Source organism: Lysobacter sp. Soil_N_51 (genome assembly GCF_057655755.1).
The window spans coordinates 230,687-288,357 of record NZ_JBDGLR010000006.1; the positions used below are offsets into that span (position 1 = coordinate 230,687).

The 57,671-nt window shown below is 65.6% G+C and carries 36 protein-coding genes and 1 riboswitch (2 of these 37 running past the window's edge); of the genes, 17 read left to right on the top strand and 19 right to left on the bottom strand.

The window, feature by feature from the left end; all coding sequences use genetic code 11:
- Positions 1 to 11,420 carry the 3' portion of a putative Ig domain-containing protein gene (locus AC3A4T_RS12950; RefSeq protein WP_487675761.1) on the top strand. Its footprint begins 3,592 nt before the window's first position, so only the last 11,420 of its 15,012 coding nucleotides appear in the window; the start codon falls outside the window, past its left edge; it ends in the stop codon at positions 11,418 to 11,420.
- Positions 11,421 to 11,879: a hypothetical protein gene (locus AC3A4T_RS12955; RefSeq protein WP_487675762.1), complete on the top strand. Its 459-nt coding sequence runs from the start codon at positions 11,421 to 11,423 to the stop codon at positions 11,877 to 11,879.
- A 493-nt stretch (positions 11,880 to 12,372) separates the two neighbouring features.
- Here the strand turns inward: AC3A4T_RS12955 and AC3A4T_RS12960 are convergent, their stop codons facing one another.
- The 4 genes from AC3A4T_RS12960 to AC3A4T_RS12975 all read right to left on the bottom strand — a co-directional run bounded on the left by AC3A4T_RS12960 (position 12,373) and on the right by AC3A4T_RS12975 (position 16,887).
- Positions 12,373 to 12,615, bottom strand: a complete 243-nt coding sequence (locus AC3A4T_RS12960; protein WP_487675763.1) for an XAC0095 family protein — start codon at positions 12,613 to 12,615, stop codon at positions 12,373 to 12,375.
- 329 nt (positions 12,616 to 12,944) lie between these two features.
- Positions 12,945 to 13,328 (bottom strand): hypothetical protein, encoded by a 384-nt coding sequence (locus AC3A4T_RS12965; RefSeq protein WP_487675764.1) that lies wholly within the window; start codon positions 13,326 to 13,328, stop codon positions 12,945 to 12,947.
- Positions 13,329 to 13,502: 174 nt separating this feature from the next.
- Positions 13,503 to 13,979 (bottom strand): hotdog fold domain-containing protein, encoded by a 477-nt coding sequence (locus AC3A4T_RS12970; RefSeq protein WP_487675765.1) that lies wholly within the window; start codon positions 13,977 to 13,979, stop codon positions 13,503 to 13,505.
- A 418-nt stretch (positions 13,980 to 14,397) separates the two neighbouring features.
- The gene (locus tag AC3A4T_RS12975; protein WP_487675766.1) at positions 14,398 to 16,887 is read right to left on the bottom strand and encodes an acyl-CoA dehydrogenase; all 2,490 of its coding nucleotides are present in this window, start codon (positions 16,885 to 16,887) and stop codon (positions 14,398 to 14,400) included.
- Positions 16,888 to 17,281: 394 nt separating this feature from the next.
- Between AC3A4T_RS12975 and AC3A4T_RS12980 the strand changes: the two genes are divergently transcribed.
- The 6 genes from AC3A4T_RS12980 (at position 17,282) to AC3A4T_RS13005 (ending at position 23,963) form a co-directional block, all read left to right on the top strand.
- Positions 17,282 to 17,953 carry a TetR/AcrR family transcriptional regulator gene (locus tag AC3A4T_RS12980; protein WP_487675767.1) on the top strand — a complete coding sequence of 224 codons (672 nt, stop codon included), beginning with the start codon at positions 17,282 to 17,284 and terminating at the stop codon, positions 17,951 to 17,953.
- A gap of 40 nt (positions 17,954 to 17,993) precedes the next feature.
- Positions 17,994 to 19,829 carry a phosphoenolpyruvate carboxykinase (GTP) gene (locus AC3A4T_RS12985; protein ID WP_487675768.1) on the top strand — a complete coding sequence of 612 codons (1,836 nt, stop codon included), beginning with the start codon at positions 17,994 to 17,996 and terminating at the stop codon, positions 19,827 to 19,829.
- Positions 19,830 to 20,058: 229 nt separating this feature from the next.
- Positions 20,059 to 20,634, top strand: coding sequence for an RNA polymerase sigma factor (locus tag AC3A4T_RS12990; protein ID WP_235567901.1), 576 nt, complete (start codon positions 20,059 to 20,061; stop codon positions 20,632 to 20,634).
- A gap of 41 nt (positions 20,635 to 20,675) precedes the next feature.
- Positions 20,676 to 21,506 (top strand): hypothetical protein, encoded by an 831-nt coding sequence (locus tag AC3A4T_RS12995; RefSeq protein WP_487675769.1) that lies wholly within the window; start codon positions 20,676 to 20,678, stop codon positions 21,504 to 21,506.
- A gap of 17 nt (positions 21,507 to 21,523) precedes the next feature.
- Positions 21,524 to 22,492 carry a DUF4097 family beta strand repeat-containing protein gene (locus AC3A4T_RS13000; RefSeq protein ID WP_487675770.1) on the top strand — a complete coding sequence of 323 codons (969 nt, stop codon included), beginning with the start codon at positions 21,524 to 21,526 and terminating at the stop codon, positions 22,490 to 22,492.
- Positions 22,493 to 22,616: 124 nt separating this feature from the next.
- Entirely contained in the window at positions 22,617 to 23,963 is a 1,347-nt protein-coding gene (locus tag AC3A4T_RS13005) for an aspartyl/asparaginyl beta-hydroxylase domain-containing protein (RefSeq protein ID WP_487675771.1), read from the top strand.
- A gap of 153 nt (positions 23,964 to 24,116) precedes the next feature.
- Here the strand turns inward: AC3A4T_RS13005 and AC3A4T_RS13010 are convergent, their stop codons facing one another.
- From AC3A4T_RS13010 to hslO, 5 genes are all read right to left on the bottom strand, one after another.
- The gene (locus tag AC3A4T_RS13010) at positions 24,117 to 27,023 is read right to left on the bottom strand and encodes a TonB-dependent receptor plug domain-containing protein (RefSeq protein WP_487675772.1); all 2,907 of its coding nucleotides are present in this window, start codon (positions 27,021 to 27,023) and stop codon (positions 24,117 to 24,119) included.
- Positions 27,024 to 27,261: 238 nt separating this feature from the next.
- Positions 27,262 to 30,273, bottom strand: coding sequence for a TonB-dependent receptor plug domain-containing protein (locus AC3A4T_RS13015; RefSeq protein ID WP_487675773.1), 3,012 nt, complete (start codon positions 30,271 to 30,273; stop codon positions 27,262 to 27,264).
- A 329-nt stretch (positions 30,274 to 30,602) separates the two neighbouring features.
- On the bottom strand, positions 30,603 to 33,587 hold the full coding sequence (locus AC3A4T_RS13020; protein WP_487675774.1) for a TonB-dependent receptor plug domain-containing protein: 2,985 nt from the start codon (positions 33,585 to 33,587) through the stop codon (positions 30,603 to 30,605).
- 1,036 nt (positions 33,588 to 34,623) lie between these two features.
- Positions 34,624 to 35,439: an XOO1806 family protein gene (locus AC3A4T_RS13025; RefSeq protein ID WP_487675955.1), complete on the bottom strand. Its 816-nt coding sequence runs from the start codon at positions 35,437 to 35,439 to the stop codon at positions 34,624 to 34,626.
- Positions 35,440 to 35,616: 177 nt separating this feature from the next.
- Entirely contained in the window at positions 35,617 to 36,561 is a 945-nt protein-coding gene (gene hslO, locus AC3A4T_RS13030; RefSeq protein WP_487675775.1) for an Hsp33 family molecular chaperone HslO, read from the bottom strand.
- Between the two features lie 202 nt (positions 36,562 to 36,763).
- On the opposite strand from hslO, the gene mtgA reads away from it, so the two are divergent.
- From mtgA to AC3A4T_RS13050, 4 genes are all read left to right on the top strand, one after another.
- Positions 36,764 to 37,537 (top strand): monofunctional biosynthetic peptidoglycan transglycosylase, encoded by a 774-nt coding sequence (mtgA, locus tag AC3A4T_RS13035; RefSeq protein WP_487675776.1) that lies wholly within the window; start codon positions 36,764 to 36,766, stop codon positions 37,535 to 37,537.
- Between the two features lie 36 nt (positions 37,538 to 37,573).
- The gene (locus tag AC3A4T_RS13040; protein WP_487675777.1) at positions 37,574 to 38,635 is read left to right on the top strand and encodes a glycosyltransferase family 2 protein; all 1,062 of its coding nucleotides are present in this window, start codon (positions 37,574 to 37,576) and stop codon (positions 38,633 to 38,635) included.
- A complete protein-coding gene (locus AC3A4T_RS13045) occupies positions 38,595 to 39,023 on the top strand; it encodes a CBS domain-containing protein (RefSeq protein WP_487675778.1) in 429 nt (142 codons plus the stop codon). The genes AC3A4T_RS13040 and AC3A4T_RS13045 overlap by 41 nt, the downstream gene beginning before the upstream one ends.
- A gap of 68 nt (positions 39,024 to 39,091) precedes the next feature.
- Positions 39,092 to 39,679: a hypothetical protein gene (locus AC3A4T_RS13050; protein ID WP_487675779.1), complete on the top strand. Its 588-nt coding sequence runs from the start codon at positions 39,092 to 39,094 to the stop codon at positions 39,677 to 39,679.
- A 550-nt stretch (positions 39,680 to 40,229) separates the two neighbouring features.
- Here AC3A4T_RS13050 and AC3A4T_RS13055 read toward each other — a convergent pair.
- From AC3A4T_RS13055 to AC3A4T_RS13080, 6 genes are all read right to left on the bottom strand, one after another.
- On the bottom strand, positions 40,230 to 42,227 hold the full coding sequence (locus AC3A4T_RS13055) for an AsmA family protein (protein WP_487675780.1): 1,998 nt from the start codon (positions 42,225 to 42,227) through the stop codon (positions 40,230 to 40,232).
- Positions 42,228 to 42,435: 208 nt separating this feature from the next.
- A complete protein-coding gene (gene trhA, locus AC3A4T_RS13060; protein WP_487675781.1) occupies positions 42,436 to 43,116 on the bottom strand; it encodes a PAQR family membrane homeostasis protein TrhA in 681 nt (226 codons plus the stop codon).
- A 304-nt stretch (positions 43,117 to 43,420) separates the two neighbouring features.
- Positions 43,421 to 43,909: a hypothetical protein gene (locus tag AC3A4T_RS13065; RefSeq protein ID WP_487675782.1), complete on the bottom strand. Its 489-nt coding sequence runs from the start codon at positions 43,907 to 43,909 to the stop codon at positions 43,421 to 43,423.
- Positions 43,909 to 45,513 (bottom strand): peptide chain release factor 3, encoded by a 1,605-nt coding sequence (locus AC3A4T_RS13070; protein WP_487675783.1) that lies wholly within the window; start codon positions 45,511 to 45,513, stop codon positions 43,909 to 43,911. The genes AC3A4T_RS13065 and AC3A4T_RS13070 overlap by 1 nt, the downstream gene beginning before the upstream one ends.
- A gap of 263 nt (positions 45,514 to 45,776) precedes the next feature.
- Positions 45,777 to 46,703 carry a peptidoglycan DD-metalloendopeptidase family protein gene (locus AC3A4T_RS13075; RefSeq protein ID WP_487675784.1) on the bottom strand — a complete coding sequence of 309 codons (927 nt, stop codon included), beginning with the start codon at positions 46,701 to 46,703 and terminating at the stop codon, positions 45,777 to 45,779.
- A 23-nt stretch (positions 46,704 to 46,726) separates the two neighbouring features.
- Positions 46,727 to 47,830, bottom strand: a complete 1,104-nt coding sequence (locus AC3A4T_RS13080; protein WP_487675785.1) for a phytase — start codon at positions 47,828 to 47,830, stop codon at positions 46,727 to 46,729.
- A gap of 128 nt (positions 47,831 to 47,958) precedes the next feature.
- Positions 47,959 to 48,071, top strand: a riboswitch (SAM riboswitch).
- A 90-nt stretch (positions 48,072 to 48,161) separates the two neighbouring features.
- Between AC3A4T_RS13080 and metX the strand changes: the two genes are divergently transcribed.
- The 5 genes from metX (at position 48,162) to AC3A4T_RS13105 (ending at position 53,704) form a co-directional block, all read left to right on the top strand.
- The gene (gene metX / locus AC3A4T_RS13085) at positions 48,162 to 49,235 is read left to right on the top strand and encodes a homoserine O-succinyltransferase MetX (RefSeq protein WP_487675786.1); all 1,074 of its coding nucleotides are present in this window, start codon (positions 48,162 to 48,164) and stop codon (positions 49,233 to 49,235) included.
- Positions 49,236 to 49,297: 62 nt separating this feature from the next.
- Positions 49,298 to 50,482 carry an O-succinylhomoserine (thiol)-lyase gene (locus AC3A4T_RS13090; RefSeq protein ID WP_057923450.1) on the top strand — a complete coding sequence of 395 codons (1,185 nt, stop codon included), beginning with the start codon at positions 49,298 to 49,300 and terminating at the stop codon, positions 50,480 to 50,482.
- Positions 50,479 to 51,609: a homoserine dehydrogenase family protein gene (locus tag AC3A4T_RS13095; protein ID WP_487675787.1), complete on the top strand. Its 1,131-nt coding sequence runs from the start codon at positions 50,479 to 50,481 to the stop codon at positions 51,607 to 51,609. The genes AC3A4T_RS13090 and AC3A4T_RS13095 overlap by 4 nt, the downstream gene beginning before the upstream one ends.
- Positions 51,610 to 51,974: 365 nt before the next feature.
- A complete protein-coding gene (locus tag AC3A4T_RS13100) occupies positions 51,975 to 53,132 on the top strand; it encodes a DUF3089 domain-containing protein (protein WP_487675788.1) in 1,158 nt (385 codons plus the stop codon).
- Positions 53,133 to 53,149: 17 nt separating this feature from the next.
- Positions 53,150 to 53,704 carry a hypothetical protein gene (locus AC3A4T_RS13105; protein ID WP_487675789.1) on the top strand — a complete coding sequence of 185 codons (555 nt, stop codon included), beginning with the start codon at positions 53,150 to 53,152 and terminating at the stop codon, positions 53,702 to 53,704.
- A 70-nt stretch (positions 53,705 to 53,774) separates the two neighbouring features.
- Here AC3A4T_RS13105 and AC3A4T_RS13110 read toward each other — a convergent pair whose 3' ends face one another.
- The 4 genes from AC3A4T_RS13110 to AC3A4T_RS13125 all read right to left on the bottom strand — a co-directional run.
- Positions 53,775 to 53,933: a hypothetical protein gene (locus tag AC3A4T_RS13110; RefSeq protein WP_487675790.1), complete on the bottom strand. Its 159-nt coding sequence runs from the start codon at positions 53,931 to 53,933 to the stop codon at positions 53,775 to 53,777.
- A gap of 233 nt (positions 53,934 to 54,166) precedes the next feature.
- Positions 54,167 to 56,230 carry a glycosyl hydrolase family 18 protein gene (locus tag AC3A4T_RS13115; RefSeq protein WP_487675791.1) on the bottom strand — a complete coding sequence of 688 codons (2,064 nt, stop codon included), beginning with the start codon at positions 56,228 to 56,230 and terminating at the stop codon, positions 54,167 to 54,169.
- 718 nt (positions 56,231 to 56,948) lie between these two features.
- On the bottom strand, positions 56,949 to 57,326 hold the full coding sequence (locus tag AC3A4T_RS13120; RefSeq protein WP_487675792.1) for a hypothetical protein: 378 nt from the start codon (positions 57,324 to 57,326) through the stop codon (positions 56,949 to 56,951).
- Positions 57,327 to 57,373: 47 nt separating this feature from the next.
- Positions 57,374 to 57,671, bottom strand: partial view of an alpha/beta fold hydrolase gene (locus tag AC3A4T_RS13125; RefSeq protein WP_487675793.1) — the 3' end only. The gene runs 728 nt beyond the window's last position; only the last 298 of its 1,026 coding nucleotides appear in the window; its start codon lies beyond the right edge, outside the window — the gene reads right to left on this strand; its stop codon occupies positions 57,374 to 57,376.

Consider the following 57,671-nt stretch of genomic DNA (forward strand, 5'->3'; position numbering starts at 1 on the left):
GCGCGCAAACCCGCTACACCTACAATGCCTTCGGCGAACGCATCCGCGAAACCTCGGCATTCGGGACGGCCATCGCGTCGGTCAGCGAAACCGACTACGACCGCCGCGGCCTGGCCAACGTGCGACGCGAAGGCGTCGGCAGCGCCGTCGCGCGTTCGCAAAGCTGGACCTACGACGCCTTCGGCCGGGTCACCACGGCCGTCGATGCACGTGGCGTAGCGACCAGCTACAGCTACGACCGCCTCGGCCGCCAGCTGAGCGCAAGCCAGACGGTGATGGGCCGACAGGAGCTGACCAGCACCAGCTACGACGCCTACGGCCGCGTGCTCAGCGTCACCGACGCGATGGGCCGCACCACTATCAGTGCCTACGACACCGCCAACCGCACCACCACGATCACCACGCCCGAGGGCGTGAGCGTCACCACGACCTTCAATCGTCATGGCCAGCAGGTCAACGTCGCCACGCCGTTGCCAGGCGGTACGGTCGCCAACACCAGCTACCTCTACGATCGCGACGGCAACCTCAAGAGCACCACCGACGCGCTCGGTCGCGCCGATTCCAACGAGTACGATGCGCGCGGCCTGCTCAGCGCCACGGTCGATCGCACCGGCCGCCGGGTCGAACTGCGTTACGACGCGGTTGGTCGCGTGCTGCAGCGGATCGAAGACCCCGCGGGCCTCGCCCTGACCACGACCTACCGCTACGACGGCCAGGGCCGCCAGAGCGAAGTCACCGACGCCAGCGGTCGCAAGACCGCGTACAGCTACGACCGCGAAGGCCGTCTGACCCAGGTCGCCGCCGATCCGAGCGGATTGAACCTGCGCACCGCTTATACCTACGACGCCTTGGGCCGCCAGATCACGGTCACCGAAGGCGCCGGCACCGCCCAGGCGCGCACGATCCAGTACGACTACGACGTTCTCGGCCGCCGTATCGCCGAACGCCTCGATCCGGCCGGCCTGAACCTGATCACCAGTTACGCCTACGACGCCAACGATAACGTCGTGCGCCGCACCGACGCGACCGGCAATGTCACCCGATTCTATTACGACGAAGCCGATCAGGTGATCTATACGATCGATCCGCTGGGGGTGATGACGCGGAACTGGCGCGACGCCGACGGCAAGGTCGTCGCCACGCGTACCTACATCGCGGGGACCGATCCGTCGACGCTGACCGATACCACGACGATCGCGCAATTGGATGCACGACTGGCGTGGACGAACGATCCGGGTGAGTACCGGGTCTATGATCGCGATGGCCGTCTGAAGTTGATCGTGTCGGTGCTCGGCGCCGTGCAGGAGTACACGTACGACGCGGCCGGTCGGATTTCGGAGATCCGACGCTACGCGACGCTGACCTCGTTGAGCGATTGGAGCCCGAACGGCCTGGTCGACCGCTTGTTCCACGGCACCGCGCAGGTCGCCGATTTCAATCTGGCGGCATTGCGCAACGATGCCGCTGACCAGATCATCTATCAAGTCTTTACCACGCTCGGCGAGCTGCGCACCACGGTCGATAATTCCGGCACGGTGATCTCCTACGTCTACGACGCGGCCGGTCGCCAGACCGTGCACAAGCGCTACGCGCACGCGGCCCAACTCAATCCGACCCTGCGCGCCAAGCTGATCGCCGGCACCGCCTCGCCGCAGGACGTCGTCGACGTCGTTGCGACCTTCAACGAGACCGACCTGGTCACCTACACCAGCTACGACAGCGCCGGCCGCGCGCGCTACACCGTCGATAGCAACGGCTCGGTGATCGAACTGCTGTACGACAGCGGCGGCCGCCCGGTCGGCACGCGTGCGTACGCGACCGCGATCGCGGTCAATACCGATGCGACGTTCAAGTCCCAGCTGATCGCTGGCGATCCGGCCGCGATGGGCATGCTGCGCGACCGCGTCGCGGCGATCGCCGACGACGCGCGCGACCTGCGCAGCTACCAGGTCTACGACAGCGCCGGCCGCATCGCCGCCACCATCGACGGCGCCGGTTACGTCAGCACGCGCAGCTACGACGCCGCCGGCCGCGTCGTGCAGGAGCGCCGCCACGCCCAAGCCGCGACCATCGCCGCGCCGTTGCTGGCCAAGCTGAGCGCCGGCACCGTCAGCGTCGCCGATATCGCCGCGGTCACGCCGGTCAACAACGCCGCCGACGCGGTCGTGCGCCACATCTATGACGCAGCCGGCCGCGAGCGCTACACGCTGACCCAGAACAGCGCCACCACTTATCTAGTCAGCGAACGCCGCTACGACGGCGCCAGCCGGGTAACCGCCCAGTACCAATACTCCGTGCCGATCACACTCGGCCCGGTGGCAACACCGGCGCAGGTCGGCGCCGCGCTGAATGCGGCGGGAGCCTACAACACTGCCGATCGTTATCGCTCCACCCAGTACGTCTTCGACGCCACCGGCCGTGTGCGCTTCACTGTCGACGATCTGGGCGCGGTCAACGAACAGCGCTTTGATGGCGCCGGCCGGGTCGTCGAGACCCGTCGCTACGGCAGCACCATCTCCATCAGCACGCCGATGAACGAGGCGGCGGTCGCCGCCGCGGTCGCCGGCATCGCCGACGTGCGCAAGACCACGACCGCCTACGACGCGATGGGCCGGGTGGTCCGCGTTACCGACGCGCTGAACCAGTACGAGGAGTACACCTACAATCCGCTGGGCCAGATCACCGCGCTGCGCAACAAGAACGGACACGTCTGGAATTACGAATACGATGCGGCTGGCCGCCGCATCGCCGAGATCAGCCCGGACGTCTGGATCGCCAACGTCGACGTCTCAGGCACGCAGAGCTATGGCGTGCGCCGGGTCTTCACCCGCACCGAATACGATGCTCTGGGCAACGTCACCCGCCGCCTCGAAGATGCTGACGGCGGGCGCGCGCGCATCACCCGCTACGAGTACGACAACCGCGGCAATCAGATCCGCACGATTTTCCCCGATGCCGGCAAGATCGACCCGGCCAACGGGCAACTGGTCGCCTCGGGCATCCAGCCGACCATCGAAATCGTTTACGACGCACTCGGCCGCGCCGTGGCCCAGAAAGACGTACGCGGGAATTACAGCTACAAGGTCTACGACAACCTGGGTCGGCTCGCTTACGACGTCGACCAGGAAAACTACGTCACCGCCTATGCTTACGACGGTTTCGACCAGCAGACCAACCTGCGCCGCTACGCCCAGACGTTGAGCGTCGGCGCCTTGACCGGCTGGACCCAGGGCCAGCCGTTGTCGATGGCGCAGATGCAAGCCGCCGCCGCGACTTCCGCCGCCGACCGCACCATCACCACGCGTTACGACCAGCGCGGGCTGGCGGTGCAGATCGAACAAACGCAGATCACTTACTACACCTCGGCAGGCAATGCCGCGACCGGCTCGCCGACCGTGCGCATCGAATACGACGGCTTCGGCAACAAAGTCAAGGAATCGATCCTGCTCGAAGGTACGCCGGACCAAGCCGATGCGCGCTGGGCCGATACCTACACCTACTACGATCTGGTCGGCCGGGTGACGATGACGGTCGACGCCGAAGGCTACGTCACCCGCGCGCGCTACAACGCCACCGGCGAGGTGGTCGAAAGCATCGAATACGCCAAGGCGGTATGGACCGGGGGCCTGAGCACCTCCGCGCCGCCGGCGCTGCCGTCGGCGGGCGACGAGATCAGCGGCTACGACCGAGTTACCCGCCTGGCCTACGATGCCCTCGGCCGCAAGGTCTCGGAAAGCGTGGTTCGCCATTTCCAGCGTAACGACGGCAGCTCGGGTGTGCGCGACGTAATCACCCAGTTTGGTTACGACGGCGAAAACCGGGTCACCCAGATCACCAACGACGCGGGCACCACCACCACCGTGTACGACGCGCAGGGTCGCGCCGTGAGCATCACCGAGCCAACCCGCAAGGTCATCAACGACGGTACGTTCGGCATGCTGGCGCAGAACGGCGCCTACGATCTGAATCATCCGCATGTGTATGCGGATGCATCGCCGTACACCGGGATGATCTACGACGCCTTCGGCAACCTCGTGCTCACCCGGCGATTTGCCAGCGGCAAGAACGCCGCGGGCCAAGTGGTCGAGGACGGCAACAAGGATCAGATCGAACGCGTGCGTTACGACTGGCAAGGTCGCGCGGTCGCCACTTCGGCGACTAACGGCGACACCGCCTACACTGATTACGACGCCGCCGACAACGTCAGCCATCGCTGGTACACCTTGAGCGGTACCCAGGCCAGCCGCGATGTCCGCGTACATTCGTGGTACAGCTACGACAAAGTCGGGCGGCAGACCGGCGTAGGTCAGACCCGCGATCTGCTCAACGGCGGTGGCTCCAGCGTCGATCTGTCCGAATCGGTGGTCTACAACGCCTTCGGTGAAATCACCCAGAAGACCTACGCGGGCATCGTGGGCAGCCTGAACTATGGCTACGACGGCGCCGGCCGTCTGGTGACGTCCAACGAAAGCTTCGGCACCAGGAACTTCGGCTACAACCTCGCTGGCCATCAAGTGCGCGAATCGCACGTCGTCCTCATCAGCGATGGCCAGACCGGCGGTGGCCGTCAAAGCGTCGAGGCCACCACGTTCAACACCACCGATCGTCTGGGCCGCACCACCGCCACTCGCCTGCCGTCGAACACCACCGATCCCAACGCCACCCTGAGCGTGCAGCAGCGTCTGGATCGCTGGGGCAACGTGCTTGAAGTGATCGACGCGCGCGGTTACCAGACCAACTACCGCTACAACGAATCCAATCAAGTCACGCGCGACGAGCGACCGCTCGTCGAAGTGGTTTCGGACACCGGCCAGAGCAGTTGGCTGCGTCCGATCAACTACTGGTTCTACGATGCGCTCGGCCGCCTGATCGGCACCCGCGACGCCAACGGCAACACTCGCACCAACCAGTACGATGCGGTCGGCCGGATGGTCGCCTCGAAGGACGCGCTGGGCCAGGCGACGCTGTTCGCCTACGACGCGCTGGGCAACCAGCGCATCACCCAGAACCCGATGGGTTATCTGACCTACAAGGATTACGACGCGCTTGGTCGTCTGATCGAGATCGGCGACTACCTTGCCAACAACGCCGGCGGGCGCACCCGCACTGCATTGCAGCGCTACGGACTGAATCAGAACGGCGATCGCATCGTGGTGACCGATGCGCTCAACACGCAGGCGCTGTACGACTTCGATAGCCGCCATTTGCTGTTGCGATCGCAAACCGCGGCCGGGGTGGTGACCGGCTATGTCCATGACGTGCAGGGCCGCAAGATCTTCGAGACCAACGCACGGTCGGGCTCATCGACTCTCACCGATCGCGATGGCGAATCGGTGCGCGTGGACGAGTTGTCATGGAACTACGACATCTACGGGCGCTTGATCGATCACAACAACCTTAGCGGCCGCGATTTCGACTACGCCTACGACCCGATCACAGGCCAGCTTACCGCCGAGAGCCAGTCCGGCGGCCCGGCCGCGTATTCGTACCGCTTCACCACGTACTACGCCGACGGCCGCATCAAGGCGCTGCACGAAAACGGCGCGGCGGCGACCTATCGCTACGAGTACGACGCCGCCGGCAATCGAACGCTGGAGGAAGTGAACACCACCGACGGCGGCGGTCTGGCCGTGCGTACCGTTACCCGCACCTGGTATGACAGCCACAACCGCATCGCGCGGGTCGTCCAGGACGATCTGGCCAGCGGCAAGCGCGTGTTCGACATGAGCTACAGCTACGATGCGGTCGGCAACCGTCGCCGCGTCAAGGCCGCCGCGGCGTACGGACCGGACGCCGGCGGGATCGCGGTGACCAACAACGCGCCGACCGTTACCCAGGCGCCGGCCCCGCGCTCGTTGCGTCGCGGCATGACCTCGCAATTCACCTTGTTGTTCAGCGACATATTCCGCGACGCGGAGCAGGACCCGCTGACCTTGCAGATCACCCTCGCCGACGGCAGTGCACTGCCGGCATGGCTGAGCGTGCAGCGCGATGCCAGCACCGGGCGCATCACGTTCACCGCCAACCCGCCGGCCAACCTGCCCGACCAAGCGTTGACGATCCGGCTGACCGCGTACGAGACCAATCAGCCCACCAATCAGATCGCCACCAGCTTCAGTTTGTCCGTCAGTGCGAATGCGCGCCCGCAGCGTCACAACGACGCGACGGAAACGATACGGATCAAGACCGGCCAGGCCTGGAACAAGGATCTGCTGGCGACCGATCTGTTCTACGACCTCGATGTCGGCGATCGCCTGCGCCTGAGCCTCGACAACCCCGGCGCGGTGCCGGCGTGGATGTCGCTGGATGCCGACAGCCCAGGCGCCCTGCGTTTCAGCGGCGTGGCCCAGACCGGCACCTATACGTTCACGGTGCGCGCGACCGACGAGATGGGAGGTGCGGAAATCAAGACCGTGCAGATCATCGTCGCGCCCAACAACGCGCCCGGCGGTCCGGCGCCGTTACCACCGAAGACCGCGATGGTCGGTCGCGATTTCAATTGGAGCCTGGGCGTTTCGGCGGCATTCTCCGATGCCGACGGCGATCCGCTCGAGATCGTCGCGTCCGGCCTGCCAGCATGGATGACGTTCCAGCGCGTGCGCATTCAGGGACGCGACGAAATTCGCCTGGTCGGGCGCGTGCCTGATTCCGCCGTCGGCGGAACCAACCACACCATCGCGTTTACCGCGACCGATCCCGAAGGTGCCAGCCGCACCACCACGCTGAGCGTGACCTTGCGCAGTGGCAACAGCAATCCGATCGCGCCAGCCTCGTTCTACCCGCCGGCGGCGGTGATCGGCCATTACTACTGGTATCAGTTGCCGGCGTTCACGGATGCCGACGGCGATGCGATGACCTACGGCGTGGTTCCCTACGCCGTGGCCAATCTCCCGCCCGGGTTGAGCTTCGATGCGGCGACCCGGACGATCTCCGGCACGCTCACTCAAGCCAGCTCCGAACCGCTCAACGTCATTTACATCGCGACCGACGAATACGGCGGCCGCACCGCGACTTCGTTCGTGATGCACACACGCGGCAACAGCGCGCCGGTGGCGTCGAGCATTCCGAACCAGAGCGCCGGCGTCGGCGTGAACTGGAGCTACTCGCTGCCGCTGTTCAGCGACGCGAACTACGACCCGATAAGCTACACCGCGACCGGCCTGCCGCCGGGTCTGTGGTTGAACGCGAACAACCAGATCGTCGGCACGCCGAGCACGGCCGGAAGCTACGGCGTCACCGTGGTCGGCACCGACCCGTACGGCGCGTCGGCCTCGACCTATTTCGTCATCACCGTCAACGCCGCGCCGCCACCGAACCGCGCGCCGCAGCTCAATCCGGCGCGTCCTGTTCCCGGTGGCGAGTTCTACTCGACCAACCGTTGGCTCGTGCCGCGCCAGGATATGTCTTTCCCGGCCGATACCTTCATCGATCCGGACGGCAATCCGCTGACGTACTCGTTCGTCGAACTGCCCGGCTGGCTCGACTACAGCTACTCGCCCGAGTACGGCCATATCCTGGGCGGCTATCCGCCCGGGCAGACCATCACCGAACGCATCATCATGCGCGCGCAGGATCCGAGCGGCGCGTACGTCGACCTGACGTTCTATGTGCATACGACTTACGACTACAACGATCCCGGCAATCCCACCGACCCGTTGAGTCTGCCCAATCCGGTGTCGGTGGTCGCGGCGAACGCGAACACCTTCGAAATGGGTGCGTCCCTGCTCGCCGAGAGCGGCGCGGACACTTCGTTGGAGCAGTCGCAATCGCCTGCCGCCAACACGATGTCGGCGACAGCGGCCGCCGCCAGCGCCGGTCCAGTGCCGACCCAGGTCAAGGAGTTCTGGTACACCTACGATGCCGAGAACCGGATCAAGATCAACAACGGCCAATTGGTCAACGGCCAGATCCAGTTGGTGTCCTACGGCGAAGACTCCTACGAACTCGTCTACGACGCTGGTGGACGCGCGGTCACCCGCATCAACCTGCGGCCCACGCAAGTCACAGGCGTCTACAACCTGTGGCTGGAGCGGTTCGACTTTGATCTGCGCGGAAACCGCACCGTCGAATACTGGGAACAGGTCATCGGCCCGGCCGAAACGGTCGACAACGGCGTACGCAAAGTCCTGTCCTACGACGCCAACAACCGCCTGATCGGGTCGCGCAGCTACTTCGGCGCTTCGCTCTATTGGGATCACACCTCCGGCCAGAACGAGAATTACGAGTTCTACCAGCGCTATTACTACGGCGGCTGGCTGATGAGTTCGGAGGATTACCAATACGACGCTGATGGCCGGTTGATGTATCAGGAGACGCGGCAGCGCAACACCAGCCAGCCCGACTGGGTGCGCTACGCCGGGGGCGACCAAGTCAACAACCTCGGCGTGCTGGAGTTCGAGGGTAGCGCCGATTACCGCCTTCCCGCCGACGGCTCGGTCACGTCCGGCTACGACGCGGCGGGTCGCCTGATGCGCTATCGCGTTTCCGGCAATGGTTACACCCACACCTACACCAGCACCTACGTGGGTTGGGAAAGCTACTTGCAGGGCAGCGTCACCGGCACCAGCAGCAACAACAACTACCGCACCACCACCAACACCCTGAGCTACGACGCGTTCGGCCGGCTGATGTCGCAGCGCGAAGTCACGCCACTCAAGAACGGTTCGGTCGACGACCGCATGCGCTACTACGGCTACAACGGCGACGGCAGCGTGCAGACGCGTCGTGAAGGTTCGCTCAGCAACAACGTATTCACCCAGAACAGCGAATTCGGCCCGGGCAACTACCTGCTGGTGCATGCCGGTGGGCAGCAGCAAGCCGAGCTGAAGCAGGGCTTCGCGATAGCGCGGGTCAATCAGACGCCGTACTACACCGATCAGATTCAGAGCCTGAGCGGTCGTGGCAACTACGAAGCCGGCGGCGGCAACCTGGTATCCGCGGTGTCCGGCGAAACCCTGCGCGGCATGGCCAAGCGCGTCTACGGCAGCGACCAGATGTGGTACGTACTCGCCAACGCCAACGGCCTGGGCGATCCGGATCAGGAACTGGCGGCGGGTACGCAGCTGATTGCGCCGAATGCGACGGTGAGCGGCAACGATGCGAATACGTTCAAGCCGTATAACCCGGCGGACGCGATCGGGTCGACTACGCCGAGCCTTCCATATATTCCGCCGCCGCCGAAGAACAATTGCGGCGTGATCGCCATGGTGATCATGGTGGTGGTCGCGGTCGTCGTGACTGTGTTCACCGCCGGCGCCGCGGCGCCGGCCGCCGGCGGTCTGTGGGCCAGCGGTGTCGCCGCGTTGACCGGCGCATCCGGATTGGCCGGCGTCGGCGCGGCCGCGCTCGGCGGTTTCGTCGGCAGCGTCGCCAGCCAGGCCGTCGGCAGCGCGATGGGCGTGGCGAGTTTCAGCTGGCGCAGTGCGCTGGTTTCCGGTGCGACCGCGGCCGCCACCGCCGGCTTCGGCGCGGCGATCGGCGAAAGCGCGACCCTCGGCAAGCTGTTCGCCGAAGGCTCCAACGCGCGTATCGCGGCATCGGCCGTGGTCGGCAACGTGGCCAACTATGCGGCCAACAAGCTGGTCGGAAACGAGGTTAGCTTCAGTTGGAGAAGCGTCGCCGCCAGCGCGGTGTCCGCGGTCGTCGGACACCAGATCGGAAAGGCGTTCAATCTCGACGTCGCCGCGAAGACCGATCTGGGGCAGTTCGGGAAGGACGTGGCTGGCGGGATAGTGAGCGGCGCGGTGGCTCTGCATACGCGTAGGGGGTTCGGCTTCGACGATCCGGTCACTTACGCGGGAATCGCCGCCGACGCGTTCGGCAATGCGATCGCGAATACGATCGGTGCCAAGGTCACCGCTTGGCAGGCCGATCGTATCGAGCGTGCGCGCATGGGCGAACAGATGCGCGATGCCGTATGGGCGGATGGCAATCCGTTTGGCGGGCGCCGAGCAGCGGCGGGTTCGATTGGAGCCGATTCGGGCATTGAGGTCGGCATGGCCGGACCGGTCAATCCCTCTACCGGACGCGCCATGAACCGCGCCGAGGCCCTGCAGTCCGTGCAGGACGATTCCATCAATCTGGACTATCTCAAGGCGTGGTGGAGCCAGACGGAGTCTTATATCGCCAGATATGGCGATACCTTGCTGCTTCCGGACGTGGAAACCCTCGACACGCGAACCGACGATATCAATCCATGGCGACAGCGCCTGGAGTATTACTATGAGAATCTCGAGCCTTGGCGCCTGAAGATGATGGATTTCAGGGCGGCCAACTACGAGATGGTCGATAACCTTCAGATAGGCGCGGCCGGCGAGTATCTTCTCAGTGGCGTGCCGTCCTTGCTGAGCACGCCAGATGGAGCGGTTTCGTTCGTCGCCTACTACGACAAGCGCATGGGATCGGGCGTCTCGTTCGCCCCCGGCGACGATCGCGCCCAGATCAACAACATGATCTTGAACCGGGCGTTCACCACCGAGGTCGTAGGTCCGTATCGCGTGGCGCAAGGCGCGGCCCCGTGGAAATTGGGGCCCGACGCGCTGGATACCGGTGAGGTCATTTACGGCAACGACGCCGTGAGGCAGGCGTTCTGGCGCAACGACTCCTATTTTCACGAATGGGCGCGACAGGACTCCATCGACTTCCTGAAGGTCGTCTCTATCGGACCCGCCATCGGGCTATCGGCGGGTGCGGCGGCGATAAGTCCCGTCATTGCATTGGGCTTGACCGTGCTCGGCGGCGTCCAAAGCGCCAAGGACATTCGCGACGGGCACTATGTGCGCGGTGGCGTCGGGCTTGGTCTGACTTTGTTGGGTGCTGCCGGGGTCGCGCGTCAGTGGCGCTCGGTGAACAGCGTTCGCAGCGCGGCCTGGAATCCGGAGGCCGCGATGGGCACCAGCACGCCGTTGGCCTTCAACGGAATGAAGGCTGTCACTCGCTGGAAGTCGACGGTGATCGAGACGCAAAACATCCAGGAACAGGCTGCTCATGCGGCCAGGATGATCCCGGGATTGGAAGCCAAGCAGGCCGTGGCGCTGTTCGAAAAGGCCTTCCGAGGCAAGAAGCCGGTCGAAGTGGTCATCGGCGGAAGCCGGGTTCGTTCTTACTTCCAGGGCAAGGGCAGCTACCGCACCGACAGCGATCTTGACATAGGCTTCAACGCCAAGATGAAGAACCAGCAGATCGACGACATCCTGGATGCGTTCGACGGCGCGGGCAATTTGAAATCCGAGCGCGGAATCAAGATTTTCTCCGGCAACAATCCGCCCAGCGGCAGGATCGACAGTCCGCAGGAGTTTTTCCAAAGGTCGGGGATCAGGGACTTCCCGGTGGAACGGGCAGGCGAAGCGTTTTATCCTTCGGGCTCGATCTCGTTCAGTCCGAATGGAACCATCACCGCACTTCCCCCGGGATTTCGTTGAATGAAAACTTGCATCATTGACTCCGTGGAAATCGAGCCCGGGCTGATCAGGGTCGGCTCGGTTTCGTTCGGGCGAAATCCGGGAGTGGATTCGCTGCCCTACAGCATTCGCGTCGACGTGGACACGGCGGACGGCTGTTTTGGCGCGTACTTCAGCGACTTCCTGGATAGAGAGAGCGAAGACGACGGCTCGGACTATGAGCCCAGCGGGATTTATCTGGAACTCAAATCCGCCGGTTATCCTGCTTTTCCAATAATAGCCGAGCGCGAGCCAGGGCTTCTGGCCCGATTGATTCTGGAGCAATTGCCCGCGGAGTTCGTCGGCTACCTGTACCAGGACAACGAATCGTCGTTCAAAAGCAAGAAATATATTCTTCAGACGCTTGAAGACGTGTCCGTGTCCGAAGGCGTCATTACTTGCTCCGGACTTGCGTTCGCCAATCCAAGATATGTGGGTTGAACGAGGGGGGCGGTGAGTCGTCGACCCGGTTCGGTCTAGCCGTCATGACGCCATGAGCGGTCTTTGCGACTTCAACTTCGCAGTGACCGCGAACCGTCGCTTCCACTGCGTTGTTCATGGCAAGGCGAATGGGTCCACGTTCGGGGTTCGGGGCTTGCGCGCAAGGCTCCGAGGGTTGCGATCGCAGAGCGTCGAGAGCCGCGCGCAAGCCTTTTAGCCTTGCGGTCGGAATTTGCAGGCTTGCGGTCCGGGCGGAGAGCTTTGCTAGCGAAGCGTGAATCGCCGGCTTCGGTGCATGGCAATGCGCGCCGGGACCGCAAAGGCTTCCATCGCGCCGAAAACACTGATCAGTGGGCCGCAATGGTGGGGCGCTGGCTCGCCGGGCGTAGCGCTTCGGGTGGTTAGACCGGCGCTTGCGATTCCGATTGATCCAAGCCTGGCAAAGGTCATCGCGGCCGCCGCCGGCCGGACGGCGGCCAAGGTCGAACGACGGTTACGCCGGGCGCATTGCGCTGAGGCTTCGGTCTATTTGATCGGCCCACAGGCGGAAGACTTTGGCCAGGGCGCGGCGTCGCGATTGTTCGTGTTTGCGGATGGTGGCCGGCGGTGCGTCGGCGGGGTCGATCGTGTGGGCAATGCCGATCAATTCGGCGTGGAAGGCTTGCAGTTCCAGGTAGGCATCGACGGGCAGCCCGACGTTGTCGGCTTGTGATGTGAGTGGGGATGTTCGGGGCATATGCGGTATTCCTCCATGGATCGGTGGCCCGCGCTGCGCTAAGTCGCAGGCGGGATCTCGCGAGGTTAGAAATCGCAAGCAGACGGCGGGCGTATTCCGCGGTCGGGTGTTGTATTAGCCGCCCTCCCGACGCAAAGCACATGCGCAGGATGCGCCAAAATAATGGTCGAAAAAAATACCGGTATCTCGGAAGTGGGAACCATTGTTTGAGGAATTTTTACGCTCCGTGGCGAAGATTGCTACCGCCAAATCACAGTGTCAACTGCCGGATGCGCGACGATAGTAAGCGTGTTGAAACTACGGAATCGTCACTCACACTCAGTGTGTAATCACATCGCCGGCATCAAAGGCATCGCGAATATCGCAGCGCCCAGCACGAACAACGCGGTCAGCGCATGCACCATCGGCCGGTTGATCCGCAGGAACACGAATTGCTCGATCGTGCGGCTTGCCCAAAACAACGACATGCCCAGCAGCAACGCGCGGCCCAGGGCGGTGGTGTGCAGTTCGTCGGTGTAGACGAAGCACGGCACGGCGATGCCGAGGAAGACGTAGATCAGGCGCAGGTTGAGGATCTGCACGATGGCGCGGTCGGCGACGGTCGCGCTGCGCAGGGTGTCGCGCCAGCGGAACAGTTTCCAGAAGGCGATGTGGAACGCGGCGAAGGCCAGGCTGTGCAGGCCGCCGAGGTGGATCCATGTGGTTGCGGTCATGGGCTAGGGCCGTCGGCGTGAGCAGCGATGCAGTGCGATGCTCGTTGGCGTAGACAGTACGTGGCGCGCGTCAGTGGAGGAAGCGCGGGGGACATGTCTGCGTCGTTGTTGACGTGGCGCGGTCGCGGCTCGCGCCGCTCCTACAGTTTGAATCGTGACGGCGTTGGGTGCTGGTCAGTCGCGCTTGGGTTTCGGCGAGACGCGCATGGCGATGGTCGCGCGGAAGACGGGTTCGCCGGCGGGGTTGGCGACTTCGACGTTTACCGGCAGGTCGTAGCCGCTGTCGGATTCGACGATCGGGGCGCCCGGGGTCGCCACGGCGCGCATGGTGCCTACGGCTTTCTTGAGGTATTCGACGCTCATGCCGACCGGGATCCAGCGCATCGAGTTGGGGATGCTGACGTCGGTCATCACGCCGCCGGTGAGTTCGGCGAGGTTGCACATGGCGATGGCGTGCACGGTGCCGAGGTGGTTGGTGATCGCGCGGCGGTGCGGCATGGTCGCGCTGCAACGGCCGGGTTCGAGGGATTCGAAGCGCGGGCGGATGCTGGCGAAGTAGGGCGCCTTGAAGCAGACGGCGCGGGTGAACAGCCAGTGGCCGGCGGGGTAGCGGGTGAGTTTTTTGTAGAGGGTCAGGACGTTGGCGGACATGGGCGGGCCATTCTTGATTTGATGGGTGGTGGTAGCCGTCGATTTGCGGTTGTTCGCGACGACGGTGATGTCTCGATCTGCCTGTGTGCTGGTGGACAGATGCCTCGCTTGCGTCGGTCTGTGCGTACTTTCCTACCGTCATTCCCGCGAACGCGGGAATCCAGTGCCTTTGTCGCAACTGCACGAAAGTCGCTGGATTCCCGCGTTCGCGGGAATGACGGTAGGGAGGATGCGAATGGTTGTATCCGTTTCGTATCTTCGAGCGGCGGCGAATACTGATTCGATTCCCGATTCCCGATTCCCGATTCCCGATTCCCGATTCCCACCCAAACCAAAACGGCGAACCCGAAGGCCCGCCGTTTGGTTCAAACCTCGACGCGATCCATGATCCTGCGATCCGCGTGCGTTCTGCGCGCCGTTACGCCGCAGCGCGCGTGTCGCTATCGCCGTGGTTCACTTCCTGCGCGTAAGGCTTGTACCCGGCCGAGCGCAATTCCGCGGCATCGAAATCGTCGACGCTGATCGCATCGATGGTCATCTCGCGCAGCTCTTCCAGTTGCTTGCGCTCCTCGGCGGTGATCCAGCCTTCGCGCACGCCTTCGTCGAGCTGGCCGGGGAAGTCCAGCGCTTCGATGTCGCTGTTCTTCAAGGCCTTGAGGAACTTGCGCTCGACCGGCTCGGCCAGGATCACTTTCTGCAGGTAGCTGTTGATGCGACCGGCCGGGTTGTTCTCGCACGGGGTCAGGAACACGCCTTCGGCCAGACGGTCGCGGGCGTCGTTCGGCGACATCAGCAAGGACGCGGCGCGATGGCCCAGACGATCGCTCGGCGCCTGCGCGCGGCGGCCCCACGGGAAGATCAGCATCCACAGCAGGTAACCGACCGGACGGATCGGGAAGTTACGCAGCGCGCCCGACAAGGCCAGTTCGATCTTGTGCACGGCGTCGTGGAAGGCCCACGCCAGCAGCGGCTGGTCGCCGACCGGACGGCCCTGGTCTTCGTAACGCTTGAGCATGGCGCTGGCGATGTACAACTGGCTCAGCACGTCGCCGAGGCGGCCCGACAGCGATTCCTTGAACTTCAGCTTGCCGCCGAGCAGCAGCATCGAGGTGTCGGCCATCAGCGCCAGCGTCGCCGAATAGCGGTTGAGCTTGCGGTAATAGCGACGGGTGTAGGTATCGCCCGGCGCGGCACCGATGCGCGCGGCGGTCAGGCCGAACCACCAACTGCGCACGGCGTTGGAAATCGCAAAGCCGATGTGGCCGAACAAATTCTTGTCGAATTCGCGCAGCGCTTCGGCCTTGTCGGGCAGCATCGCCGCTTTCATTTCCTTGAGCACCCACGGGTGGCACAGGATCGCGCCCTGGCCGAAGATCATCAGCGAGCGCGTCATGATGTTCGCGCCTTCCACCGTGATCATGATCGGCAGCGCCTGCCAGTTGCGGCCGGCGTAGTTCTTCGGCCCGAGGATGATGCCTTTGCCGCCGTGGATGTCCATGACGTCCTTGGCGACTTCGCGGGCCATCTCGGTGCAGTGGTACTTGGCGATGGTCGAGGGCACGGCCGGGTTTTCGCCGCGCGCCACGGCCGCGGCGGTGGCCTGCGACAACGCGCTGATCGCGAACGCGTTGCCGGCGATGCGGGCGAGCGCTTCCTCGACGCCTTCGAAGCGGCCGACCGACAGGCCGAACTGCTTGCGGATGCGCGCATACGCGCCGGTGACGATCGCGCCCATCTTGGCGCCGCCGCTGCCCGACGAGGGCAACGTGATCGAGCGGCCGATCGACAGGCATTCGACCAGCATCTGCCAGCCCTTGCCGGCGTAAGCTTCGCCGCCGATCAACTGGCTCAGCGGGATGAACACTTCGCGGCCGTGGATCGGGCCGTTCTGGAAGGTGCAGTTGAGCGGGAAGTGACGACGGCCGACTTCCACGCCGGCGGTGTCGCGCGGCAGCAGCGCGATGGTGATGCCGATGTCGCGCTTGTCGCCGATCAGGCCTTCGGGGTCGTACATGCGGAACGCCAGGCCGATCAGCGTGGCGACCGGCGCCAGGGTGATGTAGCGCTTGTCGAAGGTGAGCTTGACGCCGACCACGCGCGCGCCGTTCCACTCGCCCATGGTGACGATGCCGAAGTCGGGGATCGAGGTCGCGTCCGAACCCGCCCACGGGCCGGTCAGACCGAAGCACGGCACTTCACGGCCGTCGGCCAGACGCGGCAGGTAGTGATCCTTCTGTTCCTGGGTGCCGTAGTGCATCAGCAGCTCGGCCGGGCCGAGCGAGTTGGGAACGCCGACGGTGGAGCTGACTACGCTCGACACGGTCGCCAGCTTCTGGATCACCTTGTGGTTGGCCAGCGCGGAGAAACCCAGGCCGCCGTATTCCTTCGGAATGTTGAGGCCGAAGAACTTGTTCTTCTTGATGTAGGCCCACAGGTCCGGCGACAGATCGGCATCGACATGGGTGATCTGCCAGTCGTTGGTCATCTTGCACAGCTCTTCGGTCGGGCCGTCGAGGAAGGCTTGTTCCTCGGCGCTCAACTCGGGCTTGGGCTGCGACAGCAACTGGTCCCAGTCCGGCTTGCCGGAGAACAGCTGGCCTTCGAAACCGACCGTGCCGGCTTCCAGCGCGGTGCGTTCGGTTTCCGACAGCGGCGGCAGGATCTTGGTGTAGAAGCCCAGCAGCGGCTTGGTGATGAACGGCAGGCGGATCGCCGGGATCATCAGCGGCACCGCGATCAGCGCGACGATGACCGCGGCGACGATGACCGCGGTCGGGTTGGCGCCGAGCAGCCAGCAGGCGACCAGCGCGGTCGCGGTCAGCGCGGCCCAGACCGGCAATCGCAGGCGGTGGTACGCGGCGATCGCGCCGATGAACAGAAAGGCAAGGAAGGGGATCGCGATACTCATGACGGCGCTCCGAAGGATGCGGCTGCACTCAGGCTAGTGGGGCGCGCGTGATGCCAGTGCGGAAAACCGGGGCGGCGTGTTTGCGCGAAACGCGCGTGGGTGGATCGGCCGGCCGGCATTCAAACGCTGGCATCAAACGCTTAACATACGGACGAGTATGGAATTGCGGTTTAGTGAAGTCAACCATGGTGGACCGCTTGTTTTCGCCCGCCGCGCCGGAGCGGGCCTGACCAGGACGTTGGCGGACGTTTCGCCGTCAGTTGTGTTGCATCGCAGCATATTGGCAGCGTTTTCCGCCACGGTTCCCACTAATCCCGATTCCCCAATCCCGAATCCGGTCTCTTCTTCGCCGCGTACTGTCCCCGACCCTGGCGTATGGTTAAACTTGTCATCCATGAACCAGCCCGCCTCGAACAAGCCCGAGCCGAAGCTCGACACCCCGTCCGCCGATCTTCGGCCCGACGGCAAGCCCACTGACAAAGCCAGCGAGCCGGCCAAGCCCGAACGCAGCGGCCGGTTGAGCGCCGACGACTGGGCCCAGGCCGCGCTCGACCTGATCGCCGAGCAGGGCGTGGCCGCGGTCGCGGTCGAACCGCTCGCGCGCAGGCTCGGCGTGACCAAGGGCAGCTTCTACTGGCATTTCCCCTCGCGCGACGCCTTGCTGGTGGCCGCGCTGGAGCGTTGGGAAAAGGTCGAGCAGGAAACCGTGTTCGGCCAGCTCGAACCGATTCCCGATCCGCGCCAGCGCCTGCGCTCGCTGTTCCACCTCGTCGCCCACGAGGTCAAGTCGCACGTCATCTATTCCGAACTGCTCAAGGCGCTGGACCATCCGGCCGTGCAGCCGGTGATCGGGCGCGTATCCGAACGTCGCCTGGATTATCTGACCGCCTCGTTCCGCCAGGCCGGCCTGAGCCGCACCGATGCCCAGCATCGCGCGCGCCTGCTCTACGCCGCCTATGTCGGCTTCCTGCAGTTGAATCTGCAACTGCACCAGACCCGCATGCAACACGACGAGTTCGAAGCCTATGTCGAACACATGATGGCGACGCTGATCCCCTCGTCTTGAACCGTTTTTACTATCGTTTCCCCGGCTGGAGAGCAATGCCGTGAATGCACTATCGAAAGACGCCGCCCCCGCCACTGCCGTGCCGGGGAGCGCGGGCAGTGCGTTGGTCGCCCTCAACGAATGGGTCGCGCAGGTCGCCACGCTGACCCGTCCCGACAAGATTCAATGGTGCGACGGCAGCGATGCCGAGCATCAGGCGCTGGTCGCGCAGATGCTGGCCGACGGCACCCTGGAAACCTTGAACGAAGCCACCCATCCGGGCAGCTATCTGCACCGCTCGCATCCCGATGACGTGGCCCGCGTCGAACACCTCACCTTCGTGTGCACCAACGAACGCGAAGACGCCGGTCCGAACAACCATTGGATGGCGCCGCACGAAGCGCACGCCAAGATGGATGCGCTGTTCGAAGGCTGCATGCGCGGTCGCACCATGTACGTGATTCCGTATTGCATGGGCCCGATCGATTCGCCGCTGGCGCGTTGCGGCGTGGAGATCACCGATTCGCCGTACGTGGTCGCCAACATGCGGGTGATGACCCGCATGGGCGCGCCGGCGCTGGCGCGGATCGAGCGCGAGGGCACGGAGCGAGCACTTGGCGAGCGGGACAGCACGTTCGTGCGCGGCCTGCATTCGATCGGCGAACTCGATCCCGAGCGCCGTTTCATCATGCATTTCCCCGACGAATTGGCGATCAAGTCGTTCGGTTCGGGCTACGGCGGCAATGCGCTGCTGGGCAAGAAGTGCCATGCGCTGCGCATCGCTTCGCACCAGGCCCGTAACGAGGGCTGGCTGGCCGAGCACATGCTGATCGTCGGCATCGAGAACCCGCAGGGCGAAACCCATTACGTCGCCGCCGCATTCCCGTCGGCCTGCGGCAAGACCAACCTGGCCATGCTGATTCCGCCGGAAGGCTATCGCCAGGCCGGTTGGAAGGTGTGGACGGTCGGCGACGACATCTGCTGGATGCGTCCGGGCGCCGATGGCCGTTTGTACGCGATCAATCCCGAAGCCGGTTATTTCGGCGTCGCGCCGGGTACCTCGACCAAGTCGAATCCGAACGCGCTCGCATCCATCCAGACCAACACCATCTTCACCAATGTCGGCGTCACCGCCGACAACCAGCCGTGGTGGGAAGGGCTCGACAACGGCCAGACCCCGGTCACCGACTGGCGCGGCAACGCTTATGACGCCAGCAAGGGCCCGGCCGCGCATCCGAATTCGCGTTTCACCGTGTCGGCGAAGCAGTGCCCGAGCTATTCGCCGGAAGCCGAAAACCCGGCCGGCGTGCCGATCTCGGCGATCGTGTTCGGCGGCCGTCGCGCCTCGCTGGTGCCGCTGGTGTTCGAAGCGCGCGACTGGACCCACGGCGTGCTGATCGGCGCGGCGATGGGTTCGGAAACCACCGCCGCCGCGACCGGCGCGGTGGGCGTGATGCGCCGCGACCCAATGGCGATGAAGCCGTTCTGCGGCTACAACTTCGCCGATTATTTCGCCCATTGGCTGTCGTTCGACGATGCCGGCGCGAAGTTGCCGAAAATCTTCCACGTCAACTGGTTCCGCAAGGGCGACGACGGCAAGTTCCTGTGGCCGGGCTTCGGCGACAACCTGCGGGTGATCGAGTGGATGATCGGCCGGGTCAAGGGCGAGGCGGGCGCGACGCAAACGCCGATCGGCTATCTGCCGAAGGCCGGCGATCTGAATCTCGACGGCGTCGCGCTGAACGAGGAAGCCCACGCCAAGCTGTTCGGTTTCGACCATGCCGGCTGGAGCGCGGAGTTCGACAGCATCGGCGAGTACCTCGGCGAGTACGGTCCGCGCATGCCGCAGGCGCTGCACGATGAGCAGCGGCGGATCGCGGCTGCGTTGAAGGGTTGATCTGGTTCCAAGGAACGAGTGGAGAGGAGCGAGGAACGAGTGGCGCCAGACTGGGCCCCCACTCGGGTCTCGTTCCTCTCTTCTGTTTCGGGCCGACCCCAGATCCCCCTACGTGAACCGCGAGCCTCCCAGCCGAGGCCGCGGTACTCGTTCCTCACTCCTCTCAACTCACTCCTAGCCCTTAAACCCTGAGCCCCGACCCCGCATCGGACTCAGTATGCTGACCGCCGTGAACGAATCCCTAGCCGACGCCACCGTCTCGCCCGAAGCCGAGGACGATCGCGCGCTGGTCGCCGCGGCGGCTGCGGGCGGGGTCGCCGCATTCGAGGCCCTGTACCGCCGCCATGCCAGCCGGGTCCACGGCGTGATCGCACGCCTGGTCGGTTATCACGGCGCCCGCGCCGAGGATCTGACCCAGGAAGCCTTCGTCCGGGCCTGGCAGGCGCTGCCGAATTTCCGCTTCGAATCGGCGTTCGGCACCTGGCTGCACCGCCTGGCGGTCAACACCGCGTTGATGGAACTGCGCGGGCGCCGCAGCCGGCCGCTGGAGGACAGCGACGAGGATGCGTTCGACGGCATCGGCAGCGCCGATTCCGCCGGCCACGTCACCGCGCTGTCGATGGACCTGGAGCGCGCCGTCGCCAGCCTGCCGCCGCGCGCGCGCGCCGTGCTGGTGCTGTACGACGTGGAAGGCTGGAAACACGAGGAGATCGCGGTCGAACTCGGCATGGCGGTCGGCAGTTCCAAGGCACAGTTGCACCGCGCGCGCAGCCTGCTGCGCACCCGGCTCGGAGAACAGGCATGAGCGACAAACCCCTCGATCCCCTGCGCACGCCCGACGGCGAGTTGCCCGACGCGCTGCGCTGGCAGTTGCGCGCGCTGCGCCGCGACACGCCGCCGACGCGCGATCTGTGGTCCGGTATCGCCGCGCGTCTGGGCGAACAGGAACCGCCGCTGGACGAGCCTGCGCCGGTCGGCCATCTCGCACCGATCGTGGCGGCGCCCGGCGAAGCATCGCCGGGCGAAGCGGCACCGATCGAAGCGGCGCCGGCACCGCAGGTCATCGTGCTGCGTTCGCGCGAATCCGCGCGCCCGCGCTGGCTGGCGCCGATGGCGTTGGCGGCGAGCGTCGCGGTGCTGGCGATGGCCTTGGGTGTGATGTGGAAGGGCGGGGCGGCGGTGGATGGCACGGCGGCGGGCGATGTGGCCGCTGTGAGTGACGCCGGTCGTCAAGATCCTTCTGCATCGGCTGCTACGGGTGTCGCTGAGGTCGGGACGACGCCAGCCGATAGTCGCGCCGGTACTCGGAGTTCCTCTGCCTCAACGGACACCGGCATCGCTCAAGCCGCGACGACGCCGGCTGACAGTCGCGCCGGTACTCGGAGTTCCTCTGCCTCAACGGACACCGGCATCGCTCAAGCTGCGACGACGCCGGCTAGCTTGGTCCAACGTGAAGCCGACGGCATGACCCGCCAGTATCAAGCCGCGATGCGCGAGATCGAACCGGTGAGCCAGCAGGCGATCGCGCTGAAGCCGGCGTTCGACGAACTCGACCGCAACACCGCGCTGATCCTCGACGCGATGGCCCACGACCCCGATTCGCGCCTGCTACTCGAACAGCTGCGCCGCACCTATGCACGTCGCCTCGCGCTGGCTCAGCGCGTCGCCTACACCTGATCCAGGAGGACGCCACGATGACCTACACACGCTCCCGCACCACCTCTCGCGTCCTCCAGCGTCTGCCCGCTGTCGGCCTGTGCAAGCTCGGCCTGCTCGCGCTCGGCCTGGCCGCCGCGCTGCCGGTGTTCGCCGCGACGCCGATCAATCAAAGCCGCCCGATCGATCCGCTCGGCAGCGTCGAGATCGACAACGTCAAGGGCCTGATCCAGGTCCGCGCCTGGGACCGGCCCGAGGTCAAGATCGAAGGCTCGCTCGGCGAAGGCGTGGAAAAGCTCGAGATCGAAGGCGATCGCGAGAATCTGTCGATCAAGGTGCGCTATCCCAATCGCGGCAGCGGCATGGGCTTGCTCGCCGGCGGCGACAAGGGCGAACCGACCGAACTGCGCGTGACCGTGCCGCTGCGGGTGAAGCTGGAGATCGATGCGGTCTCGGCCGACGTCGACGTCAGCGGCGTGGCCTCGCGCGAACTCAGCATCGACAGCGTCAGCGGCGATGTCGTCGTCGCCGGCGCGCCGCGCGAGGCCGAGATCGACAGCGTCAGCGGCGACCTGCGCCTCACCCTCAACAGCGGCAAGGTCTCGGCCCAGACCGTCAGCGGCGATCTGGAATTGCGCGGACGGCTCAACGGCGAGGTCTCGGTCGAGACCGTGTCGGGCAAGGTCGACCTGGCCACGCGCGAATCGAGCTTGAACAAGCTGTCCGGCAACTCGGTGTCCGGCGATCTGCGCGTGGCCGCGGCGCTCGTCGACGGCGGCGAGGTGTCGCTGGAAACCGTCAGCGGCGACATCCGCCTGACCTTGCCGCGCAGCCTGTCGGCGAACGTGCGCGGGCAGAGCTTCAGCGGCGACCTGCGCGCGCCGGATGTGCAGATCCAGCGGCCCAAGCACGGCCCGGGTTCGAGCTTCGAACACCGCTACGGCAACGGCAGCGGCAAGATCAAGCTCGAGACCTTCTCGGGCGACGCGACGCTGGAACTGAACTGATCGATCGCGCGGCCGGCGCAACGCTGGTCGCGCCAGCCGCGGCGATCGCGAACCGCATGCGCGCCGTCGCCGCGCGGCCTGTGCGCCGCCGCGCCGGCAGTGTATTTTCTTCGCCAGGACGCGCATGCCGCGTCCGCTGCGCACGCACCGCAGCGACGGCCGGCAGGGGCGCGGCCGCGACATCCAGCCCGGCGAGGACGCGGTCTTGAACGAGCAGGTCAATCAACTGGTCCAGGCCGCCGGCCTGGCTTCGCGCGCGGGCCGTTGGCAAGAGGCGGAAAAGCTCTGGCAACAGGTGCGCGCGATCGCGCCGCAGCATCCGCAGGCGCTGTACAGCCTCGGCATCCATGCCTTTCAGCAGGGCGACACCCAGGGCGCGATCGAGTTGCTGCATGCCGCGCACCGCGCCGCGCCGAACGACCCGATGATCCTGCTGTCGATCGGCGTGGTTCAGCGCGAACGCGGCGACGGTGCCGCTGAGTGGGAGGCGATCAGCGCCTCGCTGGTGGCCGATCCGTATTTCCTGGCCGGGTTGCTGGCCAAGGCCTCGTTCTTCGAACGCCAAGGCAAGCCGCGCGCGGCGGCGGATGCGTATCGCAACGCGCTGACCGTCGCGCCGCCGCAGCCGCATTGGCCGGAGATGCTCAAGAACCAGTTGCTCCACGCCAGCCAGCGAGTCGAGGCATATCGCGAGGAGTTCGCCGAGTTCCTGGCCCACCGCGTCGGCGGGCCGCGCGCCGCGCTCGATGCCGGCACGCTCGGCCGCTGGGATGAAGCGGCGTCGATCATGGTCGGCCGCAGCAAGCCGTATCACGCCGACTGCAATCAATTGTGCGTGCCGCGTTTGCCGGCGATCCCGTTCCACGATCGCTCGCAGTTTTCCTGGGTCGAGGAACTGGAAAGCCGCACCTACGACATCGTCAAGGAAATGCGGGTGGTGCTGCGCGAAGAGCAGGCCGAGTTCACTCCTTACATCGAGTACCAGCCCGGCGACCCGGTCAACCAATGGCGCGAGCTCAATCATTCGCGGCGCTGGAGCACCTACAAGCTGTGGAGTTATTCCAAGCCGGTCGACGAGCATCTGGCGCGTTGCCCGCAGACCCGCGCCGCGCTGGAGGCGGTGGAAATGGCGGCGATCGCCGATGTCTGCCCGAACGCGATGTTCTCGGCATTGGCGCCGCATACCCATATCCCGCCGCATCACGGCGAAACCAACGCGCGCCTGGTCGTGCATCTGCCGTTGATCGTGCCGGACAACTGCCGCTATCGGGTCGGGTTCGAACGGCGCGAATGGAAGGTCGGCGAAGTGCTGATCTTCGACGACTCGATCGAGCACGAAGCCCACAATGACAGCGACGAGCTGCGCGTGGTGTTGATCTTCGACGTGTGGAATCCGCTGCTGTCGCTGGCCGAGCGCGAGATGGTCAACGCGATGATGGGCGCGCATCGGGATTTTCTGGCGGGTCGCTGACCGTCCGCATTGCCGCGCAGGCCGCGCGGGACCGGTGGTGGGACGTGTCGCATCGAGTCCTAATCCCGAATCCCGAATCCCGAATCCCGAATCCCGAACGAAAAAAAGGCGGGCCGAAGCCCGCCTTGAATTCGACTCGGATCGTGTTTCTTATCAGAAGCGCATGGTGATGCCCATGGTGTAGTAGCGCCCCAGGGTGTCGTAGTTCTGCGGGAAAGTGTTGCCGCTGTTGAAGCTGGTGCTGCCGATGTTGCTGCCCACGACCGGCGGCTTCTTGTCGGCGATGTTATTCACCGTGAAGTTGATCCGCGCGTTCCACGGCAGTTCGTAGGCCATGGTCAGATCGAAGTAATCGTACGCATCGATCGACGTGTAAGCCGGGAACCATTCGATCGGGCCAGGCTCGACGTCGACCGCGCTCAGGTGGCGCCAGTTGAAGCCCAGCTCGAAGTCCTTGATCGACCAGACCGCGCGGAAGTTCGACTTGTAGTCGTACACGATGCCGGCAATGACGTTGCACGAGACGCCGTAAACGCCGACGCAGTCGTGCTTGGGCACCAGCGAATTGGCCTGGTAGTCGTACTTGTCGGTCTTGGTCAGATCGAGGGCGAAGTCGAGGCGGCCCCACTCGTTGCTCAGCGGGATGCCGTAACGCACACCCAGATCCCAGCCGCTGGTGGTGATGCGGCCCTGGTTCGAGCGATCAAGGAACGGACCGCGCGCTTCGCCGTTGAGCGAGCCGTCGCCGGCTTCGCGCGCGCCGATCATCAACTGGCACAGCGGGTTGTTGATGCTCAGGGTCGGGTTGTACTGGCGGTCATAGCAACCGAACAGCGCGTCGCCCAGCACCGGGCGGGTGATCGCGTCCTTGATGTCGATCTTCCAGTAGTCCAGGGTGATCGACAGATCTTCCAGCGGCTGCCACACCAAGCCCAGGGTCTGGGTATCGGCTTTTTCCGGGCCGAGGATCGGGTTGCCGCCGGCGAAGGCGTTGGCCTGACCGGAGTTCGGGCCGTCGACGCCGTTGGCACTGTCAATCACTGCACGCGGCACGCCGGTTGCGACGCACAGATCCGCCACCGCGCCCGTCGAACCGCCGTTCTTATCCAGTTCGGACTTTTGGCAGGGATCAACCGCGCTGTTGTCCAGGCCGGTGACGATAGGCTGGAACAGCTCGTTGACGTTCGGGGCGCGGGTCGCGCGCTGGAACATACCGCGGAAGCGCAGGCTTTCGATCGGTGCCCATTCCAGGCCGTACTTGTAGCTGCCGTAGTCGGTGTCGGTCTGACCCGACTTGAACTCGCTGTGGCGGTAGCCGGCTTCGAAGTTCAGCGCGTGCGCGCCGCTCTTGCCGCTGATGATCGGCACGATGGTTTCGAAATAAGCTTCGCGCAGGGTGAAGCTGCCCTGGACGTCCGGGTTGGCGCCGCCGGAGCCCTGCACTTCCTCGGAGTCGCGCGAGGCGGCGTCGGCGCGGTTGAGCGCGTCCACCTTGCGTCCTTCCAGGCCGAACGCCAGACCGATCGGGTAGTCGGCCCATGGGCTCTTGAAGCCGTCGCCGAGGTCGCCGTTGACCGAGCCGGACCACACTTCCTGTTCCACGCGCTGGGTGGCGAAGGTCAGCACTTCCAGGAACTTCTTCGAGTTCGGGCTGATCGTGCCTTCCACGCCCCACAGGTTCAGCGGCACGCAGCCGTTGCGCGGATCGATGCAGTTGATACCGTCGGTGGACAGCAGCGCCTGCTGAGTGCGGGCCTTGGACAGGAAGCCTGCCGAGACGGTCAGCTGATCGGCTTCACCGTGCGACCAATAGGCGTCGTAGCGCCAATTGTCGTTGATGTTGCCGCGCACGCCGAGGGTGGCCTGGAAGACCTTGTTCTGGAAGTCGGTGGAGCGGGTGCCCAGCTCGGTGGTGCGGCGGTTGAGCGTGGTATTGACGGTCGCGGTGCTGCCGGCGACGCACTGACCCGGGGCCACGGCGAAGGTCGCGCAGATCTGCTGACGCGCCGCGTCGGGGATCAGCGGGTTGCCGATGCCGAGATCGAAACGGCCGCCGAACAGGCCGCCCGGTGCGATCTGCGAGAACACGTTGGAGCGGGTATAGAGCAGCTGGGTATAGGCCTCGGCGTGCTCGTTGACCTCGTAACGACCCAGCGCGGTGGCCTGCCAGCGGTCGAGAGCGGTCTGATTGAAGTTGTACGGGTTGAAGTTGAACGGCGTGACGATGCCGTCGAACCGGCCGGTGGCCGGATTGATCTGGCCCAGGCCGCCGCCGACGCGGGTCGGGATCGAGGTGCCAGAACCGCCGGGTTCGCCGTTGGTGGAATCCAGATTGAATTCGGAGAAGCCGCGCGCGCCCTGCAGCAGCGGGTCGTTGTCGGTCTTGCCCAGGCTGATCACGAAGTTGCCGCGACCGTCGTCCAGGTTCATGCCCATGGTGACGCTGGTGTTGCGGCGGTCGCCGTCCTGCTTGCTCGACTGGCCGTAGCTCGAGTTGACTTCGATGCCTTCGAAGTTGCGCTTGAGCACGAAGTTGACCACGCCGGCGACCGCATCGGCGCCGTACACCGCGGACGCGCCGCCGGTGACCAGATCCACGCTGTCGATCAGCGCGACCGGGATGACGTTGGTGTCGACGACGCCGAACAGATTGAACGGAACCACGCGGCGGCCGTCCATCAGCACGACGGTGCGGTTGTCGCCCAAGCCGCGCAGGTTGACAGTGGCGCCACCGTTGGAGCCGTTGTTGGTGCCCGGACCGATCGACGGTACCGCGCCCGGCACGATTTTCAGGAAGTCTTCCGCGGCGACCGGCTGATTACGCGCGATCTCTTCGCGATCGACAGTCATGACCGGGCTGTTGGTGGTCAGGCCCGGAATGGAAATGCGGCTGCCGGTGACCTGGATGCGATCCAGGGTGGTGGCGTCGGCTTCAGCGGGAGCCGCGGCGGGAGCCGAAGCGTCCTGGGCGGAGGCCAGTCCGGTGCCGGCCAAGCTGGTCGCACCGACGCACAACGCGAATACGATCGCGTCGCGCAGTTGGGTGGTCTTCAGGGTCATCTCTCTCTCCAAGTGTCCTGAACGAACGGGAATGCCAAGCGAATGGGGCTTGCCAAACGGCGTATAAGCAACGGCCTAAATTGGCAAAGCCCGGCCGATAGTAGACGGCTTGGGGGATTAATTAAAGTGTTGTTAAGGACTAATTAGCGTCGCATGAAGATCTGCGACTACATCCGTCCGCCATAAAAAAACACGGCCCCGAAGGGCCGTGTGGGGTGTCGCGATACCGCGGTGTCGCTTAGAAGCGCTGCTGGTACTTGAAGTAGATGAAGCGACCGATGTCGTAGCCGCCGTAGTACGCGTAACCCGAGTTCGGGTTGTCGTAGTTCGGGGCCGCGTAGTGCTCGAACACGTTGTTCGCGCCGACCGCGATGGTGGCGTTCCACGGCGCGTTGAAGCGGACCTGCATGTCGTGGAAGGTGTTCGAACCCAGTTCGTTCATCGGCGTATTCGCACCGTTGAACTCCGGAGCGGTGTAGTCGGGCAAGGAGCAGCGATCATCGAAGCTGCAGTTTTCCTTCACGCCGGAGTAGTAGCGCATGCCCCAGGTGAAGCCCCACGGACCCTTGTCCCAGCTCAGGTTGAGGTTGGAGCGCAGGCGGAAGAAGCCGCCGAAACCGTTCTGCTGCGACGGCACGGCCTCACCGAGCACGTCGGTCTGCAGTTCGTTCTTGACGGTGTAGCTGCTGAGCCACGCCAGACCGAAACGGCCCCATTGCGTGTCGAGGCGGTAGTTCACGTCGAAGTCGAAACCTTCGACTTCGTTGTAGCCCACGTTGATCGGCGCGAAGATGAAGCTGTTGACGCCGCCGGTCACCGGATCACGGGTGAAGCGCGAACGCGACGGATCCTGTCCGACGTTGCAGCGGGACGTGATGCCGCGGGTGTAGCAGTCGGCCAGCACCTGGCTCGGGCTGTCGGCGGTGATCGCGTTTTCGATCTTGATGTTCCACCAGTCCAACGACAGGTTCAGGTTCTCGATGAAGCCCGGGCTCCACACGACGCCGAAGGTCTTCGAGGTCGAGGTTTCCGGAACCAGCTGATCGTTCGAGCCCGACAGGAACGGCGTACCTGTCTGGGTGTTTGGACGCGGTGCCTGGCCAGTGGCGGTATTGGCCGGCTGACGGAAGTTCGGCGGTACCCGCAGACGCGGATCGCCGTTGCCGACGCAGGCCGCGGAACCGCCGGAGTTGCCGAACAAGGTGTCGCAGGGGTCCGTGTAGAACGCGAAGGACTGGCTCAGACCGCCGAACAGATCGGCGATGGTCGGGGCGCGGAAGCCGTCCGCGTAGGTCGCGCGAACCAGCAACGACTCGATCGGCTTCCACTTCACGCCGAACTTGCTGTTGACCGTGTCGCCGAAGGTGTCGTAGTCGGAGTAACGGGTCGCCAGGTTGACGGTCAGTTCCTTCGCGCCGGCCATGTCGGCCAGGATCGGAATCTGCAACTCGCCGTAGAACTCGTCCAGGCTGTACGCGCCGCCGGTCGGGCCGCTGGCCAGATCGGTCGAACCGCCGGTCTGCGACAGAGCATCGGGCGAGAAGTTGCCCTGTTCCTTGCGGTGCTCGTAACCGACCGCCAGGCTCAGGTCACCGGCCGGCAGGGTCGCCAGGGTGCCGCTGAAGTTGACGAAGTAGTCGGTGGTCTTGGTCTTACCGAGCGCCTGACCGTTCTGGTACAGGAACTTCTGCACGTTCGGGTCGTTCAGGCCGTTGGCGCCGGCATAGCCGAACGGCAGCAGCGGGTTCCACGGGGTGCACTGACCGCCGCCGGAGCCGAGAGCGATCGGATTGGCCTGCGTGCCGCACTGAACCTGGCCCTGTGCATTGAGGAAGGACGGACCGACCGACTGACGCGTATTGGCGACGTTGAGATTACCGGTGCTGATCTGGGCGGCCTGGTTCTCGTTGTACAGATAACCGGCGTCCCAATCCCAGATCTTGCCTTCGCCCAGTTCGAACGAGCCGCTGAACGTACCGGTGAAGCGGTAGGTGGTTAGGCTGTTGCGGACCTGGCGCGGCACTTCCCAGCCACGACGCACGAAGTGCACGAAGGTCGGGGTCTGGCCGGACGGCATGGTGCCGTTCGCGACGGCCTGATTGCCGACCGGGTTGTAGTAGCTGTCGACCGAGATCGGGGTGTTGAAGCCCGGCGAGAGGACGGCGGACTGGAACGGATAACCGGCGTTCTGGGCGAAGGAGTCGCGGTCGTTGTACTGGATGTCGGTGTCGAAACGCAGCCAGTCGGTGATGTCGTAGCCGGCGTTGACGAACAGCGACTTGCGCTCGATGCCGCTGTACACGGTCGACTGTTCGGACGGCAACGAAACATCGAGGTTGGGGTCACGCAGGCGATAGTTGGCGATATTGCGCGGGTCGAGTCCCGGAACCTGGCGGTTCAAGAACAACTGGTTCGCCAAAGTCGGCAATTCGGGCGTGCCGTTGCGCAAAGTCCTGCCAGTCGGAATCAGCAGCGCGCCCCACTGGGTGGTGCCGGAGAATACGAAATCGCGCGGCTCGCTTTTCGGACCGGTAGGAGCACCCGCCTGCGAGAACCAGCGGTCGCGGGCCCAGACCGGATCTTCCTTCGAGTATTCGGCGCCGATGGTGACCGAGCCGCGGTCGCCGGTGAAGCCCATGGTGAAGTCGTAGCTCTGACGCGTGCCGTCGCCCTGGCCCCACTGGCCGATGTAGCCGTTGGCTTCGGCGCCTTCGAAGTTCTTGCGGGTGATGATGTTGATCACGCCGGCGATGGCGTCGGAACCGTAGATGGTGGACGCGCCGTCCTTGAGGACTTCGATGCGTTCGACCATGCCCGACGGAATCGAGGAAACGTCCTGCAGACCATCGTTGGTCGCGCCCAGGCGCTTGCCGTTGACCAGCACCAGGGTGCGATTGGCGCCGAGGTTGCGCAGGTCGATGTAGTAACCGCCGACGGATTCGCCCGAGGACAGCGGCGAGGTGCGGCTGATCGCCGGCGAGCCCGCGGCGGTGATGTTCTGCAGGATGTCGGCGACCGACTTGTAGCCCTGCTTCTCGATCTCGGCACGGCTGATCTGAAGAACCGGCGCGGCGGTTTCGACGTCGACCTGGCGGATACGCGAACCGGTCACTTCGACGCGGTCAAGCGTGGTGGCTTCCTTGCTGCCGGCTTCCTGGGCAAGCGCGGCGCCCGTGCCGACCAGAGCGGTGCTAGTCACCGCAAGAGCGAACGTAATCGCGTCTCGCAGCTGGTTGGTCTTCAGGATCATTTCGGTCTCTCTCTCTCTTCAAGGGCCTGATAAGCGGATTTCGATATGCAAGGTTGGCCGGAGAGCGCATATCAAAACGCCTCGTCCCGACTAACCGCGGCCCGGATACTAGTCACCTCATTTCGATAATTAAAGTGTCGTTAAAACGCCATGTGCGTATACATCGTATTAAATACGTACTAAATACATTTTCTATATGTAATGACGTGGAAATAAGGCTTGTAGGAAATATATTTTTAGTGGCTATTAAATGTATTTAAGTTATTTTTGGGCACAAAAAAAACGGCCCCCGAAGGGGCCGTTCTGGTGAAGCTATACCGCAGTGTTGCTTAGAAGCGCTGCTGGTACTTGAAGTACACGAAACGGCCGATGTCGTAGCCGCCGTAGTACGAGTAGCCGGAGTTCGGCTGGTCGTACTGCGGAGCGGCGTAGTGCTCGAACACGTTGTTCGCGCCGACCGCGATCGTGGCGTTCCACGGCGCGTTGAAGCGGACCTGCATGTCGTGGAAGGTGTTCGAACCGATTTCGTTCTTCGGCGAAACCTGACCGTTGGTGTCCGGCGCCATGTAATCCGGCAGCGAGCAGCGGTCGTCGAAGTAGCACTCTTCCTTCACGCCGGAGTAGTAACGCAGACCCCAGGTGAAGCCCCACGGACCCTTGTCCCAGCTCATGTTGAGGTTCGAGCGCAGGCGGAAGAAGCCACCGAAGCCGTTCTGCTGGCTCGGAGCGCCTTCGCCCAGGATGTCGGTCTGCAGTTCGTTCTTGCTGGTGTAGCTGTTCAACCACGCGAAACCGAAGCGGCCCCACTGCGTGTCGAGACGGTAGTTCACGTCAAAGTCGAAACCTTCGACTTCGTTGTAGCCCACGTTGATCGGCGCGAAGATGAAGCTGGTGATGGCGCCGGTGACCGGATCACGCGTGAAGCGCGAACGGGCCGGATCCTGTCCGGTGTTGCAGCGCGACTCGATGCCGCGGGTGTAGCAGTCGGCCAGCACGCGGGTCGGGCTGTCGCCGGTGATCGCGTTTTCGATCTTGATCGACCACCAGTCCAACGACAGGTTCAGGTTTTCGACGAAGCCCGGGCTCCACACGACGCCGAAGGTCTTCGAGGTCGAGGTTTCCGGAACCAGCTTGTCGTTCGAACCCGACAGGAACGGCGTGTTGGTCTGCGTGCCCGGGCCCGGGGCCAGGCCCGAAGCGGTGTTGGCGAGCTGACGGAAGCCGGCCGGCACGTTCTGCAAGCAGCGGGCATTGCCGGCGGCGTCGCCGAACAGGGTGTCGCAGGCGTCGGTGTAGAACGAGAACGACTGGCCCAGACCGCCGTACAGGTCGGCGATGGTCGGGGCGCGGAAGCCCTCGGCGTAGGTCGCGCGGACCAACAACGAGTCGATCGGCTTCCACTTCACGCCGAACTTGCTGTTGACCGTGTCGCCGAAGGTGTCGTAGTCGGAGTAACGGGTCGCCAGGTTGACGGTCAGTTCCTTCGCGCCCGGCATATCGGCCAGGATCGGGATCTGCAACTCGCCGTAGAACTCGTCCAGGGTGTACGAACCGCCGGTCGGGCCGCTGGCCAGATCGGTCGAACCGCCGGTCTGCGAGATCGCGTCGGGCGAGAAGTTGCCCTGTTCCTTGCGGTGCTCGTAACCGACCGCCAGGCTCAGGTCACCGGCCGGCAGGGTCGCCAGGGTGCCGCTGAAGTTGACGAAGTAGTCGGTGGTCTTGGTCTTACCGAGCGCCTGACCGTTCTGGTACAGGTACTTCTGCACGTTCGGGTCGTTCAGGCCGTTGGTGCCGGCATAGCCGAACGGCAGCAGCGGGTTCCACGGGGTGCACTGACCGCCGCCGACGCCCAGGGCGATCGGGTTGGCGGCCGTGCCGCACTGGACCTGACCCTGCGCATTGAGGAACGACGGACCCACCGCGCGACGCACGTTGGCGACGTTGAGGTTACCCGTGCTGATCTGGGTCGCCTTGTTCTCGTTGTACAGATAACCGGCGTCCCAATCCCAGATCTTGCCTTCGCCCAGTTCGAACGAGCCGCTGAACGTACCGGTGAAGCGGTAGGTGGTCAGGCTGTTGCGGACCTGGCGCGGCACTTCCCAACCACGACGCACGAAGTGCACGAAGGTCGGGGCCTGGCCGGCCGGCATGGTGCCGTTCGCGACGGCCTGGTTGCCGACCGGGTTGAAGTAGCTGTCGACCGACATCGGGGTGTTGAAGCCCGGCGAGAGGACGGCGGACTGGAACGGATAACCGGCGTTCTGGGCGAAGGAGTCGCGGTCGTTGTACTGGATGTCGGTGTCGAAACGCAGCCAGTCGGTGATGTCGTAGCCGGCGTTGACGAACAGCGACTTGCGCTCGATGCCGCTGTACACGGTCGACTGTTCGGACGGCAACGACACGTCCGAGCCGTTGCGGGCGCGGAAGTTGGCGATGTTGCGCGGGTCCAGGCCCGGGGTTTCGCGCGCGAGGAAGCGCGGAGCGCCCATCTGCGGGGTGCCGTTCGGCAGGGTGGCGCCGGTCGGAATCAGCAGCGCGCCCCACTGGGTGGTGCCGGAGAAGCCGAAGTCACGCGGCTCGCTCTTTTCGCCGGTCGGGAACAGCGCCTGCGAGAACCAGCGGTCGCGGGCCCAAACCGGATCTTCCTTCGCGTATTCGGCGCCGATCGTGACCGAGCCGCGGTCGCCGGTGAAGCCGATGGTGAAGTCGTAGTTCTGACGCGTGCCGTCGCCCTGGCCCCACTGGCCGATGTAAGCGTTGGCTTCGGCGCCTTCGAAGTTCTTGCGGGTGATGATGTTGATCACGCCCGCGATGGCGTCGGAACCGTAGATGGTGGACGCGCCGTCCTTGAGGACTTCGATGCGCTCGACCATGCCCGACGGAATCGAGGAAACGTCCTGCAGACCGTCGTTGGTCGCGCCCAGACGCTTGCCGTTGACCAGCACCAGGGTGCGGTTCGGGCCGAGGTTGCGCAGATCGATGTAGTAACCACCGACGGATTCGCCCGAGGACAGCGGCGAGGTGCGGCTGATCGCCGGCGAACCAGCGGCGGTGATGTTCTGCAGGATGTCGGCGACCGACTTGAAGCCTTGCTTCTCGATGTCGGCGCGGGTGATCTGAAGAACCGGCGCGGCGGTTTCGACGTCAACCTGACGGATGCGCGAACCGGTCACTTCGACGCGGTCAAGCGTGGTGGCGTCCTTGCTGCCGGCCGTGTCTTGCGCGGACGCAATGCCCGTGCCGACCAGGGCGGTGGTACCCACTGCGAGAGCGAAGGAAATCGCTTCGCGGAGCTGGGTGGTCTTAAAGGTCATCTCTCTCTCTCCGAGTCTGTCGTGTTGTACCCGTGGACTCACTGGCGGAGTCAATGCAAACGCCAAATCCAGCAAGTTGGCCGGATCGTAACTGCACAGGCACAAAAATTAAAGTGTTGTTAAGCATTAAATTTCACTTAAGTACGACAACCAGGCACTTGAAAGGCGTCCAAACGTTTGCTGACTTTGGCGTATGGATGAGTGGCGGGCCTGCAGAGGTCAGTTGTTAAGGTCAGGTTGAGAGACGACACGCGATGGGAGGCGGGGCTTCACGGGGCGCCCATGCAGGGTGGAATTCGGCGGCCTGGAAGTGCCAGACGAGCGTTGCCCTGCTTGGGTCCAGGGCAGAAACAGGCGTATTTCAGGCGTGCTGGCGTGGCCGTCCGCGCAAGCATTTTTTCCCGGCCAATCGCTTATTTTCAGGGGTTTCGGCGATTCGCGCGCTGGACGTTCCGGCTTGTGCGCGCGGGTGCGGACAGGGCTTGTGGCGATCCAGGTCAGGTGCGCTCGGCAGAAGTCAGTGGAGGTCGACGAAATGGTCGACCATGAGCGGTCGAGCTCTATTTATGTTGCGGCGCACAATGAGCGGTGATGGCCGGGCAAGCGCGCACACGTCAGAAGGACGGGCGCAACGCAAGGCTCATTAGGCACGTCAAAAGTGCCAGGTACGGGTGAACTTGCTTAGGAGTGGCGTAGACGGAGTGAAGCCACATCCAGGCACCGCTCTAGGTGCCTTCGTTCGACCAGTCTGTGGTCTGGGCTGAGGATTCCGCCGTGCCACGCGCCGTGCGACCGGACTGGACGTGCTTGAATCAGCCCGCCGTACCGGAGCCGTGCGGACGCTCAAACGTATCGGCCAGTGATCGATGGTCGAGGTCGAGGTCGAGGTCGAGGTATTGGCGGTGTGGTGGCGTTGGCGTCGTAGAGGCAGGCAATCACACGCCTGCAACCGCTAGATCAAGCGGTAAACAATCAAGCGCGGGAGCAATAAGCAGCGGACGCGAAACAAGGAGCGGGCGCGAAGCGCGCCTCGGGATCACAGATCCTGTTCGTAACGAACGTAAGGCACGGTGCCCTCGTCTTTCTCGCCGTTGCCGGGGGCGAACGGGTTCTTGCCGCGGGTAACCACGTTTTCCGCGCCGACGGTGAGCTGGCCGCTCCAGGGCGTACGCCAGGTCAGGCCGACGCCGAGACCTTCCCACTGGCTGGGCTGGCCGGGGGTGTCGACCACGCGGCCGACGATATTGGCGCCGAAATTGCCGATGCCGGCGCCGATGGTGATGCTCTTGCTGCTCCAGCGATCGGCCAGGCCGGGCATTTCGCCGGCCGGGATCAGCTTGGCGCGGGCCCAGGTGCCGCCGATCGAGACCATCGCCTCTCGGCCGATGTTCTTCTGGCCGTAGACGGTCAGGGTGTTCTGATCGACCCGGCTGTTGCGGTTGTTCGGGCTGAGCCAGCCGGGCAGGGCGTCGCGGCCGCTGCCGATCGCCACGCCGACCTTGCCGCCGGGGCGGCTGAGGCTGGCGCCCGCGGACAACTGCCGGTTATTGGCGCGGTCGGCGTCTTCGTCGAGGGCGGCGAGCAAGCAGTGATTGGCGAGATTGCCGATCGCGCCGGCCAGGCCGGTCTTGCGATCGCAGACCAGGCCGAGGCCATCGCCGCCGTCCAGGCCGAGGGTCGCATCGAAGGTGTTGGCGCCGGACTTCCAGCGCGCGCCGGCGGCCTGCTTTTCGGCCGGTTCCAGCTGCAGCACGTATTCGAGCTTGCCGTTGTTCTGGTTCCACACCGGCAGGTAGGTGGTATCGCGCTTGCTCTGCGCATGCGCGCCCGTTGCCACGCCTAGGGCGAGCAGCAGGGCAAGCGGCAATGAGCGCAGATGCTTGGGCATACCTTGAGTGTGTGGTTGAGCGCGGACTGACGTTAAGACCGGATGAAGCCGGCCGAGTTCCCCATTTCCTTGGCGTCGACTATAGCCGGTTTATGTTTATTTAACAATCTGAAAACGGTCCCAGATCGGCACTCGACAGGCTCACTGTACTCGCTGCGGAGCCTGCATTTGCACGGCAGCGGCGGCGAACAGGTCGGCAATTTGGTTGCGATCGAAACCATAGCGTTGGCCGCAGAACTCACAACGGATGTGCGCCTCGCCATCGGTGGCGTCGACCGCGGCGTCGGCTTCCTCGCGGCCGAGCGAGACCAGCATCGCTTCGACCCGTTCGCGCGAGCACGAGCAGGCGAACCCCAGCGGCTTGTCGCCCAGCAGCTGCACGCCGTCCTCGTGGAACAGGCGGTTCAGCACGGTCGCGGCCGGCAGGGTCAGCAGTTCGTCGCTGCGCAGGGTGTCGAACAGGGCGCCGGCGCGGACCCAGCCGTCGTCGTCGCCTTCGTCGCCGGGCAGCTTCTGCAGCATCAGGCCGGCGGCCTGGTGTTCGTCGGCGACCAGCAGCAGCCGGGTCGGCAATTGTTCGGACTGGCGGAAATAGCCCTCGAAGGCGCCGGCCAGCGAGTCGGACTCCAGCCCGACCAGGCCCTGGTAGCGGACCGGATCGCGGCCGTGCAGGCCGGGGTTTTCGATGGTGATCGCGAGCATCGCGTCGGGGCCGAGGTCGCGCAGGTCGCGCGAGACTTCACCGCCGTCCTCGGACAACTGCACGATGCCGCGCAAGGTGCCGGCCGCGGTGCATTCGGCGAACAAGGTGCGCAGCGCGCCGTTGCCGCGCAACTGCACCGACAGGCGGCCGTCGACCTTGGCGTGGCCGGTGAACAAGGCCGCCGCCGCGACCGCTTCGCCGAGCAGCTGCGCGGCCGCGGCCGGGTACTCGGCGCGCTCGCAGATCTGCCGCCAGGTGTCGTGCAGGCGGACATGCACGCCGCGCACGCCGGCCGCTTCGATCATGAAACGGGTCAGGCGGTCGCGCTCGCCGGGCGTGTCGGTGCCGTGGGCGGTGTTTGCGGCGGGATGGGCGTCGGTCATCGTCGTACTCTGGCGGCTGCGGCGCGGATCGCGCGCATTCCGAAGCCAGCGGCCTCGGCATCGCGGATAATGCGCGGGATTCTGTGAGGGGGGAGGTGAAGGCTATGCCGATGCGATCGGAGTGGAGATCACGAACGCGGGTTTGCCGCCACGCGGCAACAGTGGGGACGGCGATGGCACGGTGCAAGGCTTGAGCCGGGCCATGTCCGGCGCCAATCCCGGGCCCGGTCCGGTCGACGCCGCGAGCGGCCCGGGCCAGAGCGCGCCGCGTCCGCGCCGGTTGCGGCGCTGGCTGCGTTGGCTGATCGCGCTGCCGTTCCTGTTCGTACTGGCCTCGATCCTGCAGGTCGCGAGCCTGCGTTTCATCGATCCGCCGTTCTCGGCGTTCATGATGATCCGCCAGTTCGAAGCCTGGGGTTCGGGCGATTTCGGCTTTCGCCTGGCCTACGACTGGCGCGATCTGGACGAGATCTCGCCGAACCTGCCGGTGGCGCTGGTCGCCTCGGAGGATCAGAACTTCGCCGAACATTTCGGCTTCGATCTCAAGGCGATCGAGAAGGCGCGCAAGAACAACGAGCGCGGCCGCAAGGTCCGCGGCGGCAGCACGATCAGCCAGCAGACCGCCAAGAACCTGTTCCTGTGGAGCGGCCGCAGCTGGATCCGCAAGGGCATCGAAGCCTGGTACACGCTGCTGCTGGAGACGATGTGGCCCAAGCATCGGATCATCGAGGTCTACGCCAACATCGCCGAATTCGGCGACGGCGTGTACGGCGCCCAGGCCGCGGCCCGCACCTTCTACCGTAAGGACGCCAGCCGGCTGGCGCCGGCCGAAGCCGCGCGCATGGCCGCGGTGCTGCCCAATCCCAAGCGCTACAGCATCGCCAGACCGGGACCGTACGTGCAGCGGCGGGCCGGGGCGATCCAGCGGCAGATGCGCTACATCGGCGGCAGCGAGTACCTCAAGCAAATCGAGTGAAGCCGCCGCGGCGCGCCCGCGGCTACTATGCGCGGCATGAGCCGCGATCGCGTCACCGTCGTCCTGGCCGCCTTCGACGAGGCCGCCAGCCTGCCCCTGCTGCAGCCGCGCATCGCCGCGGCGCTGGACGCGTTGCAGGCCGACGGCGTCGAAGGCCGCGTGCTGTACGTCGACGACGGCAGCCGCGACCGCACCTGGCCGATCCTGCAGGCGATCGCCGCGGCCGATCCGCGGGTGTCGCTGTTGCGGCTGTCGCGCAACTTCGGCAAGGAGGCGGCGTTGACCGCCGGCCTGGATCTGGTCGACGACGGCGCTGCGCTGATCCTCGACGCCGACGGGCAGGACCCGCCGGAACTGATCGCGCAATTCGTCGCGCTGTGGCGCGAAGGCTATGACGACGTCTACGGCACGCGCGTGGAACGCGAAGGCGAAGGCTGGCTCAAGCGCGGCACCGCGCATGCGTTCTACCGGGTGATCGGACGGTTGTCGCGCACGCCGATCCCGGCAGACACCGGCGATTTCCGCCTGCTCTCGCCGCGCGCGCTGGACGCGCTGCGGCAATTGCGCGAGCGCCATCGATTCATGAAGGGCCTGTTCGGCTGGATCGGCTACAACCGCATCGCGGTGCCGTATCACCGCGAACCGCGGGTGGCCGGCGCCAGCAAGTTCAATCTGTGGCGGCTGTGGAACCTGGCGCTGGAAGGCATCACCAGTTTCTCGACCGCGCCGCTGCGGCTGGCCACGTATCTGGGGCTGGCGACGGCGCTGGTGGCGTTTGCGTACGCGCTCAAGGTGGTGATCAAGGCGCTGCTGTTCGGCGATCCTGTGCAGGGCTGGCCGACGATGATGGCGGTGATCCTGTTCCTGGGCGGCGTGCAGTTGATCGCGCTGGGCCTGATCGGCGAATACCTGGGCCGGCTGTACGAAGAATCCAAACAGCGGCCGCTGTACCTCGTCGACACCTGGCAGCCCGCGGCAGGAGTATCCTCGGGGCAGACCCGGTTTTCCCAGCTCGATCATCCCCAGCTCGATCCCCAGCTCGTGGAAGGAGACCGCAATGCGCACCGTACGACAGCTGTTGGACGCCAAGGCGGCTGAGGTTTTCGCGATCGGCCCCGATGCGCCGGTCATCGACGCGATCCGATTGATGGCCGAAAAACGGATCGGCGCGGTCCTGGTGATGGACGGATCGCGATTGGCCGGGATCCTGTCCGAGCGCGACTACGCACGCAAGATTGTGCTGCAGGGCCGTTCCTCGGCCGACACCCCGGTACGCGACATCATGACCGCGCAGGTGGTCAGCGTGAGCCTGGGCGACAGCGCCGAGCGCTGCATGCAGATCGTGACCGAACGGCGCATCCGCCACTTGCCGGTATTGGAAGGTGGCGAGGTGATCGGCGTGGTCTCGATCGGCGATCTGGTCAAGGCGGTGATCGAAGATCAGCAGGTGGAACTGGATCAGTTGCAGCGCTATATCGCCAGCTGATCGTTGCAAGCCATTTCTTTGCGGCTTGACGTAGACTCGAGCCGCTTTGACTTGAGCGAAGGAAACGCATGATCTCGATGCAACGCATTGCAATCGGCCTGACGACCGTGCTGATGATTGCTCTGGTCGGCTGCGGCGCCAAATCGCCCGAGGCCGATAAATCGCCTGAACCCGCTGTTGCGGCCGTGCCGCCTGACCTGTCGAAGGGGCCGGTGACCGCCACCATCTCGCCCGACGCGGGCACGGTAACTTACGGCGTGTCCGAGCGCAGCATCGAACTGAACGTGGCCGACGTGTTCGGCACGCGAGCAGGGAAATTCGACAAGGCCGTGATCGTCGCGCAAGGTCATCAGGGCGATCGCTACGACGTGGTGCTGCGCCTGGAAGCGCCCAGCGACCCGAAACAAGACGGGGGACGTTGCAGTACCGGCCGCGAAGTATCCATGCGGCATGTCGCTTTCGACACCGGCTCGACCGTGATCAGTTCTTCCAGCGATCTGTCATCTTGCTTGCGGCGCTTGCGCGTGGTGGCCGAGCGTCGTCGGCCTGATGGCGGGCTCGATTTCGATCTGATGCAGACCAATGCCGATGGCAGCGATAGCCCGCTCTATCTGAGTTATGACACCGCGGACTTTACGAAGTCGATCAACTTCTGAGTTGATGCGTGACGCGCATCCATGCGTGTCGCTGTGCGTGCGTGCTTTTGTTCTCGTGAGTTAAAGCATCGCAGTACTGGAGGCGATAGCTGAAATGAGGTCCAAGCTCATGACCTCCCTGTAGGAGCGGCGCAAGCCGCGACCGCGAGAATTCAGTCACGACGTAAGTGGCGAAGTTGTTGCAATGGCGCAGTCGCGGCTTGCGCCGCTCCTACAGGCAGGCCATGCAGCTTTTGCTTGAGCTTGAAGCCGCGCAGTTCATCCAGCGCCGCGAAGCATGTAACTCGCGTTAGCGAAAGCACACCCGAAGGGCGGCATGCATCCTGCAAGCCGTCCTCCGGGTGTCCGTGTGCTAACGCGAGTTACAAGCGTTGCAGCGCTGGATGGGGACCGAGACTTCCGGCTCAAGCCAAAGCCAAAGCCCAGGTCAGCTTGCAACCAGAATTTGAGTTGAGGTAATGGCGGCAGTGTTGATGCTGCGCATGTCTGGCAATGCGCTTGGTAAGTAAATTCGTTGAAAAATGCCGCAGTGCTCGAGGGCTATGCCCGCTCAATTCACCACATGCCCCGCGCAGCCCGCATCCTTGCCAGGCCCCAACTCCAACGTAGCCAACAACGCCGCCGGCGGCGCGATGGTGCCCAGCGCGATCGCCGTCGCGCCGCGCAGGCCCAGGCGTTTGTAGTCTGGACGCGCGTTGGGTTGCTTGAACGTGCCGGTCACCATCAGCGGCGCGCGCAGCGACAGGAAACTGCGGTCCTTCGGGCGCGCGCGGATGGTGAGATCGAGTTTTTCCTCGCGCAGACTGATCGTGCCGGCACCGACCAGCACCGTGTCGCTGGTGTCGAAGGCCAGCGACTGCGCGGTCATCACCCCGTCGTTGACGGCGAAGTCGCCGAACGCGCAGCGGATCGGGATCTTGCGGTCGCGGGTCAACTTGAACTTGAGGATCTCGGCCAGATCGATGCCGGCGAATTCCATCAGCAGGTTGCTGATCTGGCCCTGGCCCATGCCGACCGCGATGCTGCCGTCGCCGCTGCCGAGCATCTTGGCGATCGAATTGCCGCTGCCGCTCAGGGCGATGCGCCCGCCGACCTTGCCGACCGCGTCCTGCGCCAGTTTCACTCCAGGCAGCAGCTTGGACAGGGTCAAGCCGCGCGCGTTGATGTCGGCGCGGGTGCGGATGGTGGCGTTGCGCGCGTCCATGGTGATGTTGGAACGGATGTCGCCGTCGGCGACGCCGAAATTCAGCGGATCGAGCTTGAGCAGGCCGTTTTCCAGCAGCAGATGCGCCTGCATGTCGTCCAGCGGCCAGCCGGGCGCGTTGATCCGCGCGGCCTTGAGCTTCACGTCCGCGTCCATCGAACGCAGCTTGTCCAGCCGATACGGCGTGTCGGGCAACAGCTTGGGCTTGGCGTCCAGTTGCGCATTCTGCGCGGCGAGTTCGGGATTGCTGCTTTCGCCGCGACCGGTCTGCGGCGGCGCGCCGATGAAACCGGCGAGGTCGTCGAAGTCCAGGCGTTTGGAAATCAGGTCGGCGCGCAGATACACCCGCGGCCCGCCTGTGTCGACGCTGGCGTCGCCGGCCAGATCGCTGTCGCCGACCTTGCCAGTGAAATCGTTGTAGTTCCAACGCACGCCGTCGCGGCGCAGGCGGCCGTCGAGCGCGTACGGCGGGGTCGGCGGAATCGCCACGCCGATCAGCGGATACAGGTCGGCGAGGTTTTTGCCGGCCAGCGCGAACTGCAGGTCGAAGTCGCGCAGATGGAACGGGTCGACCAGTTCGCCGCGGGCATGCGCGCGGGTCGCGCCGGCGACCGCGCGCAGGTTCAATCGATACGGTTTCTCGCTGTTGCTCAGTTCCAGCGGCGATTCGGCGCGGCCCTCCATGGTGAAACGGTTGGCTTTCCAGTGACCGCCGCCGTCGACCTCGACCGGCGGCGCGGCGTCTTCGCGGCGCGGTTGGCGGCTGTTGACGGCAAGGCGGATGTCGGTCTTGCCGGCCGGGTCGAGGAATTCCATGCGGCCGTCCTGGATCCAGATCTTGCGGAACGTCGGCAACTCGCCGCCGCCGCCGCGTTCGAACACCCAGTTACCGCCGTGCTTAGGATCGGTCTGCAGATTGACTCGCGGCTGAGTCAGGCGGATGTCGGGAATGCGGATGTCGCCCTTGAGCAAGGGCCAGACTTCCAGCGACAGTTCCAGCCGTTGCGCGGTCGCCATCATCGGCTGCTTGGCCCACGCCGCATTGGCGAAGCTGAGCCCGTCGGCGCGGATCACCGACACCCGGCCCAGGTCGACGTCGAGGTTGCCGTCGATCTCGAACTTGCGTCCGGTGCGCGCTTCGACCTGGCGTTCGATCGGGCCTTTGAACCAGTTCCAGTCCCACAGCGCGATCAGCACCGCGATGGCCAGCGCGATCAGGCCGAGCAGGCTGAGCCAGGGATGGCGGCGTACCGGCGCGTACCAGCCGCGCGCGGCCGCGGCTTGATCGGCGCTGTCGCCAGCGGCGTTGGTGGAAGTGGAAATGTTCGGATCGGGTGTGCTCATCGCGTAAGCGCGAAGGCCGGGGCGTACCGGCGATGCGACCGCAACACGGCGCAGCGCCCTCTCGGCCCGCGCGGCGGGACCTGTGGTGAGGTTGGACCCACCATCGCCACACGCCGGTAAAGCGAGAGTGAATGCGTCGTCGACGCAGCGTGCGGCGTTCAGCCGGTTCGGGCGCCGTGGATCGGGCGCCCGGCCTCACGCCTGCGGGTTAGGTCCCGGCAATCAGCCGCGAAGCCGGCACGACCTGCGACAGCACCGCGATGTAGTGGCAGACGCTGCCGCCGACGACGAACAGATGCCAGATCGCGTGCGAATACTTCAACGACGGCCGGTGATAGAACACCGTGCCCAGGGTGTAGCAGATGCCGCCGGCGAGCAGCCAGCCCAGGGTCGAGGCGTCGAGCGCGTTGAGCAAAGGCTTGGCCGCGACGATCACCAGCCAGCCCATAGCGATGTAGATGATGGTCGACAGCAGCTTGAAGCGGCCGGTGTAGAACAGCTTGAACACGATCCCGGCCACGGCCAGCGCCCAGATCGCCGCGAACAGGCCCCAGCCCCACGGGCCGCGCAGGCCGATCAGGGTGAACGGGGTGTAGGTGCCGGCGATCAGCAGGTAGATCGCGCAATGGTCGAAGACTTTCAGCCGGCCCTTGACGACCGGATGCTGGATCGCGTGGTACAGGGTCGAGGCGAGGTACAGCAGCAGCAGGCTGATCCCGAACACGATCGCGCTGCCGAGCTGCCAGGCGTCGCCGTACAGCGCGGCCAGGGTGATCATCACCGCACCGCCGGCCAGGGCCGCGGTGGCGCCCAGACCGTGGGTCAGGGCATTGGCGATCTCTTCGCGGATCGAGTGCTCGCCGTGAGCGGGGGCATGGGCGATGGTCATAATTCCAGCATCCTAGCGCGGTCTGGGGCCAATGCTCGGCGCGAATGCGAATCGACCGCAACGGCAAGACAGCGTGGATTCGGTTTCGCGACTTCGGTCACGTGGGGCCGGGCTTGGGTCGTGGATCGGCTCAGTGGAGCGGGGCGACAGGCCGGGCGCCGGGCGATACCCATGCGGCGGGATCGCGATCTGGACGCGTCGCACCTGTTGCCGAACCCACGCCGAGCGCGCATTCATCGCAGCGGCGAAGCCGCGCCTTCTCTACACAAATGGACGACCCGGACGCCCGCACGCCGCGCCGCCTTCACTCGAGCGCGTTTAGCCGCCGGATCCGCCGCAGCCGGCGCTGGATCTTGTGCGGTCGGGCGAAGCGGTACTGCTCGACTTCGACCAGCAGCGCGCAATCCTCGCCGAAGGCCTCGCGCATCGCGTACAGACGGCCGTTGCCTTCGAACGCCAGCCAGCGCTCGCCGTCCTGCACGACCTTGATCTGCGAGACCGAGGGAATGATCTCGTTCAACGCGGCCAGATCGAGCCGGCCGTGCGCGAGCAATTCGTCGCGGCGCGCGCTCAGCGCCTGCGCCCGCGCGCGGGTGGCCTGCAGCGCCGATTCGCGGTCGATGCCGTGGATCGGATGCAGCGCCCGGAGCGGCACCATCGCCTGCGTCTTGTCGCTGCGCAGGCGGTGGATGTCCACGATCACCTTGGCCATGTAGGCGTCCTTGTAGTCGAGCGCGGCGACTTCGCTGCGCTTGCTCAACAAGTAGGTCCACCACCGGCGCAGCGGCGACATCAGTCCAGCGCCACCGCATGCGCGTGTTCGCGCGTGGCCAGGAATTCAACGCCCGGCGCGCGTTCCTGCGCCAGTTGCAGGTTGACCCGGGTCGGCGCCAGGTAGACCAGTTGCCCGGCCGCATCCAGCGACAGGTTCAGCGCGTTCTTGTCGCGGAATTCCTCGAGCTTCTTGGCGTCGTTGCAGCGGATCCAGCGCGCGGTGGCGACGCTCACCTGCTCGAAGCTCGCGTCCACGCCGTATTCGTCCTTCAGCCGATAGGCGACCACGTCGAACTGCAGCACGCCGACCGCGCCGAGGATCAGGTCGTTGCTCATCAGCGGGCGGAAGAACTGGGTCGCGCCTTCTTCCGACAACTGCGCCAGGCCCTTCTGCAACTGCTTGAGCTTGAGCGGATCGCGCAGGCGCGCGCGGCGGAACAGTTCCGGGGCGAAGTTCGGGATGCCGGTGAACGACAGTGGCTCGCCTTCGCTGAAGCTGTCGCCGATCGAGATCGTGCCGTGGTTGTGGATGCCGATGACGTCGCCGGGAAACGCGGTCTCGGCGATCTCGCGATCGGAGGCCATGAAGGTCAGCGCGTTGGCGAGCTTGACCTCCTTGCCGGTGCGCGCGTGGAAGGCCTTCATGCCGGCGTTGAACTTGCCCGAGCAGATGCGCATGAACGCGACCCGGTCGCGGTGCTGCGGGTCCATGTTGGCCTGGATCTTGAACACGAAGCCGCTGAGTTTTTCCTCGGCCGGCTGCACGTCGCGGGTGGTGGTCTCGCGCGGCTTGGGCGAGGGCGCGTGCTCGACGAAGAAGTCCAGCAGCAGCTGCACGCCGAAGTTGTTGACCGCCGAACCGAAGAACACCGGGGTCTGTTCGCCGGCCAGGTACTTGGCCTTGTCGAACGGATGCGAGGCGCCTTCGACCAGTTCCAGTTCGTCGCGCAGTTCGGCCAGCATCGGCGCGCCGATCCGCGCTTCCAGCGCCGGGTCGTCGATCGAGGCGAAGATGGTCGAATCCTGGCGGGTGAAGTTGCGGCCCTGTTCGTACAGGTGCACTTCGCCGGTCATCAGGTGGACCACGCCCTTGAGGCGCTGGCCCATGCCGATCGGCCAGGTGATCGGCGCGCACTGGATGCCGAGCACGCTTTCGACTTCGTCGAGCAGGTCGATCGGGCTCTTGCCTTCGCGGTCGAGCTTGTTGATGAAGGTCATGATCGGCGTGGTGCGCAGCCGGCAGACTTCCATCAGCTTGATCGTGCGTTCCTCCACGCCCTTGGCCACGTCGATGACCATCAGCGCCGAGTCGACCGCGGTCAGCACGCGGTAGGTGTCCTCACCGAAGTCGGCGTGGCCGGGGGTGTCGAGCAGGTTGACGATGTGGTCTTCGTAGGGGAACTGCATCACCGACGAGGTCACCGAGATGCCGCGCTCCTTTTCCAGCGCCATCCAGTCGGAGGTCGCATGGCGCGCGGCCTTGCGGCCCTTGACGCTGCCGGCCATCTGGATCGCGCCGCCGAACAGCAGCAGCTTTTCGGTCAGCGTGGTCTTGCCGGCGTCGGGGTGCGAAATGATCGCGAAGGTGCGGCGGCGGAGGGCTTGTTGGGAGACTTCGGACATGAGTACGGCGCGCCGGGGGCGCGTCGGCCGGTAAGGGAAAGGCGGCGATTATACCTGTGGACGGCGGCGGGGCTGGGGAGGCTTGTCGAAGGCCGTCCACAGGGGGCCTCAGCCGGCGGGCCGTTGTGTGAGGTCTTTTGTGGGAGGGCCTTCAAGCCCGACGCTTTTCTCTCAGATCGCGGCGTCGGACCGAACAGCGTCGGGCCTGAAGGCCCTCCCACAAAAGACCTCGGAGCCTGGAGGCTGTCCCGAATCCCGACTCCTCAGCGCGTCCCGCCGCTGAGCCGCAACGGCCCCTGCGGCCCGTTGATCCGCACCGGAATCGACTCCAGGCGCATGCCGCGGTTGATCTGCACCGCGAAATGCAGGTGCGGTCCGGTGCTGAAACCGGTGTTGCCCGACAGCCCGATCTGCTGGCCGGCGCGGACCCGCTGGCCGACCCGCACGATCACGCCGTTGTCGGCCTTGAGGTGGGCGTACAGGGCCATCGTCCCGTCGTCGTGGAGGATGCGCACGAAGTTGGCGCGGTCGCCGAACTTCTCCAGGTTGAGCCCGGCCTTGTCGAAATCCGATTCGACCTGCATCACCACGCCGTCGCGCGCGGCCAGCACCGGGGTGCCGATGTCGGCGGCGAAGTCGATCGCGTAACGGTGTTCGGGCTCGGTGTGGCTGAAGTGGCCGCCGTAGCCCTGGTCGATGCGGAACTGCTGCTGTTGCAGCGGCAGCAGGTACTCGACGTTGCGCGCGCGGGCGCGCGGGTCGCCGGGCACGCTGCGCATGGTCAGTTCGAAATCGCCGCCGCGGGTCGGGTCCTGGGCGCTGAGCACGGCGATCACGGCGCTGCCGCGCGCGTCCACGGTGGCGTTGGCGGGCAGGCTGGGATTGCCGGCGATGTTGTTGCTGTGGGTGAAATCGAGTTGCACCTCGACCGGCCCGGACAGGCTGTTGTCGGCCCAGGCCAGGTAGCGGTCGCCGTCCTGCTGCACGCGCAGCCGCGCGATCGCGCCGGGCTCGGCGCGGAACGGAATCACCTTGACCTCCGACGGCGGCGCCGCGGACGGCGCGCGATCGCCGTAATGGGTGATGCCGCTCTTGTCGGTCCAGCGATACAGCTTGCCGGCCTGCGCCGCGGATGCGGCGAGCAGGGTCAGGCACAGGCAGATGACGATTGGGGCAGGCAGGCGCGGCATGGTCGGGTCGGGCGGGGGCGGGGTCAGTTCAGACAACTCGATTGCAACTGCAGAGCGCGGGCCACGTCGCCCAGGTCGAACGCGCTCACCGAGCGGTCGTCGTGGACCGCGTACAGCGCGCCGGTCGGGAACGCGCTGGTGCCGGCCGCGTGCAGGGCGATGCCGTCGGTGTGTGCGGTCACTTCGCCGCTGAAGCTGCCGCGCGGCTCCAGGCTGGCGCGGTCGTAGACATGGAAGATGGTGCGCGGCATCAGCTGGTCGACCGCGATCCAGTAACCGTCGCCCGCGCCGCAGCTCCACAGCGCCACGCCTTCGGCCTGGGCCTGGAAGCTGCGGTCGGGCACGCGCCGACCGGTGTAGCGGCCGGCGAGGGTGTATTCGCGCAGGGTCGACAGATGACGCTGGTCTTCGTCGGCGATCAGCAGACGGTCGCCGGCGGCGTCGCCGGCGATCGATTCGACCACCCGCAACGCGGTATCGGCGTGGGTATCGCCGAACGCGCCCTGGTACTCGGTGCTCATCGCATCGTTGTCGTCGAAGCGCAGGCGGTAGCGACGCACGCGCTGGTCGAGTTCGGCCAGCGGCGGCACCCGGTCGAATTTTTCGCCGTACATGAAGCTGTCGGTGATGTAGGCGTCGAGTTCGCCGGGCGCGGTCTCGTTGATCCACACGCCGTACGGGCTGCGCAGTTCGGCCTCGCCGAAGCTGCCGAGCGGGGCGAAGTCGGGCAGGTGCAGCACTTGGACCCGGTGGTTGTCGCGCTCGACCACGAACAGGTGATCGCCGAACACCGCCAGCCCGTTGGGGCGCTTGAACTGGCCGGCCGCGCCGCCCTTTTCGCCGAAGGTGCGCAGGCGCTGGCCGCTGTCGGCGTCGTAGACGGCCAGGCGGTGGGTCGACTTGGCGCTGGCGATCAGCCAGGTCGAACCGTCCGGGGTCGGCCAGGTGGCGAGCGAATCGAGCTCGTCCTGCGGGCTTTGCGCCGAGACGAAACGCTCGGGCACGATCCGCAGCCCGGCAGGCGTCACGCTGTTGAAGCGTGCTTCCGATTCCAGGGTGGGACGGGTCAGGGCGCAGGAGGACAGCAACAGCGTCGTCAGGGCGGCGGCGAGGAGGCGGCTATTCATCGGCTTAAGTGTATGCGCGGGCGATGTCGGTCGGGTGGCGGTCGGGGCCGCGGCGAGGGGCTAAATAATAAATCGCTATATGCGGATGAAGCGATTGACACGCCCGCCGGGCGTCGGCAGACTGTGGCCATCCATCGAGACCGGCAGAGGGACAGGCCCTTTGAAGCCGGGGCAACCCAAGGCGGCGCAAGCCGCGTGAAGGTGCCAATTCCTGCGGCCCGCCCGCGCCCCATGAGGCGTCGGCGTCGGTCGGAAGATGGTTGCGAAGCGCGCTTTGCTGCGTGCTTGCGACTTGCGAACTCGGTGGCCCCGTTCACTTCGGATGACCGCCATGAGCTTCGCCCCCAGCACCGCCGCCGACCGCGCCGAAAGCTTCGTCTCCTATTCCGCCGCCGCCGCGCCCATCGGTTTCGAGCGCGCCGCGTCCGAGCGCTCCGCCGCGCGCGTCACCGCGACTCGCGGCGAGATCGGCATCGAACTGGACCTGCGCCACTCCGGTCGCCGCGCGCTGACTTTGCGCTATGAAACCCAGGGCGATGCTTCGCTGCCTGCGCTGTTTGTGGCCGGAGGCATCTCGGCTCACAGGCATTTGTCGCCGAGCCGTGAGTTCAGCGAGGGTGGGTGGTGGGAGTGCCAGGTCGGCAACGGCCGTTCGCTCGACCCGACCCGTTACCACCTGGTGTCCTTCGACTGGCTCGGCGCCGACGGTTCGCTCGACATCGCGCTCGATCCGGCCGATCAGGCCGATGCGATCGCCGCGCTGCTCGATGCGCTGGGCATCGAACGCCTGCAGGCCTTCGTCGGTTACTCCTACGGCGCGATGGTCGGCCTGCAGTTCGCCTCGCGTCATCCGACGCGGGTCGGCGAAGTGATCTCGATCAGCGGCACCCACCGCGCTCATCCCTATGCCGCCGCATGGCGCGCGCTGCAACGCCGCGCGGTCGCGCTGGGCGCGCTGCAATGCGACGAAAGCCAGGGCCTGGCGCTGGCGCGCGAACTGGCGGTGCTGAGCTACCGCACCCCGGAAGAATTCGCCGAGCGTTTCGGCGCCGCGCAGGTGGTCGATGGCCGCGTGCGCGTCGACGCCGAGGACTACCTTGACCATTGCGGCAACAAGTACGTCGCGCGCACTTCGCCGACCGCGTTCCTGCGTCTGTCCGAATCGATCGACCTGCAGCAGGTCGATCCGTCGAGCATCCGCGCGCCGGTCACCGTGGTCGCGGTCACCGAGGATCGGCTGATCCCGCTGAGCGAGTCCTACGACCTGATCGAACGCCTGCGCGGCGAAACCCGCCTGCGCGTGCTGCGTTCGATCTACGGCCACGACGCCTGCCTGAAAGAACAAGCCCAGATCGACACCATTCTTCGCGAAGCGTTGGCCGACTGCACGTCGGTGGCCGCATGAGCATTCACACCTACGGAGCGGCCCACGTGAGCAATCCCCATAACCCGCAGCATTCCACGCCCCTGCGCAACGCCTGTACCGCCGCGGTGCGCGCCGGCATCGACCGCGATACCGCGCACGGCGCGGTGACGCCGCCGATCGTGCTGTCGTCGAACTTCAGCTTCGCCGGTTTCGACCAGAAGCGTCAGTACGACTACACCCGCAGCGGCAATCCGACCCGCGACCTGCTGGCCGAAGCGCTGGCCGAACTCGAAGGCGGCGCCGGCGGCGTGATCACCTCGACCGGCATGTCCGCCATCACCCTGGTGCTGCACGCCTTCCTCAAGCCCGGCGACCGCATCGTGGTGCCGCACGACGGCTACGGCGGCAGCTGGCGCCTGTTCAACGCGCTGGCGGCGAAGGGCGCGTTCGAACTGGTCACCGCCGATCTCACCGATCCGCGCTCGCTGACCGAAGCGCTGGCGACCAACCCGGCGGTGGTGTGGATCGAAACCCCGTCCAACCCGCTGCTGCGCATCACCGATCTGCGTTTCGTGATCGAAGCCGCGCAGGCGCAGGGCGCGCTGACCGTGGTCGACAACACCTTCCTGTCGCCGGCCTTGCAGCGTCCGATCGCGTTCGGCGCCGACCTCGTCGTGCATTCGACCACCAAGTACATCAATGGCCACAGCGACGTGGTCGGCGGCGCGGTCGTGGCCAAGACCGCCGAGCATCAGCAGCAGCTGACCTGGTGGGCGAACGCGCTCGGACTGACCGGTTCGCCGTTCGACGCCTTCCTGACCCTGCGCGGCCTGCGCACGCTCGATGCGCGTCTGCGCGTGCATCAGGAAAACACCCAGGCCATCGCCGAACTGCTCGACAACCATCCGGCGGTGCGCGTGGTGCATTACCCGGGTCTGGAATCGCATCCGGGCCATGCGCTGGCCGCGCGCCAGCAGAAGGGCTTCGGCGCGATGCTCAGCGTCGAGATCGACGGCGGCGTCGAAGCCGTGCGCGCGTTCGTCGACGGCCTGACCTGCTTCACCCTGGCCGAATCGCTGGGCGGCGTCGAAAGCCTGATCGCGCATCCGGCGACCATGACCCATGCGGCGATGTCGCCCGAAGCGCGCGCCGCGGCCGGTATCGGCGACGGCCTGCTGCGCCTGTCGGTCGGCATCGAACACCTCGACGATCTGATCGCCGATCTGCAGGCCGCGCTGGAACGCGCGAGCGCGGCGGTGGCCACGGCGGCGCGCGTCAAACGATGAACGTCGCGGCCGGCGTTGCGCATTCGGAAACGTTGCGAGCGCTCGCGCCGCAATCGCAGACCCGCGCCGCGAATGCGTCCGCGCGGGTCGCCCTGCTCGGCACCGGCACGGTCGGCAGCGCGGTGATCGCGCGGCTGGCCGGCTGGCGCGGCGGCGCGCTGGACGGACGCGTATCGCTGGTGCATGTGGCCAATTCGCGGCGCGCGGCCGTCGCCGACGCCATCGCGCCGGAGCAGGCGGTGGCGGCGCTGGCCGAATCGAGCCGCGCCAGTTCGCTCGACGAAGTCGCATTGGCGCTGCACGGCGACGGCGCGCGGGTGGTGATCGATGCGACCGCGAGCGAAGCGGTCGCCGAGCGCCATGCGCAGTGGCTCGCGCAGGGCATCCATGTGGTGACCGCGTGCAAGATCGGCCAGGGCACCACGCTGGCGCGCTGGCGCGCGATCCGCGAGGCCTGCGCTTACGGCGGCAGCGGTTACGGCGACAGCGCCACGGTCGGCGCGGGTCTGCCGCTGCTGCGCTCCTTGCGCGAGTTGCAGGCCGGCGGCGATCGCATCCACGCCATCGCCGGCGTGCTTTCGGGATCGCTGGCGTGGCTGTTCAATCAGTACGACGGCATGCGTCCGTTCTCGGCGCTGGTGCGGCAGGCGCGCGATGCCGGCTACACCGAGCCCGATCCGCGCGACGATCTGTCCGGCGAAGACGTGCGGCGCAAATTGCTGATCCTGGCGCGTGCGGCCGGGGTGGCGCTGGATGCGAGCGAGGTCGAGGTTGCTTCGTTGGTGCCGCCGGAACTGGCGATCCTGTCCAAGGACAGCGTCGACGCGGCCTTGCCCGCGCTCGACGGCCCGCTGCGCGAGCGCTATGCCGCCGCTTACAAGGACGGCGCGAAGCTGCGGTTTCTCGCCCGCCTGGAGCGCGGCGAGGACGGTAAGGTCAGTGCGAAAGTCGGGCTGGAATCGCTGCCGGGCGATCATCCGCTCGCCGGTGGCGCGGGCACCGACAACAAGGTCGCGATCTGGTCGGATCGGTATCGCGCGCAGCCGCTGGTGATCCAGGGGCCGGGTGCGGGCGCCGAGGTGACGGCGGCGGGGTTGTTGGATGATGTGTTGCGGTTGATCGGTTGATCGGCGTGATTTGCCGCCACGCCCGCTCTTGCTGTTCCCCCTTTGGAGAAGAGGGGGCGGGGGAGATTCGCTTTGGCTCTTGAGGCATTCGTCGTGCTCGAGATGGCGCGGTCGCGGCTCGCGCCGCTCCTACAGGTAGGCCATGCGGGATCGGCGTTCGTTTGCGACCGCGAAAGCCCATCTTCGGCGTAACTCACGCCGCGTCCACATCAATTCCACGCATCGTGCATAACATTCGCTGTATCGGCGAATAGCGGCCCTAGAATGCCCGGACCCTTCGGCGGAGACCCCGCCGATCCGCGCGTCCCGCGCATTCCGACCAGGCCTCGCCACGCATGATTTCGCCACGTACGACCGCGCCACGCATGGTCACGATCCGTTGGCTTGCGCTACTGGCGGTGCTCTGCCTGAGCGTGGGCTGCGCGCGGCTGTTCGACCCGAAGGACGATTTCGACCGCAGTCCGGTGCCGGGTGCGCCGGACTATCGCGACGAACGCAGCTGGGCGGCGCTGCCGACCCGTCGCGACGATGCCGACGCCACCCCGATCGGCATGCGCCACCGTCAACTCGACGCGCCGGTCGATGTGTTCTTCATCCATCCGACCACCTACTTCTCGCGCGACAGCTGGAACCAGTCGCTCGACGACGAACGCGCCGATCGCGGCACCGATTTCGCCCTGCGCGCGCAGGCCAGCGCCTTCAACGACAGCGGCCGGGTGTTCGCGCCGTATTACCGGCAGATGTCGCTCGCCGGCTACGTCTCGGCGTCGGATGCGGACCGCGACAAGGCGCTGGATCTGGCCTACGCCGACGTGCGCGCCGCGTTCGCCGTGTACCTGCAGCATTACTCCCACGGCCGGCCCTTCATCATCGCCGCGCACAGCCAGGGCAGCGGCCATGGCCTGCGTCTGGTTTCGGAGCTGATGTCCGACCTCGCCGCGGATCGGAGCTTGCGCAAGCGTCTGGTAGCGGCTTACTTGATCGGCGCGCCGGTGCCGCGCGACAGCCTGCAGCGGGTGATCCCCGGCGTGCCGCTGTGTAACACGCCGAGCCAGACCGGTTGCGCGGTGTTCTATAACTCGGTCGAGGCCGGCGAAGACCGGCCCAAACGGTTCGAACGGGTGCGCGCGTGGTACCCCGACGGCTACCGCACCGTCGAACAACCCTCGTTGCTGTGCGTGAACCCGGTGACCTGGCGCGCCGACGAAATCGCCAGCGAGGTCTCGGGGCATCGCGGGTCGGTGCATGCCGAGCCGCGTCGTCCCTTGCCCGAGCCGCAATCGGGCCGGATGACCGCGCAATGCCAGGGCGGCCTGCTGTCGGTGACCTTGCCCGACGGCGAATGGCGCCGGTTCTGGTTCGGCGGCGATCAGCACGTCAACGACTATCAGCTGTTCTACATGGACATCCGCGCCAATGCCGCGCAGCGGGTGGCGGCGATGCGCAAGGGTGCGAACGCGGCGTCGACACCGGTCGCGCCGACGCGGGGCAAGGCCAAGACCGCGCGCAAACCCAAACGCTGAGCGCTCCGCGTAGCCGCATGGGCGACGCGGCGGATCGCAACCGCGCGGCGCATTACACTGCGCCGATGAATCTCGACGCCGACATCGTGCCGGGCCGATCGATCGGCGGCATCGTCCTGGGCCAGCAAGCGCTGGAACTGATCGAGCGCCTGCAACAGCACGCTCGAGTCGTCGCACGGCCGGCCTTGAATCCGGACTACACCTGCTATGACATCGACGAGGCGATGACGATCGTCGTCGGCAATCATGATTTCGTCGTCGTCAATCTGGCCGCGCGTGGCGGCTACCGCGGGCGTCTGTTCGGCTACATCCATGCCGGCATGCGCGTGCATGAGCTGATCGCCGGTGCTTCCAGCGCTTTGCTGAAAGCGATCCATCCGCATAACGAATTCGTCTACCTGGACCGCGCCGAAAGCGTCGGTTTCCTGCTGCCGCCGCAGTACGACGACGTGGTCGACCGGATCGAGCATCTGCCGGCCGACCTCGTGCTCGACACGCTGTATGTGATGCCGCCGTCGATGCGTCAGGTGCCGGGGCGCGACTGCAAGCCGGTGTGGCGGCCGGTCGATTGAGCTGTCGCATGTCGATGGAGCGACGGATCGGATGGGCGGTTCGCTGACGCGCGGACTCGCGCGTTGGCCGTCACGGTGTTGTTCGGATATCGCATCGCGCGACTGGCCGGTAAGACGAATCGTCGAGCGAACGACCGTGATGCCGCACGCACTCGTGGTCCGTGCCGATATCCATCGCGTCGTTGATGGGTGAGTCGTTGTTGCGCGAATCGCTGTCGGGCAGGTTCATGGGCGAAGGCCGATGAGCGCCGCCAAAAACGAAATCGGAGCGCCGATCGGGGGGGTGATCGGCGCTCCGTTGCAGATCACCGTGGCGTATCGCTCGCCACGGCTTTGCAAAACTGGGAATTCGTGACGCGCGATGGCGTCGTAAGGAACGTGTGGGTGTGTAGCGCGCTTGCGGCCCTCACCCCAACCCCTCTCCCGCTGGCGGGAGAGGGGCTTTTTCGGCTTCGGGATTGCTTACTTCAGACCATCGCTGATCGCGGTGGCCAGGCTGCCCTGGGCGTCGTCGCCGCTGAACTCCCAGAAGAACGCGCCACCCAGACCCTGGGTCTTGACGTACTGCATCTTCTGGCCGATCAGCTGCGGCGTGTCGTAGCTCCACATCGTGGTGCCGTTGTACTTCCAGGTGGCCTGCGCGTTGTTGTCGGTGTAGACCGTGCCGGCGAGGTTCTTGAGCACCTTGTAGTCCTCGATGCCCGCCTCGTAGGTGCCCGGCGCGGCGCTGCCGCTCTGGTACAGGCCATTGTTGACGTTGGGCACGTTGGTCCAGCCGCGGCCGTAGAAACCGATGCCGAGGTTGAGCTTGCTGGCCGGGACGCCGCGCGACAGGAAGGCCTCGATGGCGTCGTTGGAGTTGTACAGCTTGACGTCGCCGGTCGACGGATCGTTCGGCGAAGCGAACAGCGCCGAGTGGTGATTCGTCTTGGCTTCCCAACCGCCGTGGAAGTCGTAGGTCATCACGTTGATGAAATCCAGGTACTGGTGGTACGCACCGGGATTGGTCACGCGGATCTTGTCGATGCCGGCGCCGACCGCGACGGTCAGCAACAGGCCCGGACGCACCGCGTCGAGCTGACGACGGAACTCGGCCAGCAACGCGGTGAAGTTGGCGTTGTCCTCCGGACGCTGCGCGGTCGGGCACTCGATGCCGCAGACCACCGGGTATTCCCAGTCGATGTCGATGCCGTCGAACACGCCGGCCGCCGCGCCCGGACCGCCCGCGCCGTCGGTGACCGGCAGGTTGCCCTTGATGTAGGCGTCGACGCACGAAGCGACGAAGGCCTGACGGTTTTCAGGACGTGCCGCGCTCGGGAAGTTGCGCGACCAGGTCCAGCCGCCGAGCGAGATCAGCACCTTGATGTTCGGGTGCTTGGCCTTGAGCTGCTTGAGCTGGTTCCAGCTGCCGCGCAAAGGTTGATCCCAGGTGTCGGCCGCGCCGCTGACGCTTTCGCCGGCCTGGAAGGCCTTGGTGTAATCGGCGAACGCATCGCCGCCGGCGCCGGTGTTCGGATCGGACGCGACGGTCACGCCGACTTCGCAACGATTGTTGCGCACGTTGCCGAACGCGTAGTTGATGTGGGTCAGCTTGCTGGCCGAACCGCTGGTGTCGATGTTCTTGACCCGGTAGTTGCGGCCGTAGATGCCCCACTGGGCGAAGTAGCCGATCACCTTCTTGTTGCCGCCGACGACCGGCGGCTTGGTGGTCGCGCTGACCGACGCGCTCTGCGCCGAGGCGTTGCCGGCGTTGTCGCGCGCGCGCACGGTGAAGCTGTAGCTGGTGCTCGCGGCGAGACCGCTGACGGTGAAGCTGTTGCTCGTCGGCGAACCGACGAGGCTGCCGCTGCGATAGACGTCGTAGCCGGCCACGCCGCTGCCGCCGCTGTTGTCGGTCGACGCGTTCCAGCTCAGCGAGACGCTGTTGGAGGTCTGCGACGGCGAGCTCAGGCCACCGGGGACGCTCGGCGGAGTGGTATCGGCCGGGCCGGAGGCGACGGTGATGCTGACCGCGGCCGAGGTCTTGGTCGCGCCGAGGTTGTCCTTGGCGACCGCGGTGAAGCTGTGGCTGCCGGCGGTGGCGTTGTTCCAGGTCACCGCATACGGCGAACTGGAGTCCACGCCGAGCGAACTGGCGCCGCGGAAGAATTCGACGCTGGCGACGGTGCCGTCGCTGTCGGCGGCATTCGCGCTGACGGCGATGTTGGCGCCGACGTTGTAGCTGGCGCCGGCGGTCGGCGAAGTCAGCGATACGGTCGGTGCCTGGTTGCCCGGGCCGGTGCCGCACACGCCCAGGTCGGCGTAGTAGTTGCAGCTCGGGCAGTAGTTCGGCGGTGTGTTCCAGATCGGGCCGTTGGCCTGATACAGGTGATTTTGGTACGTCATCTTGTCGCCGGCGGCGTAGATGGCGGTTGCGCTCCAGGCGGCGACGCCGGCGCAGGATGCGCCTTGTGCGTAGGCGGTGGAAATCGACGATGCGGCAAGCATGGTCGACAACAGCAGGTGGGCGGACCGAGTGTGTCTCATGGTGCTTCCTCTCTCCCGTGCATAGTCAAGACATTGCCGGCCATGGCCGGCCAGCGGCGGTTCCCGCCCGTGTTGAAGGAAGGCCCTCGAACCTTCCGTCGTGCATGGGAGGCTTGGGCCTCCTCGAGTGATCGGCGGAGGACCGCCGTCGGTGATGCATTTCCTGCCGCGCACTGCCGCGGGAGCGGCGCGACCGGGCGATAACCGGTCCGTGCGTTGACGCCGTTGGTTCCGTGGTGGTTCTTGTCGTTCGAGCCCGCGCGATCCCGCCGCGCTCCGCCTCCCTCGCGGCCTCGTTCAGGATGCTCGACCGAGTGCGATGCGAAGCAAGCTGGAGTTGCTTGACAACGTTGTCAACTTAGGTCGTCGTTCTTTGCGCTGCAGTTCACAGAAAGCCCTGGAAGGCCCTGACAACGTGCGTAGTGGGTGGCCTGTTTTGCTGCGCCGCAGCGTGCCGGCGCGCGGCGATTTGCCTCGAAAAGGACAAACGGATGTCCGAAGGACAAATGTGCGCACAGGCGTGCTGGGCTTGAGCCGGGATGGCGCGCGGACGAAAGCGTTGCGCGCGCGGGTCGTGCGCTGGCGGCTCTGTGCGTCGGGGCATGTCCCGTTGCGTCATTGCGACACTACGGCGCGGCAAGAGGCGCGGGTCGGTGAGCGGTCTGCATCGGTCGACGCGCGCCGGTTCGATCGGAGCGGTTCGATCAAGCCGTAGACGCTAGGCGCGCTTGTCCTCGACATGCACCACGCTCAATTCCCGGCCATCGAGATCGCGCTGGCCGCGACCGGTCAAACCGATCACGAGTTCGCTCGCCTCGATCTCGCCGTCGTCTTCGACGTAAGTGAGCACGTCCGGGTGATGGCAGGTGACGATCCAGCCCGGCAGCGGATCCAGGTCGATGACGCTGAAGTCGGCGGCCGGCGAACCCACGTGGACGGGGCCGTATTCGCGCAGGATGTCGCGCGCCTGGGTCGCCAGATCGCCCTGCGGCGTCATCAGGATCACGCAGGTGCCATGCGCGAACAGCACCCAGGATTTCTGTTCGCCGATGATGATGCGGCGCCAGGCGGCCGCGGCTTCGTTCGCGTTTGTCATGCGGCGACGTTAACCCGGCCGGCGCGCGATCGAAATACGCGTCGGGCTCACTCCGCCATGTCGAGATGCGTCAGCAAGGCCTGATTGAAGGTCGATGGCGCTTCGACCTGCGGCGAATGGCCGAGGTCTTCGAATTCGACCAGCTTCGCGCCCGGAATCGCCTTGGCGGCGGCGCGTCCGAGCGATGGGTACAGGCCCAGCTTGGCCTTGAGCGCTTCATCGGCCAGATCGCGATTGATCGCGGTGCGGTCGCGCTGGCCGATGAACAAGGTGGTCGGCACGCGCAGCCGCGCGAACTCGTGCACCACCGGCTGGGTGAACACCATCTCCGAGGTCAATGCCTGG

Excerpts from the sequence above, each read along its gene's own strand:
- AC3A4T_RS12970 (WP_487675765.1), bottom strand. The coding sequence starts at position 13,979 with ATGTCCGCCAACGTCCTGACCCTCTACAAAAAACTCACCCGCTACCCC.
- AC3A4T_RS13065 (WP_487675782.1), bottom strand. The coding sequence starts at position 43,909 with ATGTCGCCGCTGCGCCGGTGGTGGACCTACTTGTTGAGCAAGCGCAGC.
- metX (WP_487675786.1), top strand. The coding sequence starts at position 48,162 with ATGAGCTTCGCCCCCAGCACCGCCGCCGACCGCGCCGAAAGCTTCGTC.
- trhA (WP_487675781.1), bottom strand. The coding sequence starts at position 43,116 with ATGACCATCGCCCATGCCCCCGCTCACGGCGAGCACTCGATCCGCGAA.
- AC3A4T_RS13015 (WP_487675773.1), bottom strand. The coding sequence starts at position 30,273 with ATGATCCTGAAGACCAACCAGCTGCGAGACGCGATTACGTTCGCTCTT.
- AC3A4T_RS13050 (WP_487675779.1), top strand. The coding sequence starts at position 39,092 with ATGATCTCGATGCAACGCATTGCAATCGGCCTGACGACCGTGCTGATG.
- AC3A4T_RS12965 (WP_487675764.1), bottom strand. The coding sequence starts at position 13,328 with ATGACCGCAACCACATGGATCCACCTCGGCGGCCTGCACAGCCTGGCC.
- AC3A4T_RS13010 (WP_487675772.1), bottom strand. The coding sequence starts at position 27,023 with ATGACCCTGAAGACCACCCAACTGCGCGACGCGATCGTATTCGCGTTG.
- hslO (WP_487675775.1), bottom strand. The coding sequence starts at position 36,561 with ATGACCGACGCCCATCCCGCCGCAAACACCGCCCACGGCACCGACACG.
- AC3A4T_RS12955 (WP_487675762.1), top strand. The coding sequence starts at position 11,421 with ATGAAAACTTGCATCATTGACTCCGTGGAAATCGAGCCCGGGCTGATC.
- AC3A4T_RS13040 (WP_487675777.1), top strand. The coding sequence starts at position 37,574 with ATGAGCCGCGATCGCGTCACCGTCGTCCTGGCCGCCTTCGACGAGGCC.
- AC3A4T_RS12980 (WP_487675767.1), top strand. The coding sequence starts at position 17,282 with ATGAACCAGCCCGCCTCGAACAAGCCCGAGCCGAAGCTCGACACCCCG.
- AC3A4T_RS13105 (WP_487675789.1), top strand. The coding sequence starts at position 53,150 with ATGGGCGACGCGGCGGATCGCAACCGCGCGGCGCATTACACTGCGCCG.
- AC3A4T_RS13075 (WP_487675784.1), bottom strand. The coding sequence starts at position 46,703 with ATGCCGCGCCTGCCTGCCCCAATCGTCATCTGCCTGTGCCTGACCCTG.
- AC3A4T_RS12975 (WP_487675766.1), bottom strand. The coding sequence starts at position 16,887 with ATGAGTATCGCGATCCCCTTCCTTGCCTTTCTGTTCATCGGCGCGATC.
- AC3A4T_RS13095 (WP_487675787.1), top strand. The coding sequence starts at position 50,479 with ATGAACGTCGCGGCCGGCGTTGCGCATTCGGAAACGTTGCGAGCGCTC.
- AC3A4T_RS13070 (WP_487675783.1), bottom strand. The coding sequence starts at position 45,513 with ATGTCCGAAGTCTCCCAACAAGCCCTCCGCCGCCGCACCTTCGCGATC.
- AC3A4T_RS12960 (WP_487675763.1), bottom strand. The coding sequence starts at position 12,615 with ATGCCCCGAACATCCCCACTCACATCACAAGCCGACAACGTCGGGCTG.
- AC3A4T_RS13120 (WP_487675792.1), bottom strand. The coding sequence starts at position 57,326 with ATGACAAACGCGAACGAAGCCGCGGCCGCCTGGCGCCGCATCATCATC.
- AC3A4T_RS13110 (WP_487675790.1), bottom strand. The coding sequence starts at position 53,933 with ATGAACCTGCCCGACAGCGATTCGCGCAACAACGACTCACCCATCAAC.
- mtgA (WP_487675776.1), top strand. The coding sequence starts at position 36,764 with ATGTCCGGCGCCAATCCCGGGCCCGGTCCGGTCGACGCCGCGAGCGGC.
- AC3A4T_RS13000 (WP_487675770.1), top strand. The coding sequence starts at position 21,524 with ATGACCTACACACGCTCCCGCACCACCTCTCGCGTCCTCCAGCGTCTG.
- AC3A4T_RS13115 (WP_487675791.1), bottom strand. The coding sequence starts at position 56,230 with ATGAGACACACTCGGTCCGCCCACCTGCTGTTGTCGACCATGCTTGCC.
- AC3A4T_RS13045 (WP_487675778.1), top strand. The coding sequence starts at position 38,595 with ATGCGCACCGTACGACAGCTGTTGGACGCCAAGGCGGCTGAGGTTTTC.
- AC3A4T_RS13100 (WP_487675788.1), top strand. The coding sequence starts at position 51,975 with ATGGTCACGATCCGTTGGCTTGCGCTACTGGCGGTGCTCTGCCTGAGC.
- AC3A4T_RS13055 (WP_487675780.1), bottom strand. The coding sequence starts at position 42,227 with ATGAGCACACCCGATCCGAACATTTCCACTTCCACCAACGCCGCTGGC.
- AC3A4T_RS13080 (WP_487675785.1), bottom strand. The coding sequence starts at position 47,830 with ATGAATAGCCGCCTCCTCGCCGCCGCCCTGACGACGCTGTTGCTGTCC.
- AC3A4T_RS13005 (WP_487675771.1), top strand. The coding sequence starts at position 22,617 with ATGCCGCGTCCGCTGCGCACGCACCGCAGCGACGGCCGGCAGGGGCGC.
- AC3A4T_RS13020 (WP_487675774.1), bottom strand. The coding sequence starts at position 33,587 with ATGACCTTTAAGACCACCCAGCTCCGCGAAGCGATTTCCTTCGCTCTC.